This window comes from Antarctobacter sp., assembly GCF_034670325.1.
Taxonomy (GTDB): Bacteria; Pseudomonadota; Alphaproteobacteria; order Rhodobacterales; family Rhodobacteraceae; genus Antarctobacter.
In genome coordinates, this window is record NZ_JAXMNR010000004.1 from 1 (window position 1) to 56,784 (window position 56,784).

The window sequence follows — 56,784 nt, forward strand, 5'->3', positions numbered from 1 at the left end:
TGAACTGAAATCCACCCCGGAATTGCTTCCGGTCCTGTTCCGCCGCGGGACCTTCGGGGCAGAGCGTGATTTGCTCGTGTCGCGCCAGCACGGGGTATTGGTCGGGCAAGACAATTTCGCCCGTTCGTTCCATCTTGCACTGTCCATGGATGGCGTGCGGAGTGCGCGCGGCAAACGCAAATTGACCTATATCCATCTGATGTTCGAGGAACATCAGGTCATCTTATCTGAGGGTGTTGCGACCGAAAGTTTCTATCCGGGACAGGTGGCGCTTCGGATGATGCCTGATCAAATCCCGCCAGAACAAACCATCGGGTCAGTGACCGCCGACGGGGCATATGACACAGGCAAATGCCACGACACAATTGCAGCCCGTCGCGCACTTGCGGTAATCCGGCCAAGCAGGAACGCCAAACCGTTGAAACCTACCAGCGCCGGGGCCGTCGCCCGCAACGAGGCCGACAATGCATCGCGATATCTGGGCCGCGCCATCTGGCGACGATGGAGCGGATACCACCGCCGAAGCCGCGTCGAGAGCAAGATGAGCTGTATCAGGCTCCTCGGCCAATCCCTGATGGCGAGAGACGTCGACCGGAAGGTCGCGGAAATCCAGCTTTGCGTCGCGGTGCACAACCGCACTACCGCGCTCGGCATACCCGTCGCGGTGCCGGTAGGATAGGCCGGGTTGGGGAAAGCGGAGACCCGGTCACAATCCGATTTGTGCAACAAAACCGGAGACTGGCGGCCAGCATCCATGTGCTGCGCGACCCGTGGGACGCGTGGAAAAAATCCAGACGCCTGACATCCAAAACCGCTTAGAGAAAATCGTCGGGCACCGCGACCAGCAGATGCTCGGCGGTCAGGCTTAGAACGTCGACGTCTCGCAGCACCATCCTGTCGCCGGAGGCCAGCCTGATCTCGGCGTCGTCCTCGCCGTAGGGCAGGATCATCAGCGTGCCGATCTCCGCAGGGTCCACAAGGATGCGGTCCTCGCCGACGACGTAATCGTAGACGACGTTCAGGCCTGATCCTTCGCGGAAGACAAACACATCCGCGCCGCCGCCGCCATACAGCCTGTCGGTGCCGCCCAGACCCTCTATCAACTCGTCCAGCGCGGTGCCGTGCAGGATGTCGCTGTCTTTGGTTCCGGTCAGAATCCCCACCGTCTGCGGCGCGTCGATCAGGGTCAGTTGAGTGGCCTCGAACAGGGACACATTGCGCAGGATCAGGCGGTCGCCGTCAGGTGTGCGCAGTTCCAGATCGGTGTCCTTGTAGGGGCGGAACGTCAGGTCAGAGGCGTCCACACCGACAAGCTGGATACTGTCCCGCGCGGTGTCGAAATCATAGACGACATTGGTGTCGTAGCCGCTGCCGAACATCACCACATCAGCGCCGTCGCCCGTGGTGATCCGGTCGGTGCCCGCGCCACTGTCGATGGTATCATTGCCGCCAAGGGCAAAGATCCGGTCGGCCCCTTGGTGGCCGGTCAAGGTGTTGGCGGCGTCGCTGCCCAATGTGTGAAAGACGATGCGATCCGCGTCGTCCAGCGCGATCCCTTGCAGCAGGATATGTTGGCCCTGTGCGGTGACGACCTCCAGCCCGTCGGCCTGCATGACATAGCTCACGTCGGCGGCGGAGGTGCCCGGCAGACCGAGTGCGTCCTGAGTAAGGTCAAAATCAACCACCGTGTCGAGGCTGCCGTCCGCGCCCAAGACAAAGGTGTCCTTGCCATCGCCGCCGATCAGCAGATCGCGGCCCCAGCCGCCGAAGAGGGTGTCATGGCCCGCGTTCCCGATCAGGGTATCGTCGCCCGACAGGCCGGTCAGGCTTTCGCTGCGCGCATCGCTTTGGATGTGCAGGCCGGTGGCCTGTTCCTCGACCGTCAGGCGCGAGGGGTTCACGGTCAGCGAGAATGGCAGCACCGGGACCGTGGCGTGTGGCCCGGACACATAGATGAAGTTCGCGCCCTGCATCGAGACGGTCTCGCTGGCCGCCCCGTAGGACACCGTGGGCTGAGTCAGCGCGGTCTCAGTCGTGATCCGCAGCAATCCCGCCGCGTTGAGTGTGGCCGAGGTGATCGGGATCTCGACGCCATTGTCGAACACGCTGAGGCTGTCGGGATCGATGGCCAGCAAAGCCACTTGGCCCGGCGTCAGGTCCAGTTGCACCAAAAGGGTGGTCGCATCGACAAGCGCGGCCTCAGCCGGGGCGGGCGATACCTCTCCGGTCGAGATGGCGATGGCCATGCGGCGGGCAGCGGTCTCATAGCCTGCGTCGGTCAGGTGAACGCTGTCGCGCAGATCCAGATCATAGATCGCCGTGGCAAGGGTGATGGCGTCGCTGCTGTCGGCCACCTGTTGCTGGGCGGCGCGAATGGCCTCTGTCCCGCCGTGCAGGCTTGGGGAGTAGAACGCCCGGTCTCCAAGCGACTGAATCCAGACCCGGGGCGCGCCGCTGGCCTCCATAATCTGATCCAGCACAAACGAAAGTCCGTCGGCATAAGCGGCCCCGCCATGCGCGCCGACATAGGTGGTGTCCGCCTCGCCCTGCGCCCAGATCACCCCCAGAAACACGGTCCCCGAAGCAACCTCGGCCCGAAGCCGGTCGGTGAACAGGGTCAGGTTTGGCCCCGCCGTGCCATTGGTTTCGTCGTACCAGTGGTTTTCGCTGATCCGGGTGTGCAGGTCGGGATCGTCGGGGGCGCGGCTGTCCGCGTATTGCGACGCGGACCCTGCCAGCATGGCGGACCCGCCGCGCGCCGCGTCAAAGAACTGCACGTCGGTGTATTGCGGATTGAGCGCCAGAAAGGTCTCGCGGAACGCATCGAGGGCGCTGCCGCCCCCGGCGCTGAACCATTGATCGATATTGGATTGGCCCGCGAGGACGAAATAGGCAATCATGGCATCCCAAATCCGAGAAATTTTCCCGAAATCTTAGACGATTCGTGCCGTGATGCCACCGAAACCTGCCCGTATTGGGCAGGTTCGGCCCCCGTTGCCTCAGGTCTTTTTCTTCATGGCGGCCTGCAGAGCCGCGCCCAAAGCGCCGGTATCATTGCTTTGTTTGGGGTTTTGCGGGCCTTTGGGCCTGCTGCGGTCGGCCTTGGGTGCTGCGCGGTTTGGACGGGCGTCGGGCTGCGGGCCGTCGCTGGTCTGTTTGCGCATGGACAGGCCGATGCGCTTGCGCGGCAGATCGACCTCCAGCACCCGGACCTTGACCACATCGCCGGCCTTGACCACCTCATGCGGGTCTTTGACAAACCGATCCGCCAACTGGCTGACGTGGACCAGACCGTCCTGATGCACGCCAATGTCGACGAAGGCCCCAAAGGCGGCGACATTGGTCACCGTGCCCTCCAGCAACATGCCGGGTTTGAGGTCTTTCATCTCTTCGACGCCATCGGCAAAGGACGCGGTCTTGAATTCCGGCCGGGGGTCGCGGCCGGGTTTTTCCAACTCGACAAGGATGTCCTGAACCGTGGGCAGACCAAAGCGGTCGTCCACAAAATCCTCTGCCCGCAGGCGTTTGAGCGCGGCACCGTCGCCCATGATCGCGCGCAGATCGCGCCCGCACGCCTTGACGATTCGACGCGCCACGCCGTAGGCCTCCGGGTGGACCGAGGAGGCATCCAGCGGCTCTGCCCCGTCGCGAATCCGCAGGAACCCGGCGGATTGTTCAAACGCCTTTGGCCCCAGTCCCGGCACCTTCAGCAGCATCTTGCGCGAGACAAAGGCCCCCTCTGAGTCGCGCTGCGCCACAATCGCCTCTGCCAGACGCGGTCCCAGCCCGGACACCCGCGCCAGCAGGGCCGCCGAAGAGGTGTTCAGGTCCACCCCGACGGCGTTCACGGCATCCTCGACCACCGCTTCGAGCGCTTGGCCAAGATGGCGTTGGTCGACGTCGTGCTGATACTGGCCGACACCGATGGACTTCGGCTCGATCTTGACCAGTTCGGCCAGCGGGTCCTGCAAGCGCCGCGCGATGGACACCGCGCCGCGCAACGAGACGTCCAGATCGGGAAACTCGCGCGCCGCCAGTTCCGAGGCCGAATAGACCGATGCGCCCGCCTCTGACACCACAACCTTGGTGGGGCGCGGCGCGCCGTCGGGCAGCAGGCGCAGAGTATCGGCGACCACACGTTCGGTTTCGCGGCTGGCGGTGCCATTGCCGATGGCGATCAGGTCCACGCCATGACGTTTGACCATCTCGATGATCTTGGCCTCTGTGCCGCGCACGTCCATGCGCGGCTGGTGAGGATAGAGCGTGGCGGTCTCCAGCACCTTGCCGGTGGCATCGACCACCGCCGCCTTGACGCCGGTCCGCAAACCGGGGTCCAGACCCAGGGTTGGCCGCGCCCCGGCCGGGGCGGCCAGCAGCAGCGCGCGCAGGTTGCGGGCAAAGACGCTGATGGCCTCTTCGTGGGCGCGTCTGCGCAATTCGCCCAGCAGATCGACATACATCGACAGGCTCAGCTTGACCTTCCACGCCCATGTTGCCGCCTTACGCAGCCAGAGATCGCCCGGCGCGTCACCCGGAATGCCGATTTCCAGCGCGATCATGCCGATGGCGCGGTCGACGCCCGCCTCTGGTTCCGGCGCGATTTCGACGGTCAGAATGTCCTCTTTCGCGGCGCGCAGGATGGCCAACGCCCGGTGCGCGGCGATGTTGGCCCATGCCTCGTCATGGTCGAAATAGTCGGAATACTTGGCCCCGTCCTGTTCCTTGCCCGGCACCACCTTGGAGGTGATGCGGGCCTCTGCCCGCATGAACCCGCGCAACCGGCCCAAGAGAACGGCATTCTCGGCCAGTTCCTCGACCAGAATATCCCGCGCGCCGTTGAGCGCGGCCTTGGTGTCGGCCACCGCGTCGGACAGATACGCGCCCGCCAACGCCTCGGGGTCTGCACGGCGATCGGACAGGATGGCGCGCAACAGCGGCTCCAGCCCGTTTTCGCGGGCGATCATCGCCTTGGTGCGGCGCTTGGGTTTGTAGGGCAGGTAGATGTCTTCCAGCGTGGCCTTGGTTTCGGCCTTGGCAATCGACAGCGCCAGCGCATCGGTCAGCTTGCCCTGATCGCGGATCGAGCCAAGGATCGTCTCTCGCCGGGCTTCCAGTTCACGCAGATAGTCCAGACGTTCTGCCAATGTCCGCAGTTGCGTGTCGTCCAGCCCGCCGGTCGCCTCTTTGCGGTAGCGCGCGACAAAGGGCACGGTCGCCCCGCCATCGAGCAGATCGACCGTGGCGGACACCTGTCCCGGTGCTGCGCCGATTTCCGTCGCGATTTGGCGGTAAATGCGGTCCTGGGCTGTGGTCAAGGCAAGGCTCCCTGCGTGATGTGGACCGCCTTGTTAGCCGTTGGATGGGGAACTGCCAACAGATTGCGTATGAGGGCGGCCAGCCTCTGCCGGAAAAACCATCCGGTATGGAAACCGGCCTGTGCGTTTCCGTTGCGTCGCGCCTGCGGCATTGACTTGGGTCAATCCCATCCCGCATCCCATCCACCAAGGTGCGTCCAGCAACAGCGCGGCGATGCGGGCGATGCGGGCCATTGAACACCAAGCGGTGCGACGGGTGGCAGAAACAGGAATGAGGTATTGAGCGATGAAGATTGAGAACCGGATTTTTGACGAACTGCACGTAGGAGAGACCGCCACCTTGCGCCGGTTGTGTACGCAGGACGATTTGCTGGTGTTTGCCAATGTCTCTGGCAACCATAACCCGATGCATGTCTTTGACGCCGATGGCGACGGTGACGGCGTGAATGAGGCGGTGGCTCCGGGGATGTTTGTCGGCTCGCTGATTTCTGCCGTGCTGGGCAACCTGCTGCCGGGGGCGGGGACGCTGTACCGTTCGCAGAGCCTTGTGTTTCACAACCGCGCTCATGCGGGGGATGAACTGGAAAGCCGCGTCACGGTGACGGACCGCAACGAAAAGGATTGCACCGTGACGCTGGCGACAGAGGTCACGCGCCCCGCCGATGGCGCGCTGATCCTGTCCGGCGTGGCCGAGGTCGAGGCACCGCGCCGCAAGCTGAGCTATAACAGCCACGACCTGCCCGGCCTGATCGTCCAGCGGCACCGTCATTTCGAAAAGCTGTTGGCGCGGGCCGCGCCGCTGCCGCCGTTGGTGACCGCCGTTATCGCGCCCGAAGAGCCGAACTCGTTGGGGGGCGCGCTGCTGGCGCGCGAGCATACGCTGATCGAGCCGATCCTTGTGGGAGACCCTGACAAGATCGCCCGCACCGCCGAGGATCTTGGCCGCAGTCTGGACGGGATCGAGATCATCGCAGAGCCGGATCACGCCCTTGCCGCGCAGAAATCGGTTGCGCTGGTGACGGCGGGGCGGGCGGGGGCTTTGATGAAGGGGCATCTGCACACGGATGTCCTGTTGCGGGCGGCGCTGGACAAACAGACCGGGCTGCGCGCCGGGCGGCGGTTTACCCATGTCTTTGTGATGGATGTGCCGGGGCTGGCCCATCCGCTGATTGTCACCGACGCGGCGATCAATATCGCGCCCGACCTCAAGACCAAGATGGATATCGTGCAGAACGCCATCGACATCGCCATCAGCATCGGGATCGAGGAACCCAAGGTGGGCGTGCTGTCGGCAGTAGAGACGGTGAACCCGGATATTCCGTCGTCCGTCGATGCGGCGCTGTTGTCCAAGATGGCAGAGCGCAAGCAGATCACCGGCGGGCTGGTGGACGGGCCTTTGGCGATGGACAATGCCGTCGATCTGGCCGCCGCCCGGACCAAGGGGCTGTCGTCGCCGGTGGCCGGTCGGGCCGAGGTGCTGGTGGTGCCCAACATCGACGCGGGCAACATGCTGGCCAAGCAACTGGCCTATATCAGCCACGCCGAAAGCGCAGGGCTGGTGCTGGGCGCGCGGGTGCCGATTATCCTGAACAGCCGCGCTGATGATGACATGTCGCGGCTGGCCTCTTGCGCGGTGGCGGCGCTGCACGATGCCCGCATCAAGGGAGGCAAGGGATGACCTTTGCGCTGGTACTGAACGCCGGATCGTCGTCGCTGAAGTTCGGGCTGTTCGAAGGGCGGCATCCGGGATTGATTGTTGGCGGTCAGGTCGAAAAGATCGGCGGGGCGGCGGTGCTGCACCTTAGGGATGCTGAGGGCACGTCGCTGGTCGACACCGCTTTGCCGGCGCATGCGGCGGGCGATCATGCGGGCGCACTGGCCGCCGTGCTGCATGAGATTACGGGGCGCTTTCCGGACGCGCAGATCAGTGCGGTGGGGCACCGGGTGGTGCATGGCGGCATGGACTACGCCGCGCCCACGGTCATCACGCCCAAGGTGCTGCACGATCTGGAACGGCTGGAGCCGTTCGCCCCGCTGCACCAGCCGCATAACCTTGCCGGGATCCGCGCTGCCTTGGCGGCATTCCCCGACGCGCGACAGGTGGCCTGTTTCGATACGGCTTTTCACCGCAACCATCCGTTTGTGAATGACACTTTCGCGCTGCCGCGCAGCTATTATGACAAGGGCGTGCGGCGCTATGGGTTCCACGGATTGAGCTATGACTACATCTCTGGTGCGCTGGCCGAGACTGCGCCGACCCTGCACGCGGGCCGGGTGGTGGTGGCGCATCTGGGCAATGGCGCGTCGATGTGCGGGTTGCTTGGCGGGCGCTCTATTGCCTCATCCATGGGGTTCTCGGCGCTGGACGGTCTGCCGATGGGCACCCGGTCCGGACAGCTTGATCCCGGCGTGGTGCTGTACCTGATGGATACAGAGGGGATGGATGCGGCGGCGATCTCTGACCTTTTGTATCGCAAATCCGGGTTGCTGGGCCTGTCCGGTGTCAGCAGCGATATGCGCACGCTCTTGGCCTCGGACGCACCGGGCGCGCGAGAGGCGGTAGAGTATTTCTGCTTTCGCATCCGTCGCGAACTGGGCGGGCTTGCGGCGGCGCTGGAAGGATTGGATGCGGTGGTCTTTACCGGCGGGATCGGTGAGAACGCCGCCCCGGTGCGGGCACAGGTCTGCCGGGGGTTGCGCTGGTTGGGGATCGACCTGGATGAGGACCGCAACCTGCGCAATGACGGCGTGATCAGCACGGATCTGTCGCGGGTGCGGGTGCTGGTCATGCCGACAAATGAGGAAATTGTCATCGCCCGCGCCGCGATGGCGCTGGGCTGAGACGGGTCATATCGCGACCAGATGATTGTCCCATTGCAGGGGGTGGGCGGTGGTCCAGCCCCGCGCCTCGCTGGTGATGTCGCCACTGCCGGAGGTCAGAAGGAAACCCTGCGCCGTGGCCGCCACGCCGCAGACATCCGCCATGTCAAAACTGCGTTTCAGCGCGCCGGTGTCAGTGTCAAAGACCTGCGCCAACCCACCGCGCGGCGAGGTGATGGCAACCTCGTTCCGGTCGGACAGCAGGGCCACGCTGCCCGCGTAGCCCATCATCCTTTTCGCCTCCGCCGCAGAGGATGTGGCCAGCAACGGCGTGCCGCCTTGGCGCGTCAGGCCCAGGAGCGGCGGATCGTCGGACAGATCACCCTGCCACTGCATCGCAAAGCCGACCAGGCCATCAGGCGCGACGGCAAGGTGCCGGATCGAGTTCTTGTGCAAGGCGCGGTCCAGTTCCTGTTGGTCGAGCAGCGCGCCATCGAGGCTGAGAAAACTCAGGTTAGGCTCCATCAAAGGGATGTTCAGTTTGCTCCGGCCTGCGTCGGGATGCGTCTCGATCCCGCCATTGGCGACGACCAGCGTCTGCCCGTCGGGCATCAGCTTGATGTCATGCGGGCCAACCCCGCCAGAGTAGAACTCTGTCAGGCGTTTGCCCGATGCCAGCGACCAGACCCCGATCACGCCGCGCGCGGCCTCATAGTCATTCTCGCTGGTGAACAGATGCGCGCCATCGGGGGAAAAGGCCCCGTGGCCGTAGAAATGCCGCCCCTCCGGGGCGTCCAGCCGGGCGATTTCCTGACCCGTGACGCAGTCCAGCACCACGGCAAAGCGCCCGGGGCGGCGGGCGAACCCCACTGCCAGAGGTTGCTCCGGATGGGCGGCGGCGGCATGGCCCCGGTCGGGCAGGGGCAGGGCAAAGGCGAGGTCGCCATTGGCCCGCAGCCCGCAGAGCAGATAGCGCCCGTCGGATGCCCGCGCCGCCGACAGGAACGCAGGTGCGCCCGCCTCGGCCCATGTGGGGCGCGGGCAGGCCCCTGCGGCCAGCAACCCGGCCAGAAAACCCCGGCGATTTGTCATCTCAATCCCCATCCAGCGAGTTGAACCCGGCGGCGATTCCCAGCCGGGGGCCAAGATCATTGCGAACAATCTCGCGGATTTCGGCGATGCGCTGTTGCAGGGTCTCGACCCGCAGCCGGCCTTGTGGTTCACTGACCCCGGCAAAAACCGGATCGCCCAATTGCTCTGCCCGTTGCAAGGCGCGCTCAAAGGCGGCGTCGAGCTTGGCATCTCCATCGGACAGCCGTGCGCCAAGGTCGCGCAGCGCCTGTAGCGACAAGACGACATGGTGCAAAGAGCGTTCAGAGCGGCGGGCCTCGGCCCGGTTAGGGCGGGGTTTGTCGAAACTGCCCAAGGGGCGGCCCAGACGCGTGTCGGCGGTGAACTCCAGCCCGGTGGACAGCGCGGTGAACAGTTGCTTGGCGGCCTCGTCCGGGGTGCGGTAGGTGTCGTTCCCGGCCAGTCGCATCAGGTTGGCATAGCCGCCCTCCCACCCGGCAAGGATGTCTGAGGAAATGTCTGCGATATCCGCTGCTATGACCTGCACCAGCGTGCAGCGATAGCCCGCGTCCCCCGCCGAGGCGAATTGCGGATCGTAGAGCATGAATTCCATCGCGTAAAAGCCGCGCGCGGCGATGGACACGGTCTGAAACCCCTCAAGGCTGTCGATCACCGGGTCTGCGCCGCTGATCAGGCGGCCAAGCGCCTTGGGTGTCGCGCCCCGGCTGTCCGGCCAGAAGGCCAGCGCAAAGGCCCGATCACCCTGTTCAGAGGGGCCAAAGCGCAGGTGGCTGACCGCCACCCATGCATCAAAGGCAGCACCGTAAGCAGCTCGTAATTGGGCGCTGTCAGAGGCGCAGTTGGCGGCGGCGGCACCTGCCAGTTCCGCGCTTTCAGCGGCCAGTGTCCGGTAACGGGGCAGCACATGGCCGTCGACGTTGGCCGCTACATCGGGGGTTTCAGCCCCTGCAGGCAAGGCGACAAACATCAGGGCAAAAAGGGAACGACGCATCAAAGGCTCTCCAGAAAGGCGATAAGGGCGGCGCGGTCCGGCACGGGCAATGCCGCCACGCTGTCGCGGTGCGGCTGCGCCTCACCGCCGTGCCAGAGGATCGCCTCCAGCAACGACCGCGCGCGGCCATCGTGCAGGAACTGGCTATGCCCCGACACCTGCGACGTCAATCCAATCCCCCAAAGCGGCGGCGTGCGCCATTCGCTGCCGGTGGCGCGGGCCTCGGGGCGGTGGTCGGCCAGACCGTCGCCCATGTCGTGCAGCAGCATGTCGGTATAGGGCCAGATCAGTTGAAAGCTGTGCTCGGCGCGGTCTTGCAGCCGGTGGGTGACAAAAGCGGGCTGGTGACAGTCGGTGCAGCCAGTGGTGTAAAAGATCTCCTTGCCGCGCAGGACTTGCGGGTCTTCCACGTTGCGTCGGGCGGGCACGCCAAGGTTGCGGCTGTAAAAGGTCACGAGGTCCAGCCCCTCGGCGTCGACCTCGAACACCCGGTCATCGCCGTCGCCATGCGGCGCGGCGCGGCATTCGGCCTCTGCCTCGGTGCATTCGCCCCATGCATTCGGGAACAGCGGCGTGGAAATGCCGATGTCGCCGGAAAAGGCGGCGGCGCTCTGGTGGCGGATGGTGGGCGCGCCTGCTTTCAGGCCAAAGCGGCCCAGCATCGGCATGTCGTATTCGGCAGACCAGACCACATTGGCACGACCGGAAATGCCGTCTCCGTTCGCATCATCCGGATCGGCATAGGCGAGAATGTCCGCCGCAGGCACCGCCTCCAGCAGGCCTAGGCCGATCATCTGGGGGGCGACGCGCGGGCTGAGCATGGCTTCGGGGTGCAGGGGGCCATAGCCCAGGTCGGCGGCGGTATAGGTCGGCTTGCGCAGCGATGCGACCGCGCCGCCCGCAAGCGGCACCTCGATCTCTTCATAGTCGACCTGTAGCCGGTATTCGGCGGCATGGCCGGGCAGGCTGAAATCCTGCATCTGGCCGCCATAGGTGGCGTCAGGAGCGGTGGCGATGTAATCCTCGATCTGGGGGATCATGTCGGCAGGGCCGCCGGGCACCGAGATGCGCAGGAACATCGTTACGGCATTGTCGTCATGCCCCTCGGGCGCATGGCCGCGCCCGTCCTTGATGTGGCAGCGCTGGCAGGAGCGCGCGTTGTACAGCGGCCCCAACCCGTCAGAGGCCAGCGTCGACGAGGGCGACGACACCCAGAGCTTGCGGAATAACCCGTTGCCGACCTTGAAGTTCAGCTCGCCCTCGAAATCGAGACTGGCGGAAGGCAGGGAAAAGGCGTTGGTGTCCGGGGTCACGCGCACGGTGGCGGCCCCGGCGGGCTTGTCCTCGAACCGTTGCGGCGTATCGAAAGAGGCGGGCGGGGCAAGCACGCGGGCGATGCGCGCGGATTCCTCTGCCGTGCGGGGGATGACGTTCAGGTGGGGTTCGTCCAATGGGCCCGCCAAAGTGGCAGAGCCGAAGACCGCCGCGACAAGCGCGGCGGTCGGTCGAACCAGATGGGTGAAAGCTTTGTGGCGGCGGCTGCAAAGGTTCAACGCTATGACTCCGGAGTTACTGGAAGACGGCCTCGGGGTCGTCGAGGCTGTCGGACCCTTCAAAGGCGATGGAGTCGACGCCCAGCGTCACAACCACACGTTCGATGCTACGGGTCTGGTCGATCAGACCGTTGACGCCGCCCATGACCAGCGCCTCACCGGCCTCTGATCCACGATCCAGCATCATGTCATAGCTGAACCCGGCCTCTGCGGCGCTTTTTATCCGGCCCAGCGCCATCATGGTGCCTGCCAGCTTGGTCTTCATCTCGGCGTCCAGTGCGGCGTCTTTTTCCGCCACGAGATCGGACAGGGACGGACCCGTGACCAGCGCGCCGTCGATGCGCACGTATTCCCCCAGATAGACATTCTGCACGCCCAGACCGTCGTAGTAATGGCTGTTGTGCGTGTTGTCGGAGAAACAGTCGTGCTCTTCCTCGGGGTCGTTCAGCATCAGGCCAAGGCGCATCCGTTCGCCCGCCTGTTCGCCGTAGGACAGCGAGCCCATGCCGGTCAGCATCGCGGTGATGCCTGCGGCCTCATCGGCCATTACTTCGGCCCGCGCGGCACCGCCCTCGGCCCATTGCGCGGCCATCCATTCCAGATCCGACACTAGCAGTTCGGTCGCGGCCCTGAGGTAGTCGCCCCGGCGGTCGCAGTTGTCGTTGGTGCAGGCGTCGCCCTGGGCATAGTCGGTCCAGGGACGGTTGCCCGCGCCCGCCGCGTGGCCGTTCAGGTCCTGACCCCAGAGAAGGAACTCGATGGCGTGATAGCCGGTGGCCACGTTCGCCTCGATCCCGTCAGCCTCGTGCAGGGTGTCGGACAGCAGGGCAGGGGTGATGTCGGTGGCGTCCACGGTGGCCCCCGACAGGGGCAGTTCTGGCGAGGCGACAACATTCAGCGCCGCAAAGGCGTTTTCATCGGTCGGGCCGCCATAGGACAGGTCGACATAATCGATCAGGCCTTCGTCCAGTGGCCATGCGTTCACCTTGCCCTCCCAGTCGTCGACGATGGCATTGCCGAACCGGAAGACCTCGCTTTGCTGGTAAGGCACGCGCGCGGCAAGCCATGCGGCCTTGGCCGCTTGCAGCGCCTCTGCCGACGGCGTGGCGATCAGCGCATCAACGGCGGCCTGCAGGCGCTGGGCAGCGATCAGGCTGTCGGCATAGGTGGCCTCTGCGATGTCGGCATAGGTGGTCAGAACCTCGGCCTTGGCGATCTCGGCGGTTGCGGCAGAGCCGAAACCTGCGGCAAGGGTCAGCGCACTGACGGCGGTCAGGGTATTCAGGCGTTTCACTGTCTGGTGTCCTCTTTGGCGTTCGCTAGTGAAGGGTTTGGTTTCTTGTCGTTGTCGGACGTGTCGTTGTGGGCGTGATGGTCATGCGCCGCAGGGCAAGGCCGAAATCCTCGGCCAGTCCGGCAAGCACGGTGGCCATGTCCGGGCGCACCAGCGTCATGGCCATTTGCAGCGCGTCCTCGCGTTGGCCCTCGCTGGCGTAGCCGATGAAGGTGGCAAAGCAGGACTCGTCCGCGCCAAGGCATTTGCAGGTCACGTGATGGCGCATCAGTGGGCGGCGACCGTGCCGCGCGCAGAGATCGCAAAGCGTTTCAAACGACCCAAGGGCGTGACGCCCCTGCGCCGGTCCCAGATGGCTGGCGAAGTCGTTCCAGACCTGGTTTCGGGCCTCGGCGCTTTCGCACCACAGCCGCAGGTACAGCACGGCCCCCGCCTCGACCGGGGCCAGTTCCGACAGGTAGCCCACCGGCGCGCCGCCTCTGTTTGCGGTGTCGCTCATTTGGTGAGGATCAGCTTGCCCGCGCGGGTGATGCGCAGGGTATACAACTGGTCGGCCAGCCGGATGCGGGCAAGGTCGCCGCCTTCGGTCAATTCACGCGCATCATAGACGGGCAGGGTCTCGAAGACAGTGCCTTTGGTGGAGGGGGTGGAAATCATGCCCATGGCTGGCCCCTCCGGGTGTCCTCGGCCCAGGCGAACAGGCGTAGTGCGGCGAAAAGGGTGGGCAGGCCAATGTCAAAGAGCGGCAGGTCCACGGGACCTGTCGCGCGTCCGGGTGTCTGATCGTTTTCTGCGTGATCGCTGGCAAACAGCATTATGGGTCTCCGCGTGCCGGATTGCAGGGTTGGCTAGGCCCGGATTCGCGGGGCTGGCTGGCGTGATGTAAAGCTGACTATTTTGGTATGCTTTGTCAATCCGACAATTTTAGTCGGTTAACGAGGCGCGCCGTAACACCCCAAACCCTTTGGGAAATGATGGCTTTCAGGGCAGGGCAGGGCAGGTCTGGGCGGGCAGGGCAGGGCGATGTCGAGTCAGGCGGCGGGCAGCCAGACCCGGAACTGCGCGCCGCCGCCGGGGCCGTTGGCGGCGGTGATCAGCCCGCCAGCCCGCTGCACAAGGGTCTGCGAGATCGACAGACCCAGCCCGGTGCCTTCGCCGTGTTTGGTGGTAAAGAACGGGTCAAAGACCGCCTCGGCCATGCCGTCGGACAGGCCCGGACCGCTGTCTTGCACGCTCAGGCAGGCACCGTCTTGTCCATTTCGCGTCTCTGTCGACAGGCTCAGGGTCAGGCGCCCGTTTGAGCCCATCGCCTGCAAGGCGTTCATGATCAGGTTGATGATCACCTGCTGCATTTCGCCGGGATCGGCCCGCACATCCGGTGCTGTCTCCATCCAGGTTTCCACCGTGATCGCGCTTTTGGACAGGACGTGTTCGACCAGCAACAGGCAATCCTCGACCAGCGGAGTCAGCGAGACAACGTCGTCATAGGCGTGGAACTCGCCCGGTCGGGCGAATTGCAGCAACTTGCCCACCATCGCGTCGATCCGCGTCACCTGCCGGTCCACGAGGTCCAGTTCGGTCTTCACCGATGCAGCCTTGTCGCCCAGCGTTTCGCGGATCACGTCGACATTGCCCTGTATCACCGCGACGGGATTGTTGATCTCATGCGCGACCCCGGCGGTGATTTCGCCGATCGAGGCCAGCTTTTCGTTCATCACAAGCTGGCGATAGGTTTCCTCCAGCTTGGCGTTGGCCTCTCGCAATTCGGCGGTGCGTTCCTCGACCCGCTGGTTCAGCTCATTCCCCCAAGCGCGCAGGCGCGCGTCGCGGTCCTGTACCTGTCCCAAGAGGTCATCCAGATGCGCCGCCACCTGTCCGATCTCATCGCGCGCGCCGACATCGCCGTAGCGCGCCGACAGATCGCCCGCGCCGACACGCTGCATGGTCCGTGTCATCCGCTCCAGCGGCGCAAAGATCCCCCGCGCCAGCGTCAGGAACAACGGCACCGACAGGATCAGCACCCCAACAAAGGCCGCAAGCATCCACAGCACCGCGCGCCGCTTGGCCGCCGTAAAGGGCGCTTCAAGGAAACCGACATACAGCATTCCGACACGGTCGCCAAAACTGTCGGTCACTGGCAGATAGCCCGAGATATACCAGTCGTTCACCACAAAGGCCCGGTCGAGCCATGTCTGCCCGTCGCCCAGCACCCCTTGCCGCACCACCGCAGACACACGCGTGCCCAGGGCGCGCACGTCCTCGAACAGGCGCACATTGGTCGAGACGCGCACGTCCTCAAGGAACAGGGTTGCGGTGCCCTGACGCTCGCCGCCGGTCACGGCATTGAGGTAGACCAGCGCGTTGATCGTGTCGATGAATTGCAAATTGCGGTTCAACAGGATGCCGCCGACCAGCACGCCGGTATGGCCGTCCAGCGCCACGGGGGCGGCGGAATGCACCACCATGCCGCGATCCTCGACGGTGCGGTCGGTGGGCACGGCGGCCTCTGTCTCGATCAGCGGGATACGCGCGCGGGCGTCCAGTTGACCGGGAAAGGCGGCCAGGTCCGCGCCCGAGAAAATGTCGATTTCCGTGGATGGTTGACCGTTCAGCCCGGAGACGATCACCGGCCAGCGCGCAGGCGCGCCAACGGTGTCCGCCTCTGGCAGGTAGTAGAGGAAATCCAGCGCCAGCGCCTCGCGCTTTTCGGCAAGGTAGCTGTCAAACGCCAGTCCGTTGTCGGCCAGCACGCGGGCAAATTCGGCGCTTTCGGCGACACCGGTCAGTTCGTCCCCGGTGGTTGTCATGATCCGGGCAAGATACTGTTCCGCGATGCGCAGGTCTGAATCGACATTGGCGATCAGCAGCGCGTCATAATCGCTGGTCCAGCGTGTCATGCCGAGGATCAGCAAAAGCGGCATCAGCACGGTAAGCGGCGCCAGCGCCAGCACCAAAAGGCGCAGGCGGACCGAGGACGCGCGCCAAGGCGCGCGCCGGGGGCGGTCAATCGTCGAGCGATCCATGGATGGCAAACTGGTCCAGCCCGGCGGCCTGCGCCTCGATCATGCGGAACGACTCGCGCACGCCCGACGGCGTCAGGTCCCGCGCGACGGTCAGCAGGGTGTTGGCGTCGTGATCCTCACACAGCTCTGCCATGTGGGCGATTTCATCTGCGGCCACCGGGCGCGCCGCCTCGACCGAGGGCGCGCCGTAGTAGGTCACGAAATGCTGCGCCAACAGGGTGGTCAGGGTCTCGACCTCTGCCGGTTCCACCACCGTCACCGCGACAAAGGTCACGCGTCCGCCGGTTTCCAGCCCGAACCAGCCGTTGGCAAAGGCCTGCCGTGCCTTGCCGGTCAGGTCGCCCTCTGTCCAGTTGGAGAATTCGAACCCGCCAGAGACGCACCATTCGCCGGTGCGCGCGGGGCTGCCAAAAACGTTCATGTCGCTTTCGTCGAAATGGATGGCGCGGGCCAGTTTCATGGGGCTTCCTCCAGCAGGCTGGTCAAGGGGATCAGATGCGTGGTCTCTGCATCGCGGAGCAGCATCCCGAAATGTTCATCGACGCCAAGGAAGGTGCCGGGGCGGCCATCCTGCACGACCGTCTCACCCATGCCATGCGCCAGCCCGCGCCATTCGGCGTGCAGCGGTTTGGTGCCTGCGTCCTCCCACCGGGCGATCCAGTTCAGCGCGTGCCGCGCCCAGGATTCCACCAGCGCGCCGGGGGCCACATCGGCGCAGCCTTCCTCATAGAGCGCGGTCTGGTCCGGGACGTCGCCGGGAATGGCCGACAGGATCAGCGGCAGCTCGAACCCCACCACCAGCCAGTCGGGCACGGCGTCCGGGTCTTGGGTCGAGGCGCAGACCCGGAACGCCCCGCAGGAGGCCCCGTTGATCAAGATGCCACCCGCCCATGCCAGATGCACCGCCACCTCTGGCGGGGCCAGCGCGCCAAGCGCGTTCTGAAAGCCGACCCCGCAGAGGGGCAGCATGGCCATCGCCTCTGACAGGGGCACCTCGGGGGCAAAGACCAGCGCCGCGCCCATGCGGTCGGCGGCCGTGCGGTAGCAGACCAGCCCCGCGTCGCAGCCCCGGACGGCGCGCATCACCGCGCCGTCAAACGGATCGCCGCCGACCTCCTCCCCGCTCATGGCGGGGGGGAAGGTCAGCGGTTCTGGTGGCAGGCTCATGCCACGCCCCGGGCGACCAGCGCCTGTGCGATGGCATGGAACGCTTGCGCTTGTGCACTGTCAGGCTGGCTTGCCACGATGGGCGCGCCACCGTCCGACGCCAGCCGGATTTGCAGGTCCAGAGGCACCTCTGCCAGCAGGGGCACGCCCAGCTTGGCTGCCTCGGCGGCGACGCCGCCGTGGCCAAAGACATGCTCTTCATGCCCGCAGTTGGAACAGATATGCGTGCTCATGTTTTCCACCATACCAAGGATCGGCACCTTAAGCTGGTTAAACATGTCGATCCCCTTGCGGGCATCCAGCAAGGCCACGTCCTGCGGCGTGCTGACCACCACCGCGCCGTCGATCTGGAATTTCTGCGAAAGCGTCATCTGCACATCGCCGGTGCCGGGGGGCAGATCGACGATCAGCACATCCAGCGCGCCCCATTGCACCTGATTCATCATCTGCTGCAACGCGCCCATCAGCATCGGACCACGCCAGACCACGGCCTGATCCTCATTGGTCATCAGGCCAATCGACATCATGGTGACGCCGTGATTGCGCAAGGGCAGGATGGTCTTGCCATCGGGCGAGGCGGGGCGACCGGAAACACCCAGCATCCGAGGCTGCGACGGCCCGTAGACATCCGCATCCAGCAGGCCCACGCGCCGCCCCTGCGCGGCCAGCGCGCAGGCGAGGTTCGACGACACGGTGGATTTGCCCACGCCGCCTTTGCCAGAGGCAATGGCGATGATGTGGTCGACGCCGGGGATCCTCTGCGGGCCGGTGGGGTCGGCCTTTTTCTTCAGGCCCAGATCGGGCGGCGGGGCCTTTTCCGAATGGCCCGTCAGTACGATGGCGACCTTGTCCACGCCGTCCAGCGCACCCAGTTTGGCCTCTGCCTCTGCCTTGACCGCCTCATAGGCCTTGGCGTGCTGCGGTGCGATCTCCATCACAAAGCGCACCGTGCCGCCCTCGACGTTCAGCGCGCGCATCACGCCGCTGGCGACGATGTCGCTGCCCGCAACCGGGTCTGTGATGCCTTTGAGTACCTCAAGGACGGCGTCGCGTCCCAATGCCACGTCGGTCATTCCTGCCCCTTGATCTCGCCCGTGACCTCATGGGTCAGGCCCAGTTCGGGGATGGTGATGACCGCCGTGACCGGGAAGGTCTTGCCGCCGGTGTCGGCGTCGCGCATCGCCTCTTCGATGGCCTGCTGCGAGGTCACGCCGACCTGCTTGAGGAACTTACGCATCGACATGTTGAAATCTTCGCTCATCTTTTCATCGCTCCTGTTTCATTTGACGCAACAAGGGGCAGGGGCCTAGCATATCCCCATGAGCCCCGGTGTTGCCTATTCCCTTCGCGGACTGGCCCTTTGCCTGTCCATCGTTCCGATGCCCCTCGCCGCGCAGGAAAATCGCCCCGTGCGCCTGCACGCGCCGCCCGCGCTGGTCGAGAGTGGTCTGTTCAAACATATTCTGCCACGCTTCACGCTCAAGACGCGCGTGCGGGTCGAACTGGTGACGGACCCGGCGGCGGCGGATATTGCGCTGGGGGCCGAGGGCCTGCCGCTCTTTGCCGGGCTGGATGCGGTCTGGCATGTGCAGGTGGCCGGGGGCGATCACGACGGGACTGCGCGGTTTGCTGAATGGCTGGAGTCCGAGGTTGGCACCAACACCGTGACCAGTTTTGCCCCCGAGGGGACGGCGCTGTTCGGCCCGCCGCCCGACGCCGCCGATGTCGACGTCGTCGTGACCTACGACGGCGACGCCAAGCTGGGCCATAAGGTCAGCCGTGCCAAATGCACCCGTTGCCATGTGATCGACGAGGCGACGCGCGGCTTTGGCATCGGGTCGACGCCCAGTTTCATGGTACTGCGCACGCTGCGCGACTGGGACGAACGGTTCTATGCCTTTTACACGCTGAACCCGCATCCGGCCTTTACCGTGGTCGAGGGGCTGACCCTGCCGTTTCCAAAGAACCGGCCGTCGCCCATCGCCCCGGTCACGCTGACGATCGAAGAGGTCGACGCGATTGTCGCCTATGTCGCCGCCTTGCAGGCTGCCGATCTGGGGGCACCGCTGATCCATCAGTGATCCCGGCGCTTTGACAGGTAGTCGTCGGTGGTGCGGGGGCGGGGCCGCTCGGCCCCGGCAAAGGGGTTGTCCTGCGCGTTCATCTGCGACTTGACCCGGCAATCGTCGCACATCTGGATCATCCGCAGCTTTTCGGGGCTTTGGAACATCGCGTGACCGGACAGCTTTTCGGTGATCCGGTCGATGGCGGATTTTGACCCGAACAGCGATCCGCACTCGACGCAGGCAAAGGGTTCTTCCTCGTTCAGAACCTCTTGGCGCAGTGCCGCCTCACTGAGGTCCAGGCGTGGCTCCAGCGTGATGGCCTTTTCCGGGCAGATGGTCGCGCAGATGCCGCATTGCAGGCAGGCGTCCTCTTGAAAGCGCAATTGCGGCTTGTCAGGGTTGTCGCCCAGGGCGCCAGAGGGGCAGAGCGACACGCAGGACAGGCAGAGCGTGCAGGCATCGGTGTCCACCAGAACGGCCCCATAGGGCGCGCCCTCTGGCAGCGGCAGGGCGGTGGTGGTGTCGGAATGCAGCGCGCGCGCCGCCTGCCGGGTGATTTGCCGCCGGGTGCCCAGCGGGCGGACGGGATCAGTGACCGGGGCGGGGGTCACGGCATCGTAAAGCGCCTCGCTCATGGTGTCGGGGTCGGGTGTGTCCAGAATGCCGATACGCGCCTCTCCGGCGATGGCCGTGGCCAGCGCGACCTGAGGGGCCAGCGCGGCGCGGTCGGTGCTCGGTCCCGGCAACAGCGTGACAGAGGCAAAACCGGCGGCCAATGCGGCCACGGCCTCGGCATGGCCAAAGGCACCCAGAGCGGGCAGTTCCAGCGGCACCACATCCACCGGCAAGCCGCGCCCGTGGCGTGCGGACAGGCGGATCATGTCCGCGCCGTGGGCGTCATGCACCAGTAGCCGTGGCGCGGTGCCGCCCGCGTCCAGATACGCTTTGGCTAGCGTCTGCACCCGGCGCATGGTCAGGTCCACGGGCGGTGCCTCATAGCTGATCGCGCCAGAGGGGCAGACCGCCGAACAGGCGCCGCAGCCCGCGCAAATCATCGGATCGACGGTCACATGGTCGCCGTCCGGGGTGATCGCGCCCGTCGGGCACAGGTCCAGACAGCGGGTGCAGCCGGTCTGACCGGCCCGCGAATGGGCACAGAGCAGCGCTTCTGTTCGCACATACAGCGGTTTCTCGAAGGTGCCGACCAGATGCGACGCGGCCAGAACGGCGGCTGCCACGGCGGGCGGGTGGCCCGGGTCCGCCCGCAGATAGCCCTCACGCTTTTCATGTGCCGGGAACAGCGGTGTCTCTCCGCGCAGGTCCAGCAGGATATCGCAGTCCGACCCGCCGCCGTCGCGCGGCTCTGTCAGTGCGAACCCGCCGCGCCCGCCGGGGTCGATCTGGCGCAGGTCGTCGATGACCACCTCGAACTGCCCCAGCGCGCCTTTGGCCTGCCGAAGGCGTCCGGTGATCACGTCAAAGGCGCGGGTGTCCGGCACCTCTGCGCCCTCCGGCAACAGGACCGTGACACCCAGATGCGGGGCCAGCTGTTCGGCGGCGGGCAGCGCCACGGCGGGCGCGCCGATGATCAGGCACAGCCCCTCGGAAATCACGTCCAGCGTCCGGTCGGGGGCGGCGGGCAGCAGCGCCTCGGCGATCAGCGCGGACATTTTGGGTAGGGCGGACCCGGCGTCAGCGGTCCAACCGGCCCGATCGCGCAGGTCCAGCACCGGGGGCGCAGGCACCCCCATCTCTTCTGCGAGACCCTCAAAAACCCGGGCTTCCTGTGTACAGCAAAAAATTGTGTCGCCCCCCTCCAGCGCCGCTGCCGCGCGGTCGATCTGGGTGGTGCAGAGGGCGGAACAGGGGCGGCGGACCTCAAGGCCGGTGCTGCGCGCCAGCGCCTCGGCGTCTAGCGCCATGGTGCCTTGGCAGTCGCATGTTATCAATGACTTGACCATTGTTTTCCCCTTCGTTCAGAGCCCGCTTGACGGGTCCGAATTTACCTCGCCCGGCCAGAGCCTAGCCATGATTCGATCCCCGCCACAACCGTTTATCCGGTGCGCGTGAGGTGCCGCGCCGCCCGATCCGGCCATGCTGCGGCGCGGCTGATTCGTGCTGTCTCGCAGCGTCTGTTTCCCGAGTGAAAACGTCGGGTTGGACAATTCGTCCAGAGGCGCTCGGCGGCCCTCTCAAGGCTGCCCAAAATGACCGGAAGCGCGTCGGAATACCGTCGTACGCAGGATTTCGCTTTCACTGGGGGGGCTTGGTGGCGCTTACTCTGAGAGGGGAGGACAAACGTGATCCACAATCCGAATGCTTATCGGACCATTCCGCTTGGGATCGTGCTGCGGCGCGCGCCCGGTGTGACTCGTTGGGCGAAATGGGTCTGGACCGCTTCTGCGGTGCTGCCCGGTGCCGGTGCCGCGGATTGGCGAGAACTGCGGCGCGAGGGCGACACGGTGGAATACCACGCCGCGACGCTGGTGCTGGAATTGCACGGGGCCGACACAGACGCCTATCTGCATGAGCTCGGCGCCCAGACGCCCAGCATCTACGTCATCCTGCGCGAAGAAGGCGAAGGCGATTGCCCGCTGAATGCGCTGCTGGTCACCGCCTCGCCGTTCGAGGCGCAAGACTATGCCGACAGCGGTGAGGAAATCATCGAAAAGGTGCCGATGCCGCCAGCGTTCTTTGCTTGGGTGGCGGAGTTCGTCGAGGAATTCCACGAGGAAGAGGTCTTTATCAAACGCAAGCGCGACAAGCATCGGGTCGACCTGAGCCAGGACGGTATCGGCGATCCGCGTATCGGCTCGCTTGAGGATGTCTATGCCTCGCCCGCGCTGCAACGCAGGCGGATGCAATGAGCGCGTCGCCGGGGGATTTCTGGTCGCGCCGCCGTGCGCAGGTCGCCGCCGAAGAGGTGGCAGAGGCCCGCGCGCAGGAGGCAGAGGCCCGCGCCGTTCAGGAGGCGCAGCTTGAAGAGCGCTCTGACGATGACATCCTAGCCGAACTGGACTTGCCCGCCCCCGAAGAGATGCAGAGCACGGAACAGGTGCAGGACCTGCTGAAGGCCGCCGTGCCGCAGCGGCTCAAGACTCGCGCGCTGCGGCGTCTGTGGCGGCTGAACCCGGTTCTGGCCAATGTTGACGGGCTGGTGGACTACGGCGGTGATTTTACCGACGCCGCCACGGTGATCGAGAACATGCAGACGGTCTATCAGGTCGGCAAAGGCATGTTCGACAAGGCAGTCGAAGCCGCCGAGGCAGAGGCCGCCGCCGTGGCCAAGGCCGAAGCCAAGCAGGTAGAAATCGACGACGAGGCCCCGGATCAGGTCCGGGGCGATGACGCGCCCGAGGCCGCGTTGACCGCAAACGTTCAGGGCGACCCCGTCCCGGCCCCCGCGCCCGGACCTCACCAGATGACCGACGACGAAGACGCCCCCGCCGCGCAGACCTCGCGCCGGATGCGCTTTCGTTTCGAGACCGCCACATGACGGACAAGGACAAGATGACCCAAACCGCCCAAACCGCCCAGGCCCCCCGGATCGCCGATGAGGACCGCCTGCGCGCCGATCTGTACAATTACCTTGGCCTGATGCTGTCGAACCCGCCGGATGAGATGCTGCTGGCGCAGACGGCGAGTCTTAGCGGCGACGACACCGAAATGGGGCAGGCCATCGGCACGCTGGCCAAGCTGGCGAAAGTGTCCAAGCCCAAGGCTGTCACGTCCGAATACAACAAGCTGTTTATCGGGCTGGGGCGCGGTGAACTGCTGCCCTATGCCTCGTACTATCTGACCGGCTTTCTGAACGAAAAGCCGCTGGCGCTGCTGCGGCAGGACATGACGCGGCTGGGTCTGGAACGGGCTGACAGCGTGTTCGAGCCTGAGGACAATATCGCCAGCCTGATGGAAATGATGGGCGCGATGATTGTCGGACGCTTTGGTCCGCCGTCAGAGATCGAGGCGCAGCGCGCCTTTTTCAACAAGCATATCGGCCCTTGGGCTGCGCACTTCTTTGGCGATCTCGAAACCGCCAAGAACTCGGTGTTTTACACGCCCGTCGGCACCGTCGGGCGGCTGTTCATGCTGATCGAGGCCGAGGCCTTTCGGATGAGCGGCAGGTGAGGATCTGAACCGGGCCACAGGCCCTTATCGAGCGGCAGGGAACTGCCGGAACCCATGAGAGACCACCAAGAAGGAGACCCTTTCATGACCCAGGAGACCAAGGCATCGCGCCGGAATTTCCTCAAGCTGGCAAGCGTTTCGGCCCCTGCGGCCGCTGTCGCCCTCGCCAGTGGCACTGCGGCCGAGGCCGGACCGGCAGAGCCGGACCTGACATCGGACAAGATGCAGGACACCGCGCACACCCGCGCCTTTTACGAGTCCGCGCGCTTCTGATCAGCGCGTCCCGCTTCGCCCGGCACCGGTCCGGACGACGCTCAACGGCCAAAGGCGACTGGTTGCGTGACGCCCGACTGCCAAAGGCCACTGTCGTAGCCAAGCAAGCTGCGCCCCGGGCAATGACCCAAACGGGCAACGCGAGTTAGGGAGAGAGAAACATGCTTAGGAAAAAGACCAACGGGGTTGCGCGACGCCCCCAGCGGACTTCGATCCTGTCCGAGGCCGCCAACGCCTCGGTTGACCGCCGCGCCTTTTTGCGCGGCTCGGGTCTGGCCATCGGTGGCATCGCCGCCATTGCCGCGACCGGCGGCACCGTCCAGCAGGCCAGCGCCGCAAGCGCCGCCGCCCTGGGCGCGGTGGAGCTGAAAAAATCCGTCTGCACCCACTGTTCGGTCGGGTGTACCGTCGTGGCCGAGGTCAGCGACGGCGTCTGGGTCGGGCAGGAACCCGGCTGGGACAGCCCCTTCAACCTGGGCGCGCACTGTGCCAAGGGGGCCGCAGTCCGCGAGCACGCCCATGGCGAGCGCCGCCTGAAGTACCCGATGAAGAAAGAGAACGGCGAATGGGTCCGGATCTCTTGGGATCAGGCGATCGAAGAGATCGGCGACGGCATGATGAAGATCCGCGAAGAAAGCGGACCTGACAGCGTCTATTGGCTGGGCTCTGCCAAGCACAACAACGAACAGGCCTACCTGTTCCAGAAATTCGCCCGCTACTGGGGCACCAACAACGTCGACCACCAGGCGCGGATTTGCCATTCGACCACCGTTGCGGGTGTTGCGAACACATGGGGCTACGGCGCCATGACCAACAGCTACAACGACATCCATAACTCCAAGGCCATCTTCATCATCGGCGGCAACCCGGCAGAGGCGCACCCCGTGTCGCTGCTGCACGTCCTGCGCGCCAAGGAGATGAACAACGCCCCGCTGATCGTCTGCGATCCGCGTTTTACCCGTACGGCGGCCCATGCGGATGAATACGTCCGCTTCCGTCCCGGTTCGGACGTGGCGCTGGTCTGGGGTCTGCTGTGGCACATCTTCGAGAACGGCTGGGAGGACAAGGAGTTCATCCGCACCCGTGTCTGGGGCATGGACCAGATCAAGGAAGAAGTCGCCAAGTGGACGCCCGAAGAGGTCGAGCGTGTTACCGGCACGCCCGGTAGCCAGTTGCGCCGCGTGGCGCTGACGCTGGCCAACAACCGTCCCGGCACCGTGATCTGGTGCATGGGCGGCACGCAGCACACCAACGGCAACAACAACACCCGCGCCTATTGCATCCTGCAACTTGCGCTGGGCAACATGGGCACCTCCGGCGGCGGCACCAACATCTTCCGCGGCCATGACAACGTGCAGGGCGCCACGGACCTTGGGGTTCTGTCGCACACGCTGGCGGGCTATTACGGTCTTGCCAAAGGCTCTTGGCAGCACTGGACCCGCGTCTGGGGCGAAGACTTTGACTGGCTCAACGGTCAGTTCGCCAAGGTCAAAGGGGCCGACGGCAAGGACAAGGATCTGATGTACGAGACCGGGATTCCGGTATCGCGCTGGATCGACGGCGTCCTTGAAGACCCCGAGAACATGGACAACCCGGACAAGGTTCGCGCCATGGTGCTCTGGGGACATGCGCCCAACTCTCAGACCCGTATGGTCGAGATGAAGAAGGCGATGGAGATGCTGGACATGCTGGTCGTCGTCGACCCGTTCCCCACCGTCTCTGCCGTGCTGCATGACCGCACCGATGGCGTCTATCTGCTGCCGGCGACCACGCAGTTTGAAACCTACGGCTCTGTCACCGCGTCCAACCGGTCGCTCCAGTGGCGGGACAAGGTCATCGACCCGCTCTTTGAATCGAAACCGGACCATGAGATCATGGGCCTCTTCGCCAAGAAGTTCGGCTTTCATGACCGGATCTTCCGCAACATCGCGATCGAAGAGGACGGCATCACGCCGAACATCGAGGACACGCTGCGCGAGATCAACGCGGGCATGTGGACGGTGGGCTATACTGGCCAATCGCCGGAGCGGATCAAGCTGCACATGGCAAACCAGCACACGTTCGACCGGACGACGCTGCAAGCCATCGGTGGCCCCGCTGACGGGGACTATTACGGTATGCCGTGGCCCTGCTGGGGCACCGCTGACATGAAGCACCCGGGCACGCCCAACCTCTACGACATGTCCAAGCCTGTCGCCGAGGGTGGTCTTACCTTCCGCGCCCGCTTTGGCGTGGAGCGCAATGGCGACAACCTGCTGGCGGACGGCGTCTACAGCGTCGGGTCGGAAATTCAGGACGGCTATCCTGAGTTCACCATGCAGATGCTCATGGATCTTGGGTGGGACAGCGATCTGACCGAAGACGAGCGTGCCGCAATCGACGCGGTGGCGGGGCCCAAGACCAACTGGAAAACCGACCTGTCGGGCGGTATCCAGCGGGTTGCGATTGCCCATGGCTGCGCGCCCTTTGGCAACGCCAAGGCGCGGGCGGTGGTCTGGACCTTCCCGGACCCGGTGCCGCTGCACCGCGAGCCGCTGTACTCCAACCGTCGCGATCTGGTCGCCGACTATCCGACCTACGAAGACCGCAAGTTCTACCGTCTGCCGACCATGTACGCGTCGATCCAGAAGCAGGACTTCAGTCAGGACTATCCGATGATCCTCACCTCCGGCCGTCTGGTCGAATATGAGGGCGGCGGCGATGAAACCCGGTCCAACCCATGGCTGGCCGAGCTTCAGCAGAACATGTTCGTCGAGATCAACCCGCGTGACGCCAACAATATCGGCATTCGCGACGGGGCGGATGTCTGGGTCGAAGGTCCCGAAGGCGGCAAGGTCAAGGTCATGGCCATGGTCACACAGCGGGTGGGTGAGGGCGTTGCCTTTATGCCCTTCCACTTTGGCGGCCATTTCCAGGGCGAAGACCAGCGGTCCAAGTACCCCGACGGGGCGGACCCATATGTTCTGGGTGAATCGACCAACGTGGCCCAGACCTATGGCTATGACAGCGTGACCCAGATGCAAGAGACCAAGTGTACTCTGTGCAAGATCACCGTGGCGTAAGGAGAGAACAGTATGGCACGATCCAAATTCCTCTGTGACGCGGAACGTTGCATCGAATGCAACGCCTGCGTCACCGCCTGCAAGAACGAGCATGAGGTGCCCTGGGGGATCAACCGCCGTCGCGTGGTGACGATCCAGGATGGCTCACCGGGCGAACGCTCGATCTCGGTGGCCTGCATGCACTGTTCCGACGCGCCTTGTATGGCCGTCTGTCCGGTGGATTGCTTCTACCAGTCCGAAGAGGGCGTGGTCCTGCACTCCAAGGACCTCTGCATCGGCTGCGGCTACTGCTTTTACGCGTGCCCCTTTGGCGCGCCGCAGTTCCCGCAGGCGGGCAACTTCGGCTCGCGCGGCAAGATGGACAAATGTACCTTCTGCGCCGGCGGTCCCGAAGAGACGCACTCGACAGCCGAGTTCGCCAAGTACGGGCGCAACCGGATCGCAGAGGGCAAACTGCCTATCTGCGCCGAGATGTGTTCGACCAAGGCGCTGCTTGCCGGTGACGGTGACGTTGTCTCGGCCATCTACCGCGAACGCGTGGTGGCCCGCGGCTTCGGCTCTGGCGCTTGGGGCTGGGGCACCGCCTACGATCAGAAAGGCGGCTGACGCCGCCGGGCGGGGCTACGGCTCCGCCCGTTCTGCTCATCCTTCAGAGAGGCCCGTTTCTCCGGGCCTCTCGTCACGGTTTATCTTGACGCCTCGGGCCTCCGGCGCCGCCGTTCCGGCCGCCGCGCCCCCGGCGTGACTCTTCTACGGGGACAGTCATGTCAAAACGCTCCAGCGGTTTCGGATGGTTCATGCTTCTGGCGCTTGGCCTTGCCGCGCTTGCCTTTTTCCTGCAGCCGCCCGCGGCACCCGGTACAGATCCGGCGGTTCTGGCCGAAGCGCGCAAGGCGACCGGCGGCGCGCAGACGCTGGAAGATATTCTTGCCCGCCAGCGCGGGGAAAAGATCGACGACAGTTTCCGCCAGACCTTTGGCCAGCCCGGCGCGGCCCCCGACCTGCCCGGACAGCTTGGCACGCGCGGCGGTGCATCGGACCCCGATTTCTGGCGCGCGCTGCGCTACGATGCCGCCGACCTGAACGTCTCGGCCGGTGGCGATGTGGCCAAGGTGCTGGTGCAAGATGGCGGCATGGCGTGGTATAACTTCCGCAAGAATACGCTGGCGCCTTATGGTGGCTGGCTGCTGCTGGGGACGATTGGTGCGCTGGCGCTGTTCTACCTGCTGCGTGGCCGCGTCATGGTGGACGAGCCGATGACAGGCCGCACCGTCACCCGCTTTCAGTCGTATGAGCGTTTTTCGCACTGGTTGCTGGCCGGGTCCTTTGTGTTGCTGGGGCTGTCGGGCCTGCTGACGCTATTTGGGCGTTGGGCAATCCTGCCGCTGTTTGGACCAGAGGTGAACTCGACGTTGCTGATCGCGTCCAAATTCATCCACAACAATCTGGCATGGCCGTTCATGCTGGGGCTGGTGCTCGTCTTCTTCCTTTGGGTCTGGCACAACATCCCCAACCGCACCGACATCACATGGTTCAAGATGGCAGGCGGCATCATCGGCAAAGAGCATCCGCCCGCGAAAAAGTTCAACGCCGGGCAAAAGATCATCTTCTGGTCGGTTATCCTGCTGGGGGGCTCGATCTCGATTTCCGGACTGTCGCTGCTGTTCCCGTTTGAATTGCCGCTCTTTGCCAAGACATTTGCGATCCTCAACGACACTGGCCTGCCGCAGTGGGTCGGCTACGGCGCTTTGCCCGTGGACTTGACCCCGCAGGAAGAGATGCAGCTTGCGCAGCTTTGGCACGCCATTGTCGCCTTTGTGCTGATGGCGATCATCATCGCGCATATCTACATCGGCTCGATCGGAATGGAGGGCGCGTTTGACGCCATGGGCACCGGTGAGGTCGATGAGGCCTGGGCGCATCAGCACCATTCCATCTGGCTGGATGAGGTCAAAGCCAACGAAAAATCCGCGCCCAAGGACGGGGGCGCGACAACCCCGGCGGAATGATGAGGGCGGTCGCGGTCCTTTGCCTTGCGCTGTCTGTCCTGCCTGCCGCCGCGCAAGAGTTCACCACCTTGAAGGGCCACGGCGGCCCGGTCATGGCTCTGGCCGTTTCGCCTGCGGGGCAGGTCACAAGCGCCAGTTTCGACAATTCGCTGGGCCTGTGGACCGGGCAGGACCCGCAATGGCTGGACGGGCACGCGGCGGCGGTGACGGCGCTCACTTGGGGGCCGGGCGGTGCGCTGCTTTCGGGCGGTGATGACTTTTCCGTGCGGCAGTGGCAGCCGGTGCAGCGGGTCTTGGGGCGGCACCAGGGTAAGGTCACGTCGATTGCTGTGTCTCCCGATGGATCGACCGCCGCCAGCGGCAGTTGGGACGGCAGCATCCGCCTTTGGCCTCTGACAGAGGAAGGCCGGGCAGGGGAATTGCCCTATCCCGGTGCCGGGGTGAATGCGGTGGTGTATTCCGCCGATGGTCAATACCTCTACGCGGCGACCTCCAAGGGTGTGCTGCTGCAATACGATCTGACCACGGGCGGTGTGCCGTTGCCTCTGGTTGAGCACGGCTTTGGCATCAACCGGATCGAACTTGGCGCAGGCTGGATCGCCTATGGCGCGGTCGATGGCGGAACGCGGGTGATAGACGCCATGACCGGGGCGCAAATCGCCGATTTCACGCTGGACCGCCGGCCCATACTGGCGCTGGACTGGCATGCCAAGACCGCGCAACTCGCCGTTGGCGACGGGCATGGTTATATCATGATGGTCGACACCGCCGATTGGAAGATCACCCGAGATTTCCGCGCCATGCGGCATGGTCCGGTCTGGGCGTTGGCCTTTTCGCCCGATGGGCAGACGATCCATGCGGGCGGGCTGGATGATGTGGTTTACTCATGGCCCGTTGCCCTGCTGGATGAACTTGACGCGCCCGAAGGGTCCGGCCAGCGCAGCTTTTTGCGGGACCCTGAAACCATGTCCAACGGTGAACGCCAGTTCATGCGCAAATGTTCGATCTGTCATGCGCTGGACTCCGGGCCCTCGCGCAAGGCGGGCCCGTCTCTGCACGGTGTCTTTGGACGGCCCGCCGGAACATTGCCCGGCTACAGTTATTCCGCCACGCTGGATCAGTCCGCGATCATCTGGACCGATGAGACCATCGACGCGCTGTTCGATAGCGGCCCCGACCACTATATCCCGGGCTCGAAGATGCCCATGCAGGTGATCGCACGCCCCGAAGACCGGGCTGACCTGATCGCCTTTCTCAAATCCGCAACCACAGGAGACGCCAAATGAAGGCAATGTTCACCGGCTTTATCGCCATGATCCTGCTCGGCGTGGGGGCCTGGTATGGCCTCAACGAACTGGGCTTTTCCTCGGCTGATGTCTATTCCGGCGCAAACGTCCGGCTCGACTAGGGCCTTCAGCGCGGTAAATAGCCCACATGACACCCCCCGACGACTACGGTCACAGCCTTGTCGATGCCTCGGTTCTTGTCGTCGATGACGAGCCGGGGATGCGCAATTTTCTGGCCAAGACGCTGGGCCCACGCGTCAAACACGTGGCCGAGGCGGCCTCGGCGCGCGAGGCGACGCAGCGACTGGACGAGGCGCAGTTTGACGTGATCGTGGTCGACAACAAGATGCCCGGCGGGTCGGGCATCGACTGGGTGCGCGACCAGCGGCGCAAGGGGCTATACGCCGAAACCGTGCTGATCACCGCCTACGCGGATCTGGAAACCGCCATTGCCGCGTTGCGCGCCGGGGTCAGTGATTTTGTCTTGAAACCGTTTCGCGCCAACCAGTTGGTGGGGGCCGTGGCGCGCACGCTGGACCGTGGGGCGCTGCGTCGGGACAACCGCCTGCTGCGCCATGCGCTGGGGACGGACGGGGATACGCAACTGCTGGGTCGCTCTGCGCCGATGCAGGCGGTAAGGGCGATGCTGGGCAAGCTGGCGCCGCTGCCGACACCGGTGCTGTTCACCGGCGCGACCGGAACGGGCAAGGAACTGGCCGCGCGCACGCTGCATCGGATGGGCGGGCGTTGCGAACGGCCGTTCGTGGCTGTGAACTGTGCCGCCATCGCCCCTGACCGCATCGCCGCAGAGCTGTTCGGCGCGGTAGAGGGCGACCGCCTGCGCCCCGGTCTGTTTCTGCTGGCGGATGGCGGTACGCTGTTCCTTGATGAAGTGGCGCAGATGTCCGACACGCTGCAGGCCGCGCTCTTGCGCGTGCTGGAGGATCAGCGCGTGCGCCCGATTGGCGCCGAACGTGAGATCCCGCTGAACCTGCGCCTGACCTTTGCCACCAACACCGATCTGGAAAAAGCGGTGGATGAGGGGCGGTTCCGTGCTGACCTCTATCACCGTATCAACGTGCTGCGGATCGAAATGCCGCCGCTGCGCGACCGGTCCGAGGATATCGTCGAACTGGCCGCACTGTTTATGCAGCATTTTTCCAAGGCGCTGGGGATGCCCGCGCTGCGGCTGGACGACCAAACCCTGATGAAGCTCAGCCGCTATGCCTGGCCCGGCAACGTCCGGGAATTGCGCAACCTTGTCGAACGGTCGGTGATTCTGGGCGGGTTCCCGGATGAGTTTGCCGGCAGCGGGGCGCTGACCGGGATCGAGGCAATCGAAAACCTCGATTTGGTCATGCAGCGGCACATCCACCACGTGCTGGAACTGTCCGGCGGCAACCGGGCAGAGGCGGCGCGGCGCCTTGGCGTCTCGCGCAAGACGGTGGATCGCAAGGTGGCCAGCTGGGGCGAAGACGGCTGATCCGTCGTCCGCGTTGGGCGGGGTATACCCCGCCGCCCGCCCTACTGCATAGTTTTGCATAATTTACGAAACGGGATGGACAGATTGACCAGCTTCGCGCGCAGGTTTCTCGCCAAACGGTCAGTTTGACCCACAGTTTCTCTTGAATATAGCCCGCTGCATTTCCTACCCTGTCCGCAGGGGAGGAGCCTGTGCTCCGGAAATTTTGCAGGAGAAGACATGGAGGGGATAGGAGAGGCTTTAGGCGTCGCCATGACGCTCGTCCTCTCGGGGGACGGGGATCTGTTGGAGATCGTCGGCCTGTCCTTGCGTGTCAGCCTGACCGCCACCATCGCCGCCTGCATCATCGGTCTACCGGTGGGCGCGCTGGTCGCCACCAGCCGCTTTCCGGGGCGCGGTGCCGTTCTTGTGCTGATGAACGCGCTCATGGGCCTGCCGCCGGTGGTCGTGGGGCTGATTGTCTACCTGCACCTGTCGCGCGCCGGGCCGCTGGGTTTTCTGGGTCTGCTGTATACGCCGACCGCGATGATCATCGCCCAGACGATCCTGATTGCCCCCATCACCGCCGCCCTGTCGCGGCAGGTGATCGAAGATATGCATGCCGAATACGCCGACCATTTCCGCTCTCTCTGCCTCAGCACCTGGCAGACCGTTCGGGCGCTGCTTTGGGACGCGCGCTATGCGCTGTTGACCGTGGCGCTGGCGGGCTTTGGCCGCGCGGTGGCAGAGGTCGGCGCGGTGATGATCGTTGGCGGGAATATCGACCACCTGACCCGCGTCATGACCACCGCCATCGCGCTGGAAACCTCCAAAGGCGACCTGCCGCTGGCGCTGGGTCTTGGCATCGTGCTGATGATCCTGGCCCTTGGCGTCAACGCCCTTGTGCACAGCCTGCGCCTGACCGCCGTGAGACAAGCCTATGCGTGAAGCGATCATCCACGGGGCTGACGCCCTGACCGAAGGCGCGATCCCCGCGTCGACCCTGTTGCCTCTCCGGGTGCGGAGCCTGTCGCTGACCCTAGGCGGGCGGCAGGTGTTGAACGGGCTGGACATGGATTTGGGTCTGACCGGGTGCACCGTGATCCTTGGTCCGAACGGTGCCGGAAAAAGTCAACTCCTCAAGGTGTTGCACGGCCTTCTTCAGGCCGGTTCCGGCACGGTCGACTGGAACGGACAGACCCCGGCCCAAGTCACCGCGCGGCAGGCGCTGGTGTTTCAAAAGCCGGTGCTTTTGCGCCGCTCGGTCGCTGCGAATGTCGATTTTGTCCTGCGCAGCCGGGGCCTGCCGCGCACGCGGCGCGATGATCTGCTGGAACACGTCGGGCTGGCCCACAAGGCACGCCAACCGGCACGCCTGCTGTCGGGGGGAGAGGCACAGCGGCTGGCGCTGGCGCGCGCATTGGCAATCGACCCGGACGTGTTGTTTCTGGATGAACCCACCGCCAGCCTGGACCCTGCCTCCGTCAACCGGATCGAGGATATCATCCGCAAGGCGACCCTGCGCGGCACCCGCGTTATCCTTGTCACCCATGACATCGGTCAGGCCCGCCGGATGGCCGATGACGTTGTTTTCATTCACGGTGGCCGTGTCCTAGAGCACGCCCCCGCCACACGCTTTTTCCCACGTCCCGAAACCCTTGCCGCCCGCGCTCATGTGACGGGTGGCCTTGTACTCTGACTTCTGAATTCAACTGAAAGGACTAACGCGATGACCCGTCTTCGCCTCGCCGCGCTGCTTTGCGCGACCGCATTTCCTATGGCCGCCAGCGCAGACAGCATTCTTGTGCAGTCGACCACCTCGACCGCCAATTCCGGCCTCTACGACTACCTGCTGCCACTCTTCACAGAGGCGACGGGGATCGAGGTCAACGTGGTTGCGGTCGGCACCGGGCAGGCGATCCGTAATGCGCGCAACTGTGACGGCGACGTGCTGCTGGTTCACGCCAAACCGGCGGAAGAGGCGTTTGTCGCCGATGGTCGGGGCACGTCGCGCACTGACCTGATGTACAATGATTTCATCATCGTCGGCCCAGCCGCTGATCCGGCCGGGGTGGCGGGCATGGACGATGTGCAGCCTGCTCTGGAAAAGATCGCCGCGGCGGGGGCGCTGTTCGCCTCGCGCGGGGACGATTCCGGCACCCACAAGAAAGAGGTCGCACTTTGGGCCGCGACCACGGTCAATCCCCGTGATGCCTCGGGTGACTGGTATCGCGAAACCGGGTCGGGCATGGGCGCGACCCTGAACGCTGGGATTGGCATGGGGGCCTACGTCATGACCGACCGCGCCACATGGATCAGCTTTGCCAACAAGCAGGACTATCAGATTGTCGTCGAAGGCGATGCAGATCTGTTCAACCAATACGGTGTGATCCCGGTCAACCCCGAGGTCTGCCCGTCCGTCAATATCGACGCGGCACAAGGCTTTGCCGACTGGCTGACCTCTGCGTCCGGGCAAGCGGCCATCGCCGCCTACATGATCGACGGACAGCAGCTGTTCTTTCCCAACGCGCCGGAATGAGCTAGGGCAGGGGGCCGATAGGAGGCCCTCTGCCATGCGCGCCGATGCGCCCGAATTTTTGACCGTCGCCGAATTGGCCGACCTGCTGCGCCTGAAGGAACGCAAGATCTATGATCTTGCGGCCTCTGGCGCGGTGCCCTGTTCGCGCGCGACCGGCAAGCTGCTGTTCCCCTCACGTGAAATTCGCGAGTGGATCGCCGGGCACAGCACTGGTCCGGCCAACCCTGCGGCGCGGCCATTGATCCTGCTGGGCAGCCACGATCCGCTGCTGGACTGGGCCGTCCGTGAAAGCCGTTGTGGTCTTGCCACCTATTTTGACGGCTCGCTGGACGGGCTTGAGCGGTTCTTGGCGGGTGAGGGGGTTGCCTGTGGCCTGCACGTCTACGATCCGGCCAGCGACGATTGGAACGTCGCTGCCGTGGCGCAGGCGCGGGATGCGGTCCTGATCGGCTTTGCCCGCCGCCGCCGGGGTCTGGTGCTGCGTCCGGATGGTCCGCAGGTCGAAAACCTGCCCAGCCTGGCGGGCCTGCGGTTCGCGCCGCGCCAACCCTTGTCGGGAACTGCAACGCTGTTTGATCACCTTGCCGGTGAGGCGGGCCTGCCCGTTGGCACCCTGACCCTGACAGCGATTGCCCGTACCGAAACCGAGGCGGTGCAGGCCGTCGCGCGCGGCGAGGCGGATGCCACATTCGGGCTTGAGACTGTCGCGCGCGATTTCGGCCTGCGGTTTGTGCCGTTGATGGATGAGCGTTTTGACCTGCTCATCGACCGGCGCGCCTATTTTGAGCCACCGATGCAAGGGTTGATGCACTTTTGCCAAGGCAGTGCCCTGCGCTTTCAGGCTGCGCGCCTCGGGGGATACGATCTGGATGAGGTCGGCAGGGTGCGTTGGAACGCCTGACGGCAAGTCCCGGACGACCCCTGTGCAACGCCACAACCTGCGAATGTTGCGTTTTTCCGGGAATCCCTATCTAATTCGAGATACGGGATAGATTCCCGGGGGGATAACGATGAAAAGCGATCTGACGGTCCGCCTTGCCGGGCGCCTGTCGGCGCTGCGGGCTGCCCGCGGCTGGACGCTGGATCAACTCGCCGCTGCCAGCGGCGTCAGCCGCGCGGCACTGTCGCGGCTCGAGAACGCCGAGGTCAGCCCCTCGGCGGATGTGCTGTCGCGTTTGGCGGTGGCGCATGACATGTCGCTGTCGCGACTCTTTGCCATGATCGAAGACGGGTTTTCTGCCCATGTCACGCGCGATGAACAGGCGGTCTGGCGTGATGGCGACACCGGTCTGGCCAAGCGTTTCGTGTCACCCGCCGCCGCCGCTCTGGCAGGCGAGGTGATGGAATGCAAGATGACGCCCAACTCTGAGATGGTGCAGGATTCGCCCGATGTGGTTGGTCAGGAACACCATTTGATCCTGTTGACCGGCTATTTGCACGTCGATCTGGACGGATCGGGCTATGACCTTGGTCCCGGGGACGCGCTGCGTTACCGCGAACATGGCGAGGTGCGGCTGATCACGGATCGCGGTCAGGGCGCAAAGTTCGTGCTGGTGAGCGTTACCAGCTGAGATCATTGCGCTTTTGCAGGGCGCCCTCAGCAGTTCGGCACGTTGACTGCCAGCCCGCCCAGCGAGGTTTCCTTGTATTTCTCGCTCATGTCGTTGCCGGTCTGGCGCATCGTTTCGATGCACGCATCCAGCGGCACCAGGTGGGTGCCATCCCCCCGCAACGACAGTGAGGCGGCGGACACCGCTTTGATCGCGCCCAGTCCGTTGCGTTCGATACACGGGACCTGCACCAACCCCTTTACCGGGTCGCAGGTCATCCCAAGGTGGTGTTCCAGCGCAATCTCGGCGGCGTTTTCCACCTGTTCCGGGGTGCCGCCCATGACTGCGCAGAGCCCTGCCGCCGCCATCGCCGAGGCGCTGCCGACCTCTGCCTGACAGCCTGCCTCGGCCCCGGAAATGGAGGCGTTGTATTTCACCAGCCCGCCAATCGCGGCGGCGGTCAGCAGAAATTCGGGGATGCGGGATCGCGCAGCGCCGGGCACGTGGTCCAACCAATAGCGGATCACGGCCGGAACGACGCCCGCCGCGCCGTTGGTGGGGGCGGTCACAACCTGCCCGCCAGCGGCGTTTTCCTCGTTCACCGCCATGGCGTAAACGCTCATCCAGTCGTTGATCGTGTGCGGCGGGACAAGGTTCATGCCGCGCTCTGCCATCAGCTGATCGTGGATGTTCCGGGCGCGACGCTTGACGCCAAGGCCGCCGGGCAGCACGCCGTCAAAGGTCAGACCCCGGTCGATGCAATCGTCCATCACCTGCCAGATTCGCGCCACGCCCTTATCCAGACTGTCGATACCGCCGCGTGAAACCTCATTTGCGCGCTTCATCGCGGCGATGCTGTGACCGGACGCCTTGGCCATTTCCAGCATTTCGGCAGCGGTCTTGAACGGGTAGGGGACAGGCGCGCCCTGATCCGTGTCCTTGCCTGCGGCAAGTTCGGCCTCTGTCAGCACAAACCCGCCACCGACGGAATAATAGGTCTCTTGCAGGATGACGTCGCCCTGCGCATCCGTCGCCTTGAGGATCATGCCATTGGCATGGCCGGGCAGCGCCGGACCGAAATCAAAGACGAGGTCGGATTTTGGATCAAACACCAGTTCCGGCAGGCCCGTCGGCGCCACGCGACAGGTGTCGCGGATCACGGCCAACGCGGCCTCTGCCTTGGCGTGGTCATATGTTTCGGGCACAAAGCCTGCCAGCCCCAGCACCGTCGCCCGGTCCGTCGCGTGGCCCACGCCGGTAAACGCCAAAGAGCCATGCAGTGATGCCTTTACCCCGTGGACCGCAAAGGGGGCCGCGCGCAGCCGGTCGAGAAAGCGCGCTGCCGCCACCATCGGCCCCATGGTGTGCGAGGACGAAGGACCGATGCCCACCTTGAACATCTCGAAGACCGATAAAAACATGGCGTACCTCCTGAGGCTCTGGTTCGACGTTTAGCGCAGACTGTCGCAACTGCCGATGCGAAAGCGACATCGTGCGTATCAAAGGCGCGCTGACGGTCCCATGTGCCCAAAGGCGCGCTCACGCTTCCGTGATCACTTCGTGATGATGCGGGCGAAACTCTTGTGCAGGTCGCTTCGTGGCTGAGGGCATCGGGATCGCAGGATGCGGTCCCAGACGACCAACACGGGAAAGGTTTCCAATGACACGCTTTACATTCCTCGCCGCCATCGCTCTGACCGCAACCGCAGGCACCGCCTTTGCGGAAAGCCACGCAGCCACCGGCAACCCGATGGTGGGTGGTGCGCCGATGTTCGCCGACAAGACCATTGTCGAGAACGCCGTGAACTCTGCCGACCACACCACACTGGTTGCCGCCGTCAAGGCCGCTGGCCTTGTGGATACGCTGTCCAGCGAAGGCCCCTTCACCGTTTTCGCCCCGACCAACGATGCCTTTGGCATGATCTCGGACGGCACGCTGACGGCGCTCATGCAGCCCGCCGCCAAGGCGCAACTGACCACCATCCTGACCTGTCACGTCGTGGCCGCCAACGCGATGTCCGACGCCATTGCCGGGATGATCGCCGATGATGGCGGTATGCATCCGGTGCCGACCGTGGGCGGCTGCATCCTGCAGGCAAAGATGGACGGTGACGACATCATTCTGGTCGATGAGAACGGCCGCGAGGCGACCGTCACCATTGCGGACGTCAAACAGTCCAACGGCGTCATCCACGTCATCGACCGCGTGTTGCTGCCCAAGCAGTAACTTAGGAAATTGCGTGAGGCCCCAACCCCATGGACCCCCTCGCGCAATTGTGCGCGCCCCGTGCTTGTCCCAGATGGCCGGGGCGCGCATCCTTTACACAAAGAGGAGATCCCCGATGAAACGTCGTGATTTTGTTGCCAGCGTACTTGCCACGCCCCTGTTTGCGCGCGCCGCACTGGCCGCCGGGGGCAATTTCGAGGTCTCGCGGACAGACGCCGAATGGCGCGCCATGCTCAGCGATGCCGAATACCGCGTGATGCGCAAAGAGGCGACCGAACGCGCCTTCAGCTCACCGCTGAACGACGAGAAGCGCGCCGGTACGTTCAACTGCAAGGGCTGTGACCTGCCGCTCTATTCCTCAAAAACAAAGTTCGACAGCGGCACCGGCTGGCCCTCGTTCTACGAGGCGCTGCCCCGCGCGGTAGAGACCAAGGCCGACCGCAAGCTTTTCTACACGCGAACCGAATGTCACTGCCGCCGCTGCGGGTCGCACCTTGGGCATGTGTTTGACGACGGTCCGGCACCGACCGGACTGCGGCATTGCATCAACGGCGTCAGCCTGACGTTTCGCGCGGCCTGATCCGATTGCGCCCCGAGGGGTAGACATGAAAACGGACGCGCGACCTGAATGGGTTGCGCGTCCGCTTCCGTGAGTGGGGGTGGTCAGGAGGGAGTGCTCTTCAAACGATATGCACCTTTAGGTTGCAAGTCCAGAGGATAATTCCCGTCGATCCGTAAATCCCCAGTGACTTCCGATTCTGTGCTTCAAAGATCAATCGCTGAAGGGGCGTAGCTGTGCAAAGGCCTCTGTGAATCCCGTCAGGGATGCGGTGACAGCGACAGCAGTGTCGAGAGCCTGAGCAAGATAGATTGTGACGGTAGGCGTGCCTCTGCGCGGCACTTGGGCCAACATCTTATGCGCAAAACCGAGGCGGGCAAAACAGCCGGCTTGGGCCGAATGTCATCCGGTATCGGTCGAATATCAAAAACCAGTTTTAGGGGCTGCGCCGATGTCGGTGGCTTTGTCCAGCCTAGCGATCTGTTTTGGGTGGCCCGGATAATCCGGGCCACAACCCTCATTTGAAGCTGCGGCTGTCCTTGATCTGGTCCCATGCCCAGACCACCTGCTGCAACTGGTCTTCCTGACTGCGGTCGCCGCCGTTCATGTCCGGGTGCAGAACCTTGATCAGCGATTTGTAGATCTTGCGGATCTCTGCCTTGGTCATGGCATCGCTGGCCTCAAGGATATCCACCGCGCGGCGTTCGGTCGGCGGCAGCTTGCGCCCGCCGCCCGGCTTGCTGCGGCCGGGATTGCGCGTGGCGTTGTTGCCCAGCACCTGATGCGGGTCTTCGATGCCCAACCGTGCCCAGGCCTTGGCCTCGGGGTCGCGCCAATCCTTGGTCTTGCGCTCCCAGACCTTGTCCGACGATTCCTGAGCGTTCATCTCCGCCTCGGTTTTGCCGTCGAAAAAGCTCCACTTGGCGTTGTATTCGCGCACGTGATCCTTGCAGAACCAAAAGAAATCATCCAGCACGTCCGGCGCTTTTGGCGCACGGAATTTTCCCGGTTCCTGACAACCGTCATGGTCGCAGATCCGTGTCGACGTCTCCTGCGCGCCGGTCATGCCTTTCCGTCCACGCGGGTTTTTCTTCTTCGCGGACTTCACGGACATGTCGAAACCGAAGGGATCATCCTTGCTCATATCGCACCTCTTCTCGACTCGGACGCCAGAGCATAGACTATCGCCGATGAGTTTACAGGGGGGGCTGCGAAAAATGTCGCGCGCCGAGGAAATACAGACGAAACTTGAGGCAGCTTTTGAAGCCCGCCAGATCGAGGTGCGCAATGATAGCGGTCGCCACGCGGGCCATGCGGGCGATGACGGCAGCGGCGAGAGCCATTTCCACGTCATGCTGCGTGCGCCCGAATTTGCCGGTCAGTCGCGCATTGCGCGCCACCGCGCGGTGCACAGCGCGTTGGGGCCTGACCTTGTCAGTGCGATCCACGCGCTCTCGCTGGATCTGGACACCTGAACACGTCCTAAAGCGAAAAAAGGGGCCGGTCCCTGCGGACCGCGCCCCTGACTTTCTATGAACTAACGGATGAAACCCCCCAAGTTCAATCTTTTGCGTGTCGCGTCGATCAATCCTGACGCTGGCTTTGGCTATCAGCCTCCGGTAACACTTTATTAACACATTTTGCTGACGCAGGGGCAGTCAGGAATTCCTGACCCGCATGAGGCAGCCCCGCTGACCCATGATCCGGACCCTGACATAGGCCTTGCGCGCCGGACCTGATCCGGGGCCCTTGCTCATTCACGCGTGTTTGTCGCCTGCGGCTCTTTGATGCGCAATATGGCACGGCCTTGGCGGGACGGGCGGTTTACGGCACCAACGCCAACGCGCCGCTGATGAACTTTCCGGTCCAGATGCAGATATTCTGATCCCGCCGGATAATCCGACCCGGGGCAGTCCGGCACCGACGTCGGGCAGGGCTGACCCCCGCCGTCGGGATTACAGACCCAGTTTCGCCGCGACGATCTCATTTACCGCCTTGGGGTTGGCCTTGCCGCCTGTCGCCTTCATCACCTGCCCCACAAACCAACCGGCAAGCTTCGGGTTTTGCTGTGCCTTTTCGACCTGTGCTGGATTGGCGGCGATGATCTCATCGACCGCCGTTTCAATCGCGCCGGTGTCGGTGACCTGCTTCATGCCGCGATCTTCGACGATCTTTTCCGGGTCGCCGCCTTCGGTATAGACGATCTCGAACAGGTCCTTGGCGATCTTGCCGCTGATGGCGTCGGATTTGATCAGTTTGATGATCCCGGCAAGTTGGGCCGGGTTCACGGGGCTGTCCGAAATGTCACGATCGTCCTTTTTCAGACGGCCGAACAGCTCATTGATGACCCAGTTGGCCGACAGTTTGCCGTCGCCCGCGGCTGTCACCACCTCTTCGAAATAGGCGGCGTTCACCACCTCGGCGGTCAGCACGCTGGCGTCATACTCCGACAGACCAAAGTCTTTGACGAACCGCGCCTTTTTCTCATCCGGCAGTTCCGGCAAGCTGGCCGCAATGTCATCCACCCAACCCTGTTCGATTTCCAAAGGCAGCAGGTCGGGGCAGGGGAAGTAGCGATAGTCATGCGCCTCTTCCTTGGACCGCATCGACCGGGTTTCGCCCTTGTCGGGATCGTACAGGCGGGTTTCCTGATCGATCTTTCCGCCAGCCTCCAAAATGGCGATCTGGCGCTTGGCCTCATAGTCGATGGCCTGCTGGATGAACCGCATCGAGTTCATGTTCTTGATCTCGCAGCGGGTGCCAAGGTGACCAAAGTCCTGCGTCGCCTGGTATTTCTCATACTGACCGGGCAGGCAGACCGACACGTTCACGTCGGCGCGCAGGTTTCCGTTCTGCATGTTGCCGTCGCAGGTGCCCAGATAGCGCAGGATCTGGCGCATCTTGGCGACATAGGCGGCGGCCTCTTCAGGGCCGCGAATGTCGGGGCGGCTGACGATCTCCATCAGCGCGACGCCGGTGCGGTTCAGGTCCACAAAAGACATGTTCGGGTCCATGTCGTGGATCGACTTGCCCGCGTCCTGTTCGACGTGGATGCGTTCAATCCGGACCAGACGCGCGATCCCCGGCTCCATGTCCACGATCACCTCACCCTCACCCACAAGCGGATGATACAGCTGGGAAATCTGGTAGCCCTGCGGCAGATCCGGGTAGAAATAATTCTTGCGGTCAAAGGCGCTGACAAGGTTGATCTGCGCCTTCAGGCCAAGGCCCGTGCGCACCGCCTGTTCGATGCAGTATTCGTTGATGACTGGCAGCATCCCCGGCATCGCCGCATCCACGAAGGACACGTTGGAGTTCGGCTCGGCGCCAAATTTCGTCGAGGCGCCGGAAAACAGTTTGGCCTGACTGGCCACCTGCGCGTGAACCTCCATGCCGATGACCAGTTCCCAGTCATGCTTGGCCCCGGCGATCACCTTGGGTTTGGGCGCTTCATAGGTCAGATCCAGCATCGCGGGGGTCCTCATACGGCGAAAGGAGAGATTGCGAAGCGGTCTAGATCAGGCGCGGGCAGGGGGCAAGGGGCGTGCGTCAGCCGCCCTCGACCGGACGCATCCCGTCCGGCGCGAAGACCAGCCGCCGACCGGCGTTCGGCGCCGGCGCGAAGAACTCTGTCAGCGTGGCAAGGGCCCGGGTCTGGCCAAGCCGCGCCATGTCGATTTTGTCGAAGCAGGGGGCGCTCGCGCGCGCCGGGGATTCTGCCCAGATCAGGGGGTGCAATTCCCGCAGGTGATCTTGCACAACCCAGCCAAAGCAATCGGCGATGCGCTGCCGCGTGCCACCAACGTCAACCTGCCCGCTAACCCGGTAGGCGATCAAGGCGGCCATGCGGTTGACCGTCGCCTGTGACGGGTGACGGGAAAGGATATCGTGCAAACCCTCGACAAAGAGATCTGCGTCGAGACGGCGAAAAGCGCCTTGGTCCTCGGCAAGGGCGCCAAGGTAGACCCACGTATAGCCGCCTACGCCCCAGACATCGGAGGTGCGCAGCGCGGTGCGGCGGGCCTGAGCCTCCAGCATCTCCCAGCTGCCAAACCGGATCGGACGCAAGGCGCAGCCAAACTGCACCAGATGATGCGGATTGCCGGGATCGAGATCGATCAGGTCCTCAAAATCGTCCGCGACGCGCGCGTGCGGCTGCGGGTCGACCTCCAGCACGGCGCAGCGCACCATCGCCCATAACGGGGTCTCATGTTCGAATGGATCGAACTGGTCGTTTAACCGGGCGGCGGCGGCCATGTGGCGGGCGTAGGCCTCGTCCCGTTCGGGGGGGAGATCGCCGGTCAGGGCGGTGCCCTTCCAGGCCCGCGCGGCGTCCACATGCGCCATGGCAACGATATAGGCGATGATCGGGCAGCCCGGCTGTTCTGAAAGTAGAGGTTCCAGCGACGCCACCGCGGCCTGAACAGAAAGGGCATCGCCGCGGTCCACACCTTCGGCAATGGCCTCGGTGATGTCCTGGCGCGCGCCTTCACACATAAGTACGGCCTGCGACTGTAGCCCGGCTGTCAGGGCGCGGCTGGTATCGGCGGTCCGGATCTCTGCTGCCATTTGCTCCCAGTCGTCCTGCCGGGCCAGAAACTGCCCGCGTGCGCGCAACCGCGCCGCGTCCTTGGACGCCGGGTCTACCTCGCACACCGGGATTTCGACACGTGGTTGCGCCCGATCACGGTCACCGTTCTTGCGCGATGCCTTGCCAACAGAGGCCCCGGCCCAAAGCGGGCCCGGTTTTCGGTCGGTCAGGCGGGCGCCCAATGAGCGGGCAGCGGGAATGAGGGTGCGCATAATCATCCGGGTAATTTGACTGTGATTCGAGGCCAAAATCCGGCGGCTTCCGGGAATTGCGCGGACCTTCTTCCGGCGATTGCCCGACTTTGGTGAAAGACCGCTGACAAGATGTTGCGGCTCTGTGCACAATCCTCCGCCAGCATTGGGGGCGCGGGCGGGTTTTTGCCATGGAGGCGGCGGGTTTTGCGCCTGCGGCGGCAGGGCCGCTTGCATCATTGCTGCCAGTCGAGGACATTCCAAGGCCATGAAAACGTTAATAGCCTTTGTGTGCGGCCTCGGGCTGTTCGGTGTCGCAGCCTTTGCCAACCCCGATCCTGCGGCTGCGGTAGCCTTGCACAAACCGGTTGCACCCGCACCGGAGCAGGTCTCGAGCCTTGCCGTGCCGGTTTCTTTGCGCCCAGTGGCGCGCAAACGCATGAGTGTCCCGGACGCGCGGTGGGACAACATCGACGGCAGCCGCAGTTGGAGCGTCGCCATCCTGCAGGCGCTGCGCACTCACGCCAATGTGCTCCCCGATCTTGTTCCCAAGGACATCGCGAAATATTGCCCCGCCTATCCCAGCGCGGGGCGCGCGCAGCGCGAGGCGTTCTGGGTTGGTCTGGTCTCGGCGCTGGCTTGGCACGAAAGCACGCATCGCCCTTCGGCCGTGGGCGGCGGCGGGCGCTGGTACGGGCTGGTGCAGATCTATCCGCCGACGGCAAAGTTCTATCGGTGTCGGGCAAAAAGCGGCAGCGGGCTGAAAGACCCCGAGGACAACCTGTCCTGCGCACTGCGGATCATGGCGGTGACGGTCCCGCGCGACAAGGTGATCAGCCGCGGGATGCGGGGGGTTGCGGCGGACTGGGGACCGTTCCATTCACGGCGCAAGCGCGAAGACATCATGTCGTGGACCCGGTCGCAGGACTATTGCACGGGCCTTGCCCGGTCGCTGCGCCCGGTGGCGCGCCCGAAGGCGATTGGCCCTCAGAAAGATGCTGGGCCGATGCCCATGCCGCTGGAAGTTCTGTCTACGGAGGGCTGAGCCCTTCGGCGTCAGGTGGGACTTTTTTTGCAGGGTCAGATTCAAAAAGCGCGCCTTAGGCGCGCTTTGATCGTTACGGGCACTGTCCGGAATTGCGTATCAGGCTTTCAGCCAGCTTGGTCGCCGTGTGGCATCCACCAACGACACGGCAGGCGCTTTGGGCCCACCCAGGGCCAGCGTCGCCCGGCGCAGCATCTCGATACCGTCCTCGGACTTGGCGGGCAGGGCGGAGGGCGAAATAGGCTCGCCGATGGTCACGCGGAAGGGCTGTTTCTCCTTGTTCAGCAATTCGTTGAACAAGGTGATGTCGCGCAGCGTCGGATGCAGGAAATCGAACAGATAAAACAGCGTCGAATTGCGCGCCTGGATGTGCATCGGGATGACGGGCAGTTCGAACTTGCGTGCGATCATCGCGGCAGAAGCCATCCATGGGCGTTCGTGCAGGGACAGGCCGCGCCGCTTGGCCAGACGTCCCGAGGGAAAGATCACCCCGATCTTGCCGTCTTTGACCGCCTGACGGGTGAAATTCATCGTCTCGCGTGTCTTGGCGCGGGTGCGGCGATCGACACGCCATTCAACCGGGGCCACGATTTCTTCGTATTGTGGCAACACGCGAATGATATCGAGGTTGGCGAAATAGTAGATGTCCTGCCGCACCTGCCGCAGCGTGTGGTGCACGATCACCCCGTCCGAAATGCCGGTCGGATGGTTGGCGACGATCAGGGCCGGACCACTGCGCGGCAGGTTTTCCAGCCCGGTAATCTTGACGTCCTTTGCGATGATACGCGCGGCATACTGCATGACCTCATCTGCGGTGAGGTCGCCCACAGCTCCGAAGTGATAGCTCGATTTTTCGTAATCCAGCAACCAGTTCAGGATCTTGCGGGCTGTGCCGACACCCGGGCGCGAAGAGAAAAGCCAAGGTGCGCGTTCTTCGATCAGCGGTTCCAAACGGTCGGTCATGGCTTAGGCCCGGTCATTTCATCTTGGATGTTGAATGACAGACGAGCCGTCACCTGTCCAGCTTATACCAGCTTCGGCACAGTTGCACGTCGGCTGTGCCGCAGGGCGCTAAAGCCCGCTCAAAACACCACAAAGTGGTGGCGCTGGGTCTTGATGCCCCGCGCCTCAAGCGCGTCTTGCAGAAGCGGATGAGGCGGCAGGCTGTCCTGCGGAAGAGTGATGCGGCGGCCGTCTTCAAGCATCAGCCGCACGCGGATCGAAAAATCCAGCCGCGTTTCCAGCCGGACATGATCGATACGGGCGAGCGCCACATCGCCCTCTGCCTTGCCCGAGCCCCAGCGCAGAACGGTGTCGTCCAGCCGCAACCATGCGCGCCTCCCGGTGGCGAAATCCAGCAGCGCCGGAACGGTTACCAGCATCAGGGCGCCGACCACCCAGACAGAGGCCTGCAACACAAACCACAGCGTCAGCAGCGCCAGCCAGACCAACATCAAAACAAGGAACGCGCGCAGGCTGCGACCGGACGACGCGTGTTCCAGCGGTGTCACCGCCCACCCGACACGTCGAGGATAGACCGGGTGACATAGGACGCGCGCTCCGACAACAGCCAGAGGATCGCCTCGGCGCATTCCTCCGTGGTGCCCGCCCGGCCCATGGGCGTGGTCGGGGCGAGGCGCGCCAGCCGGTCGGGTTGCCCGCCCTTGGCGTGAATCTCGGTTTCGATCAGCCCAGGGCGAATGGCGTTGACCCGGATACCCTCCGGGGCCAGTTCGTCAGCCAGACCAAGGGTGAACGTGTCAATCGCCCCCTTGGACGCGGCGTAGTCGACATATTGATTGGCCGACCCCAGACGCGCTGCCATGGAGGAAACATTGACGATGGCACCGCCATGGCCCCAGTCACGCATGAGGGCGACAGACTGCCGCGCCACTTCGATCGCGCCGAAGACATTGACCTCGAACACACGCCGCACCCGCTCTGGCGTCAGGTCGGCGATGCTGCCATGCGGAGAGACGATGCCGGCGTTGTTGACCAGACCGACAGGACCGGGCTTTAGCTCGCGCACCTTGGCGAACATCTTTTCGATGGCCTTGGGTTTGGCGACGTCCGCCTGAATCATGTAGGCCTGCGCGCCCATGCTTTCGACCATCGAGGCGGTGGTTTCGGCCCCCTCGCGGTCATGGCCGTAGTGCACGACGATCCGCTGCCAGCCCGAAAAGGCCGCGATGCGCGCTGTCGTCGACCCGATGCCCGCGCTGGCCCCGGTGACGATGAGGACTCCATTCACGCGCGTGTCTCCGATGCGTCTAGCGGATGGTCGTTGGCGACATTAACAGGCGGCATGCTGTCCTCCAAAGCGGTTCGGACGCAGGCTAGCCCGGTTTCGTGGCAGCCTACAAGATTTCCCGTTGTAAATGGCCACGGTCTTGCGCGGGATCTTGATGCGCCGCCCCGGCCAGTGCGATTCACGCACTGGTCGGGGCGGCCATTTTGCGCCTAGTTTCCCAGAATCCGCGCGACCATTTCCCCGGTGTCGCGGCTGAGCTTTGGCTTGTCCCGCAAGCGTTCCAATTGGGCGCGGATCAGCGCCTGACGGTCGGCGTCATAGCGTTTCCACGTCTGGAACGTCGAACACATGCGCGCCGTGGTCTGCGGGTTCAGATCGTCCAGCCTGATCAGCCAGTCGGTCAGCAGACGATACCCGGCACCGTCCTTGCGGTGGAACCCGGCGTGGTTCATCGCCATCGCCCCCAGAACCGAGCGGAACCGGTTGGGGTTCTTCCAGTCGAAAGCCGGGTGCTTGGTCAGGGTTTCCGCCCGGGACACCACCTTTTCTGGGGCCGTTGCGCCGACCTGCAGGCCAAACCACTTGTCCATGACCAGTCGATCATGGCGCCATTGCTCCTCAAACGCGGCAAGCGCCGCCTCGTCCTTGCCTGCGCGCACCAGTTGCGCCAGCGCCGACAGTTGCAGCGTCATATTGTCGGCGCTCTCAAATTGCGCCTGCGCCGCCTTGCCGCCATCCAGCCGCGTGGTCAGGTACAAAACCGCAGCCCCCAAGGCGCGTTTGCCCGATTGTTCGGCGTCCGGTTGATAGGCGTCGTCCACCGCGCCCTCGGCGGCCAGCGAGGGCAGCAGGTCTGCCCAGCGTTCTGCCCTGACCTGCGCCAGCGTTTCCTTGGCGGCATAGATTGCGTCCGGGTCGGGCGTCACGCCACGTTCATACAGCACCTGCGCCAGTTCCGAATCCGACGGCACGCCGATCATCATCGCCCGGTACGCCGGGTCCAGATCGCGGTCCCGCAGCAGCCGCTGCAATCCGTCCAGCCAGGCCTCATCAGGGCCGGCGTTATCGGTGATCATCGCGATCAGGCTTTCGCGCGCCAAAAGGCGCGAGGCCTCCCAGCGGTTGAAGGGGTCGCTGTCATGGGCCAGCAGGAACGCGCGTTCTTCGGGGCTCGACTCACGTTCCAGCACCACGGGGGCTGAAAAGCCGCGGTTGATCGAGGGCACGGGCCGCGAGGCCAGCCCGTCAAAGCTAAAGCTTTGCGTGCCTTCGGTGATCTCCAGCACGCGGGTTGGCACCACCTCGTCGCCGTTGGGGTTCAGCAGGCCGACCGCCATCGGGATCACCTGCGGCGCTTTTTCCTCCTGCCCCGGTGTGGGCGGCGAGGATTGGGTAAAGGTCAGGGTGTAACGGCCACCGCCCCGGACCTGATCAGGGGCCTCCGTTTCCCAATTTTCGGTGACTGTGACGCGCGGCGTGCCTGCTTGGGAATACCACAGCTTGAACTGCGACAGATCGCGGCCTGTCGTGTCCTCGAACACCTTCAGCCAGTCCTCGATCGTGGCGGCATCGCCGTCGTGCCGGTCAAAGTAGAGGTCCAGCGCCTTGCCATAGGCCTCATCGCCGACCAGCGTTTTGAGCATGCCGATCACCTCGGCACCTTTTTCGTAGACCGTTGCGGTATAGAAGTTGTTGATTTCCTGAAAGCTTTCAGGACGCACCGGATGCGCCAGCGGCCCCTGATCCTCGGGGAACTGGCGTCCGCGCAGCATGGCCACATTCTCGATCCGGGCGACGGGCGCAGAGCGCACATCCGCCGTGAACTGCTGGTCGCGGAACACGGTCAAACCCTCTTTCAGGCACAGTTGAAACCAGTCGCGGCAGGTGATCCGGTTGCCGGTCCAGTTGTGGAAATATTCATGCGCGATAATCGATTCGATACGTTCGAAATTGGCATCGGTGCTGGTCTCGGGAGAGGCGAGAACGGCGGATGAATTGAAGACGTTCAGCCCCTTGTTCTCCATCGCGCCCATGTTGAAATCATCGACGGCGACGATGTTGAAGATGTCCAGATCGTATTCCCGACCGTAGACGTCTTCGTCCCATTTCATCGACTTCTTCAGTGCCTCCATGCCAAAAGCGCATTTGCCCTCATCGCCGGGGCGCACCCAGATGTTCAGCTCAACCTTGCGGCCGCCCATCGTGGTGAAACTGCCGGGGAAATTCACCAAATCGCCAGCAACCAGCGCAAACAGATAGGCGGGTTTGGGCCAAGGGTCGTGCCATTCGGCAAAACCGTCGCCTTTGCCGACCGGGTTGCCGTTCGACAAGAGCACCGGCACATCGCCCTCGACCCGCACGGTAAAGACGCTCATCACGTCCGGGCGGTCGGGGTAATAGGTGATCTTGCGAAAGCCCTCGGCCTCGCATTGGGTGCAGTACATGCCGTTGGACATGTACAGCCCCTCCAACGCTGTGTTTTCTGCCGGGGCGATTTCAACCTCGCATTCCCACAGGAAAGGCCCGTCCGGCACCGCGCAGCGCAGCCCCTCGGCGGTCAATTCTGGCGTCACGTCGACCCCGTCGATGGCCGCGCGGATAAGTTTCAATTGCTCACCGTGCAGAAAGAAATCCTGTGCACGCGCCTCAGCGTTTGGCGCGAAATGGATCTTGGACACCACCCGCGTGGTTGTTGGGGCCAAGCGAAACGTCAGGTGCACATCGCTGACCTGCCAGCCGAAGGGTGTGTAATCCTTGAGGAAGATGGTCGTGGGGGCTGCGTCTTTCATGGGGCTCTCCAATACGGGCTTGCCCAAAGGTGTAGCAGGGTGCGCGCGGGCTGCAATCCTGTCCCCCTGACAACCTGCTGACAAAACGCTGTCAGCAGGGGTATGCGAAAAGGCTGTCATCGCTTACCCAAGGAGTTGGACACGATGACCTACGCACCTGAACACTTTACCGTCTGGGCCGAAATCCCGGTAACGGATATGGAGAAATCCATGGCCTTTTACACTGCCGTCACCGACGCATAGCTGGAAACGGACTCTACCGGGCCGAACCCGGTTGTGATGTTCCGACCCAAGGACCCGAAAACCGGCGTCGCCCTGCATCTGTATCCGGGAAAACCCGCCGGGGACGGCACCGGGCCGACCATCCACCTTGCCATTCCCGGCACCGTTGAGGCGGCCATGACGCGCGTCGAAAAGGCGGGCGGCAAGGTTGTCTCACCGATCATCGACATCCCGCCGGGCCGCTTTTTCTACAGTCTGGATCTGGACGGCAATTCCGTCGGTTTCTTCGAGACCCGCTGATGCGCCGCGCCGACCGTCTCTTTCAGATCGTGCAGGCTCTGAGGGGTGGTCGGCGCACCACGGCAGCGGCATTGGCGGAACAGTTGGAGGTGTCCAAACGGACCATCTACCGCGACATTGCCGATCTTCAGTCCACCGGCGTGCCGATCGACGGTGAGGCGGGGTTTGGCTACGTCCTGCAAGAGGGCTTTGACCTGCCGCCGCTGATGTTCGACACCGATGAGATCGTTGCGCTGGTGGCCGGGGCGCGACTGGTGCAGGCATGGGGTGGGGCGGCCATGGCGCGGGCTGCCGAAGAGGCGCTTGCCAAGATCGACGCCGTCATCCCCGAGACTGCGCGCGCCCGCGCCCGGGCGGTTCATGTACATTCTCTGGGGCTTGGCGTGGCACCGGAGCTGCGCGCCCGGATCGACCGGATCGAACGGGCGGTCGACCAAAGCACCCGTCTGGAGCTTGCCTATCGCGATGAGGCCGGGGCTAAGACCCGGCGTTTTGTGCGCCCGCTGGGATTGTGGTTCTGGGCTCCGGCCTGGACGCTGGTCGGCTGGTGCGAACTGCGCGACGACTTTCGCATGTTCCGCCTCGACCGGATTGCCGACATGCAGGAGGCCGGTCGCTTTCGCCCCGAACGGGGGCGCAAGCTGGCGGATTTCTACGCCAGCATGCAGGACAAGGACAGGGACATCCTGAACCGCTGAAGGATGCGACCGATCACTCTGCCGCGCGCAGGTCCGGGGACAGGTCCATCGCCGTGGGGGGCTCTTCCTCCCAGATGATCTCGGGCGATTGAACCCGCTTGGCGGCTCGGTTCAGCGCCCAGTCACGCGCTGCTCGGCTGCCGCGACCAAAGCTGAGCCGCGCCAGCAGGCGGGCGAACCATTCCACATAGGTGGTGAACCAGACCCGGATCGCCAGCATCGCAGGCGTGAACACCAGCGTCAGCACCGTGGCGATCCCAAGGCCAAAGACCACCGCCGTGGCAAGGTTTTTCCACCACAGCGCCGTCGGACTGTCGATGGAATAGCCCCCCCCAAAGAAATCGAGGCTGAGGCCCAGCATCATCGGTGCAAGACCCGCCATGGTGGTGATCGTGGTCAGCAGCACCGGGCGCAGGCGGTCCTGGGCGGTGCGTACAATCGCCTCGATCCTCGGCATGTAGCGGGAATAATCCTGATAGGTGTCGATCAACACGATGTTGTTGTTCACCACAATCCCGGCCAGCGCCACGATCCCCGTGCCGGTCATAATAACAGAGAAATACTGGTCCATGACCAACATCCCGATCAGCACACCGGTGGTGGACAGGATCACCGCCAAAAGCACCAGCACAGCGTTGTAAAAGCTGTTGAACTGCGCCAGCAGGATGATGAACATCAAGAACAACGCGCCGCCAAAGGCCGATTGCAAAAAGGCCTGCGACTCCTCCTGATCCTCCTGATCGCCGGTCCATTCCCATTCAATGCCAGCGGGCAGCGGGCTGGTGTCCAGCCAGCCGGTCAACACCTCGATCCGTTCGGGGCCGGTCACTGGCACCGCCTTTAGCGGCGCGTGGCCCTCTTCGTCCAGCAGGGCGTCGATCTCGGCCGGGGTCAGGTCGGTCAGCCAGCGGATATCGTTGAAATAGCGGTGGTTCGGCCCCAGCAACCATTCGTAGAAACCCGAAGACCGGCCAAAATCGCGCTCCCATGCCGCCGTCGACACGTCCTGCGTTTCGGGGTCCAGTTCAACCCCGGTCAGGAGCGGCTCAAAGACCGTTGTTTCGGTGCCGTCCGGCGCGGTCGAGGTCACGTCCCAGCCGATCTCCATCAACTTTTCCCGCACACCGGCCTTGACGTCGAAATAGCGCTTTTGGTCGATGCGCTCGATCTCGGCCAGCTTGGCGACGGGTTCGCGGGTGATGAAATTCACCAAGGGCACCAAACCGTCAGCGGTCCGGACCTTGAGGTTGTCGAGGGTCGACAGCAGCCGGTCGCTTTCGGGCAGGCGTACCCGGATGTCGATTTCGTCATCCGACGTGCCCGGCGTGTAACTGCCGATAGCCAGACCGCGCGTCACCAGTTGCACCATCGCGCCCACGGTGGCCACGTCGGCCCCGTAACGGCCCGCCTTTTCCACGTCGACGTCGATTTGCCAGTCGATGCCGGGCAGGGGGCGGGTGTCCTCGATCAGGGTCAGGCCCGGCGTTTCTTCAAACTTTGTCCGCACCGTTCCGGCGGCATCCAGCAGGGAGGTCCAGTCGTCGCCCTTGATGCGCAGATGCACGGGTTTGGCGCTGGCCGGTCCCCGCGCCTGCGCCAGAATCTCGATCTCGATGCCGGGGATGCGTTCCAGCTTGCGGGTCAGATCATCCAGGATCACGTCGCCGTCCAATTGCGCCAGCGGCACGCCGGTTTCGCGGGCATAGGCGGGGCGGCCCTCCCACGGGATGGTTTCGAACTGGACCTGTCCGATGGTGTCCTTGGGGGCAATTGCGCCGCCGGTGTTGTTGTCCAGCCCGCCTTCGCCGGCAAAAGAAAAGGCGTTGAGGATGCCGGGGTGGCCCAGCACGATTTGCTCGGCCCGCCGGACCAGCGCGTCCTTTTCCGCAAGGCCAAGGTTGCCGCGCGCGCGGACATAAACGATGGCCTGTTCCGGCTCACTCTCGACGAAGAAATCCACGCCGTTGTTGTTCTCGCCGTAGTAGGTGAAGACGTTGACCACGAGAAAGATCACCGCAGCCACCGTGACCAGCGGCATGATCGGGTTACCCGCGATGAACTTGGTGAAATGGCCGAACAGCGACCTGCGGTTGCGCGCATCCACGCGCCGGGGCGGGCGGCGCAGTTCGGCGGCATCCATCACCACCGAAGAGATCACCGCAAAAAGCATGAAGACAACGACACCTGGCATCCGCGCGCCCCAGCCGGTGGCCTCGGTCTGGACCAGGTAGTCGGGGTTCAGCACCATCATCGCGCCGACAAACAGCCCCAGCAGCGCCACCGGCACCAGCAGGACCCGCAGGCTCCAGTGCAGACGCGCGCGCAGCCAGTTGCCCGCGCGGTGGACGTTGCGCGAGAACCGGCCAGAGACGCCGCCCATGACCGGCAGGTAGATCAGTGCAACCACCAGCGACGCCGACAAGACAAAGATCAGCGTGACCGGCAGCATCCCCATGAACTCTCCGGCCACGCCGGGCCAGAACAGCATCGGCAGAAAGGCGCAAAGCGTTGTGGCGGTGGACGACACCACCGGCCAGAACATCCGGTGCGCCGCCTCGACATAGGCGTGCATCGGGCCGGTGCCCTCAGAAATACGCTTGTCGGCGTATTCGACGACAACGATGGCCCCGTCGACCAGCATCCCGACCGCAAGGATCAATCCGAACATCACGATGTTCGAGATCGTCACCCCCATCAGCGCCAGCAGCACAAAGCACAGCAGGAAAGAGGTCGGGATCGCAAAGCCCACCAACAGGGCAGGGCGCAGACCCAAAGAGGCCAGCACCACGATCATCACCAGCGCGATGGCCGTCAGGACCGACCCCTCCAGCTGGCTGACCATGCTGGCCACCTGTCGGCTCTGGTCGTTGGAGGTGCCCACATCCAGCACCGCGCGCAGTTCGGGCGGCCAGTTTTCCTGTGCGGCATCAATGACGGCCTGCACCTGTGCGACCGTGTCGATGATGTTGAATCCCTTGCGCTTGACCACTTGCAGCGCAACGGTCTGGTCGCCGTTAAAGCGCGCGGTGCCCTTGCGGTCTTCAAAGGTCAGGTTGATCGTTGCCAGATCGCCCAGCGTCACCACGCGGTCGCCGTTCACCTTGACCGGCAGATCATAGACGTCGCGCGCATCGTCAAAGCTGGAGGGGATCTTGATCGCGAAGGTGCCGTTGTCCGTCTCGACTTCACCGGCGGCAATCAACTGGTTGTTGTTTTGCACAACGCGGATCAGTTCATCGGCGGTGACGTTGTAGCTTTCCAGCCGCAACGGGTCGATCACCACTTCCAGCATCTCGTCACGGTTGCCCGCGATGCCCGCCTCCAGCACCGAATCCAGCGCCTCGACCCGGTCCTGAAGGTCCTTGGCGACCTTGGTCAGGGTGCGTTCGGGCACCGGGCCGGACAGGTTCACGATCAGGATCGGGAATTCGGAAAAGTTGATCTCGTTGATCGAGTATTTTTCGGCCCCCTCGGGGAACTCCGCCTCGGCGTTGTTCATGCCGTCGCGCACGTCGGCGATGATCTTGGTCTTGTCCCAGCCGAATTCGAATTCCAGCGCCAGACCGGCATAGCCTTCGGCGGCGGTGGCGGTCATGGCCTTCAACCCGTCGAGGTCGGAAAGCTCTGTTTCCATCGGTTTGACCAGCAGCTTTTCCGAGTCGGCGGCGGAAATGCCGGGAAAGGGGACTGAGACAAACAGCGCCGGGATTTCGATGTCAGGCTCGCCCTCCTTGGGCAGCGACAGATAGGCGTAGGTCCCGGCCACAAGGCTGAGGATAATGAAGGCGATGATCATTCGGGCGCGTTCGGCGGCCCAGTCGATGATGCCGGTCATTGCAGGACATCCTCATAACTCGGGACCACCCTGACGCCGTTGGTGACGTATTCCTGCCCCACGGTGATCACGTTGATTTCGTCCGGCAGGCCGGTGATCCAGACACCTTCGCGGGTGTCACGCAGGATCGAGATGTCCATCCACTGCACGCTGTCGTCTGCCGTCACCGTGCGTACACCCAGCTTGCCCTCGTCGTTTAGGGTCAGGGTGGATTGCGCCAGCAGATGCGCTTTGGCGCCTTCGGCCTCGATGGCGATTTCGGCGGTTTCGCCGTCGCGGATCGACAGATCACCGTTTTCCACCGTCAATTCGACGGCAAAGGTGCGCGTGGTCGGATCGGCGCTGCGGGAGACAAAGCTGACCTCGCCCTGCACGGTCCGGCCATTGGTCAGCCGGGCACCTGCCTGTGCGCCGGTCAAAACACGGGCGACAGTGGTTTCCGGAACGTAGCCCACGAATTTCATCGGGTTAAGCTGGATGACCGTGGCGCAGGCCGATCCCGGTTGCATCAGTGCGCCCAATTCCGCGGTGTCCGTTTCCAGCAGCCCGGCAAAGGGTGCGTGGATCTTCAGCCGCTCGATTTCCTTGCGGGCGGCGGCGACACCGGCCTCGGCGGACTGGATCGCGGCGAGCGCGCTCTCCTCACCGGTCTTGGCCGACTGAACACCGGCCTCTGCCCCTTCAAGTTGCGACTTGGCAGAGATTACAGCCGCTTTTGCCCCCTCGATCCCCGAAAGCGCCGACGACACCGCAGCGCGCGCGCCTTGCAGTTGGCTTTCGGCAGTCTGTATCCCGGCCAGAGCATTCTGGATCTGGCTTTCGGCGGCCTGAATCCCGGCCTTGGCGGTCTCGACCTGACTGCGCGCGGTCTTGACCCCGGCCTCGGCGTTGCGGATCTGGGTCTGTGCGGACTGGATCTGCGCCTTGGCCGAGACGATCTGCCCCCGGGCCGTCTGGACACCGGCGGCGGCATTGCGAATCTGGCTCTTGGCGGACTGGATGGCGGCCTTGGCGGTCTCAAGCTGGCTGGTGGCGGTTTTGACCCCGGCCAGCGCGTTCTGGATCTGGCTTTCGGCGGCCTTGATGCCGGCCTTGGCGGTCTGCACCTGACTGCGTGCGGCCTGCACCCCGGCGCGGGCGTTCACGATCTGCGCCTCAGTGGTTTGTATCCCGGCCTTGGCGTTCTCGACCTGTGTCTTGGCGGATTGCACACCGGCCTTGGCATTGTTGATCTGGCTTTCGGCAGAGCGGATTGCCGCCAGCGCAGTCTGTACCGCGCCGCGCGCCGCCTCGATCCCGGCGCGTGCGCCCTCTAGCTGTGATTTTGCCGCCTCGATGGCTGTGGCGGCTGTCTTGAGCCCGGCCAGCGCGGATTGCTCCTGCGCCTTGGCGGCCTCAAAGGTGGCCTGCGATGCGGCCAGACGGGTCTGCGCGGCAAAGCCGTCGCGGGCCAGTTCCTCAGAGGCGCGCAGGTTGATCTCGGCCTCCTTGATGCGGGCGCGGGCCTCTGTCAGGCGTGCCTCGGAGGCGGGCACCTGTGCCTCTGCCTCTGCCAGACGGGCCTCGGCGGTGGGCACCTGCGCCAGTGCCTCTTTCAGGCGGGCCTCGGAGGCGGGCAATTGCGCCTTTGCCTCTGCCAGCCGCGCTTCGGCCTCGGGGACGCGGCTTTGGGCCTCATCCAGACGGGCGGCGGCCTCGGGGACACGGGCCTTTGCCTCTGCCAGCCGCGCTTCTGCCTCGGGGATGCGGGCCAATGCTTCGTCAAGGCGGGCTTCGGCCTCGGGCAGCTTGGCCTGCGCTTCGGCCAGCCGCGCCTCGGATTCGGGGACACGGGCGCGGGCCTCCGCCAGCCGTGCCTCGGCGGCGGGGACACCGGCCTCTGATTCGGCCAGCCGGGCCTCGGCCTCGGGGACACGGGCCAACGCCTCTTGCAGCCGCGCCTCTGCCTCGGGCAGCTTGGCTTCGGCCTCGACGATGCGGGCCTCGGCCTCGGGGATGCGAGCCAGCGCCTCTTCGAGCCGCGCCTGCGCCTCGGGGACCTTGGCCTTGGCCTCGGCCAGCCGGGCCTCGGATTCAGGGACACGCGCCTTGGCCTCGATCAGCCGGGCTTCGGCGGCGGGGATGCCTGCGCGGGCCTCTGCCAGTTGCGCCTCTGCGGCGGGGATGGCGGCCTCTGCCTCAAGGATACGGGCCGAAGCGGCGGGCACCTGTGCCTGTGCCTCTGCCAGTCGGGCCTTGGCTTCGGGCAGGCGTGCATTGGCCTCTGCCAACCGGGCCAGCGCCTCTTGCAAAGAGACGTCGCGGGTGCCGGGATCAATCTCGCAGAGCAACTGACCTGCCTCGACCAGCGCGCCCTTGCGCAGCGGCTCGGACACGATCTTGCCAGCGGTTTCAGCGCGCACCTCGACCTGCCGGACAGCCTCTGTCTCGCCACGCAGGATCACGG

Annotated in this window: 50 protein-coding genes and 2 pseudogenes (1 of these 52 only partly in view); 25 read left to right on the top strand and 27 right to left on the bottom strand. The window is 64.3% G+C overall.

Features of this window, described 5'->3' with window-relative positions; genetic code table 11:
- On the top strand, positions 1-679 hold a 679-nt coding region (locus VOI21_RS10580), incomplete at its 5' end, for a Hint domain-containing protein (RefSeq protein WP_323769834.1).
- Positions 680-815: 136 nt separating this feature from the next.
- Here the strand turns inward: VOI21_RS10580 and VOI21_RS10585 are convergent.
- Both VOI21_RS10585 and VOI21_RS10590 read right to left on the bottom strand, forming a co-directional pair.
- A complete protein-coding gene (locus VOI21_RS10585) occupies positions 816-2,900 on the bottom strand; it encodes a calcium-binding protein (protein WP_323769835.1) in 2,085 nt (694 codons plus the stop codon).
- 99 nt (positions 2,901-2,999) lie between these two features.
- Positions 3,000-5,315: a Tex family protein gene (locus VOI21_RS10590; protein ID WP_323769836.1), complete on the bottom strand. Its 2,316-nt coding sequence runs from the start codon at positions 5,313-5,315 to the stop codon at positions 3,000-3,002.
- A 286-nt stretch (positions 5,316-5,601) separates the two neighbouring features.
- On the opposite strand from VOI21_RS10590, the gene VOI21_RS10595 reads away from it, so the two are divergent.
- Positions 5,602-6,993 carry a bifunctional enoyl-CoA hydratase/phosphate acetyltransferase gene (locus VOI21_RS10595; RefSeq protein WP_323769837.1) on the top strand — a complete coding sequence of 464 codons (1,392 nt, stop codon included), beginning with the start codon at positions 5,602-5,604 and terminating at the stop codon, positions 6,991-6,993.
- Entirely contained in the window at positions 6,990-8,156 is a 1,167-nt protein-coding gene (locus VOI21_RS10600; protein ID WP_323769839.1) for an acetate/propionate family kinase, read from the top strand. The genes VOI21_RS10595 and VOI21_RS10600 overlap by 4 nt, the downstream gene beginning before the upstream one ends.
- Positions 8,157-8,162: 6 nt before the next feature.
- Here the strand turns inward: VOI21_RS10600 and VOI21_RS10605 are convergent, their stop codons facing one another.
- From VOI21_RS10605 to VOI21_RS10660, 12 genes are all read right to left on the bottom strand, one after another.
- Positions 8,163-9,227, bottom strand: coding sequence for a DUF1513 domain-containing protein (locus VOI21_RS10605; protein ID WP_323769840.1), 1,065 nt, complete (start codon positions 9,225-9,227; stop codon positions 8,163-8,165).
- A gap of 1 nt (position 9,228) precedes the next feature.
- The gene (locus VOI21_RS10610) at positions 9,229-10,218 is read right to left on the bottom strand and encodes an imelysin family protein (RefSeq protein WP_323769841.1); all 990 of its coding nucleotides are present in this window, start codon (positions 10,216-10,218) and stop codon (positions 9,229-9,231) included.
- Positions 10,218-11,681 carry a di-heme oxidoredictase family protein gene (locus VOI21_RS10615; protein WP_323770357.1) on the bottom strand — a complete coding sequence of 488 codons (1,464 nt, stop codon included), beginning with the start codon at positions 11,679-11,681 and terminating at the stop codon, positions 10,218-10,220. The genes VOI21_RS10610 and VOI21_RS10615 overlap by 1 nt, the downstream gene beginning before the upstream one ends.
- A gap of 106 nt (positions 11,682-11,787) precedes the next feature.
- Positions 11,788-13,065, bottom strand: coding sequence for an imelysin family protein (locus tag VOI21_RS10620; RefSeq protein ID WP_323769842.1), 1,278 nt, complete (start codon positions 13,063-13,065; stop codon positions 11,788-11,790).
- Positions 13,066-13,090: 25 nt separating this feature from the next.
- Positions 13,091-13,564, bottom strand: a complete 474-nt coding sequence (locus VOI21_RS10625; RefSeq protein WP_323769844.1) for a hypothetical protein — start codon at positions 13,562-13,564, stop codon at positions 13,091-13,093.
- On the bottom strand, positions 13,561-13,728 hold the full coding sequence (gene hemP, locus VOI21_RS10630; RefSeq protein WP_323769845.1) for a hemin uptake protein HemP: 168 nt from the start codon (positions 13,726-13,728) through the stop codon (positions 13,561-13,563). Before hemP ends, VOI21_RS10625 begins: the two co-directional genes overlap by 4 nt.
- The gene (locus VOI21_RS10635) at positions 13,719-13,880 is read right to left on the bottom strand and encodes a hypothetical protein (RefSeq protein ID WP_323769846.1); all 162 of its coding nucleotides are present in this window, start codon (positions 13,878-13,880) and stop codon (positions 13,719-13,721) included. Before VOI21_RS10635 ends, hemP begins: the two co-directional genes overlap by 10 nt.
- Before the next feature lie 216 nt (positions 13,881-14,096).
- Entirely contained in the window at positions 14,097-16,088 is a 1,992-nt protein-coding gene (locus tag VOI21_RS10640; protein WP_323769847.1) for a cache domain-containing protein, read from the bottom strand.
- The gene (locus VOI21_RS10645) at positions 16,069-16,548 is read right to left on the bottom strand and encodes a DUF6505 family protein (protein WP_323769848.1); all 480 of its coding nucleotides are present in this window, start codon (positions 16,546-16,548) and stop codon (positions 16,069-16,071) included. The genes VOI21_RS10640 and VOI21_RS10645 overlap by 20 nt, the downstream gene beginning before the upstream one ends.
- Complete coding sequence (locus VOI21_RS10650; protein WP_323769849.1) at positions 16,545-17,255, bottom strand: biotin/lipoate--protein ligase family protein; 711 nt, start codon at positions 17,253-17,255, stop codon at positions 16,545-16,547. The genes VOI21_RS10645 and VOI21_RS10650 overlap by 4 nt, the downstream gene beginning before the upstream one ends.
- Positions 17,252-18,328: an Mrp/NBP35 family ATP-binding protein gene (locus tag VOI21_RS10655; RefSeq protein WP_416358972.1), complete on the bottom strand. Its 1,077-nt coding sequence runs from the start codon at positions 18,326-18,328 to the stop codon at positions 17,252-17,254. The genes VOI21_RS10650 and VOI21_RS10655 overlap by 4 nt, the downstream gene beginning before the upstream one ends.
- Positions 18,325-18,516, bottom strand: coding sequence for a DUF6494 family protein (locus tag VOI21_RS10660; protein ID WP_323769850.1), 192 nt, complete (start codon positions 18,514-18,516; stop codon positions 18,325-18,327). The genes VOI21_RS10655 and VOI21_RS10660 overlap by 4 nt, the downstream gene beginning before the upstream one ends.
- Positions 18,517-18,574: 58 nt before the next feature.
- Between VOI21_RS10660 and VOI21_RS10665 the strand changes: the two genes are divergently transcribed.
- Positions 18,575-19,336, top strand: coding sequence for a hypothetical protein (locus VOI21_RS10665; RefSeq protein ID WP_323769851.1), 762 nt, complete (start codon positions 18,575-18,577; stop codon positions 19,334-19,336).
- On the opposite strand, the gene VOI21_RS10670 is transcribed toward VOI21_RS10665, so the two are convergent.
- Positions 19,330-21,282 (bottom strand): 4Fe-4S binding protein, encoded by a 1,953-nt coding sequence (locus VOI21_RS10670; RefSeq protein WP_323769852.1) that lies wholly within the window; start codon positions 21,280-21,282, stop codon positions 19,330-19,332. The two genes, VOI21_RS10665 and VOI21_RS10670, sit on opposite strands and share 7 nt — an antisense overlap.
- Before the next feature lie 369 nt (positions 21,283-21,651).
- Between VOI21_RS10670 and VOI21_RS10675 the strand changes: the two genes are divergently transcribed.
- The 15 genes from VOI21_RS10675 to VOI21_RS10745 all read left to right on the top strand — a co-directional run bounded on the left by VOI21_RS10675 (position 21,652) and on the right by VOI21_RS10745 (position 35,651).
- The gene (locus VOI21_RS10675) at positions 21,652-22,188 is read left to right on the top strand and encodes a DUF3305 domain-containing protein (RefSeq protein WP_323770359.1); all 537 of its coding nucleotides are present in this window, start codon (positions 21,652-21,654) and stop codon (positions 22,186-22,188) included.
- On the top strand, positions 22,185-22,817 hold the full coding sequence (locus tag VOI21_RS10680; RefSeq protein ID WP_323769853.1) for a DUF3306 domain-containing protein: 633 nt from the start codon (positions 22,185-22,187) through the stop codon (positions 22,815-22,817). The genes VOI21_RS10675 and VOI21_RS10680 overlap by 4 nt, the downstream gene beginning before the upstream one ends.
- 14 nt (positions 22,818-22,831) lie before the next feature.
- The gene (locus VOI21_RS10685) at positions 22,832-23,449 is read left to right on the top strand and encodes a molecular chaperone TorD family protein (protein ID WP_323770360.1); all 618 of its coding nucleotides are present in this window, start codon (positions 22,832-22,834) and stop codon (positions 23,447-23,449) included.
- Between the two features lie 84 nt (positions 23,450-23,533).
- Positions 23,534-23,722, top strand: a complete 189-nt coding sequence (locus VOI21_RS10690; RefSeq protein ID WP_323769854.1) for a twin-arginine translocation pathway signal protein — start codon at positions 23,534-23,536, stop codon at positions 23,720-23,722.
- A 161-nt stretch (positions 23,723-23,883) separates the two neighbouring features.
- Positions 23,884-26,784 (top strand): formate dehydrogenase subunit alpha, encoded by a 2,901-nt coding sequence (locus VOI21_RS10695; RefSeq protein WP_323769855.1) that lies wholly within the window; start codon positions 23,884-23,886, stop codon positions 26,782-26,784.
- Positions 26,785-26,796: 12 nt separating this feature from the next.
- Positions 26,797-27,390 carry a formate dehydrogenase FDH3 subunit beta gene (fdh3B, locus tag VOI21_RS10700; protein WP_323769856.1) on the top strand — a complete coding sequence of 198 codons (594 nt, stop codon included), beginning with the start codon at positions 26,797-26,799 and terminating at the stop codon, positions 27,388-27,390.
- A gap of 158 nt (positions 27,391-27,548) precedes the next feature.
- A complete protein-coding gene (locus VOI21_RS10705) occupies positions 27,549-28,793 on the top strand; it encodes a formate dehydrogenase subunit gamma (RefSeq protein ID WP_323769857.1) in 1,245 nt (414 codons plus the stop codon).
- A complete protein-coding gene (locus tag VOI21_RS10710; RefSeq protein ID WP_323769858.1) occupies positions 28,793-30,079 on the top strand; it encodes a c-type cytochrome in 1,287 nt (428 codons plus the stop codon). The genes VOI21_RS10705 and VOI21_RS10710 overlap by 1 nt, the downstream gene beginning before the upstream one ends.
- A complete protein-coding gene (locus tag VOI21_RS10715) occupies positions 30,076-30,201 on the top strand; it encodes a hypothetical protein (protein ID WP_323769859.1) in 126 nt (41 codons plus the stop codon). The genes VOI21_RS10710 and VOI21_RS10715 overlap by 4 nt, the downstream gene beginning before the upstream one ends.
- A gap of 26 nt (positions 30,202-30,227) precedes the next feature.
- A complete protein-coding gene (locus tag VOI21_RS10720; RefSeq protein WP_323769860.1) occupies positions 30,228-31,562 on the top strand; it encodes a sigma-54 dependent transcriptional regulator in 1,335 nt (444 codons plus the stop codon).
- 219 nt (positions 31,563-31,781) lie between these two features.
- Positions 31,782-32,489, top strand: coding sequence for an ABC transporter permease (locus VOI21_RS10725; protein ID WP_323769861.1), 708 nt, complete (start codon positions 31,782-31,784; stop codon positions 32,487-32,489).
- Complete coding sequence (locus tag VOI21_RS10730) at positions 32,482-33,240, top strand: ATP-binding cassette domain-containing protein (protein ID WP_323769862.1); 759 nt, start codon at positions 32,482-32,484, stop codon at positions 33,238-33,240. The genes VOI21_RS10725 and VOI21_RS10730 overlap by 8 nt, the downstream gene beginning before the upstream one ends.
- A 30-nt stretch (positions 33,241-33,270) precedes the next feature.
- The gene (locus VOI21_RS10735; RefSeq protein ID WP_323769863.1) at positions 33,271-34,080 is read left to right on the top strand and encodes a substrate-binding domain-containing protein; all 810 of its coding nucleotides are present in this window, start codon (positions 33,271-33,273) and stop codon (positions 34,078-34,080) included.
- Positions 34,081-34,114: 34 nt separating this feature from the next.
- Entirely contained in the window at positions 34,115-34,981 is an 867-nt protein-coding gene (locus VOI21_RS10740; protein ID WP_323769864.1) for a helix-turn-helix transcriptional regulator, read from the top strand.
- A 109-nt stretch (positions 34,982-35,090) separates the two neighbouring features.
- Positions 35,091-35,651: a helix-turn-helix transcriptional regulator gene (locus VOI21_RS10745; RefSeq protein ID WP_323769865.1), complete on the top strand. Its 561-nt coding sequence runs from the start codon at positions 35,091-35,093 to the stop codon at positions 35,649-35,651.
- A 26-nt stretch (positions 35,652-35,677) separates the two neighbouring features.
- Here the strand turns inward: VOI21_RS10745 and VOI21_RS10750 are convergent, their stop codons facing one another.
- Positions 35,678-37,051, bottom strand: coding sequence for an L-serine ammonia-lyase (locus VOI21_RS10750; protein ID WP_323769866.1), 1,374 nt, complete (start codon positions 37,049-37,051; stop codon positions 35,678-35,680).
- 239 nt (positions 37,052-37,290) lie between these two features.
- Between VOI21_RS10750 and VOI21_RS10755 the strand changes: the two genes are divergently transcribed.
- Complete coding sequence (locus tag VOI21_RS10755; protein ID WP_323769867.1) at positions 37,291-37,857, top strand: fasciclin domain-containing protein; 567 nt, start codon at positions 37,291-37,293, stop codon at positions 37,855-37,857.
- A 115-nt stretch (positions 37,858-37,972) separates the two neighbouring features.
- The gene (gene msrB / locus VOI21_RS10760; RefSeq protein ID WP_323769868.1) at positions 37,973-38,437 is read left to right on the top strand and encodes a peptide-methionine (R)-S-oxide reductase MsrB; all 465 of its coding nucleotides are present in this window, start codon (positions 37,973-37,975) and stop codon (positions 38,435-38,437) included.
- A 192-nt stretch (positions 38,438-38,629) separates the two neighbouring features.
- Here msrB and VOI21_RS24215 read toward each other — a convergent pair.
- Positions 38,630-38,800, bottom strand: a pseudogene (locus tag VOI21_RS24215) (invasion associated locus B family protein); the annotation flags it as partial.
- Positions 38,801-38,933: 133 nt separating this feature from the next.
- Positions 38,934-39,560 carry a DnaJ domain-containing protein gene (locus VOI21_RS10765; RefSeq protein WP_323769869.1) on the bottom strand — a complete coding sequence of 209 codons (627 nt, stop codon included), beginning with the start codon at positions 39,558-39,560 and terminating at the stop codon, positions 38,934-38,936.
- A 73-nt stretch (positions 39,561-39,633) separates the two neighbouring features.
- On the opposite strand from VOI21_RS10765, the gene VOI21_RS10770 reads away from it, so the two are divergent.
- Positions 39,634-39,891: a BolA family protein gene (locus VOI21_RS10770; protein ID WP_323769870.1), complete on the top strand. Its 258-nt coding sequence runs from the start codon at positions 39,634-39,636 to the stop codon at positions 39,889-39,891.
- A 480-nt stretch (positions 39,892-40,371) separates the two neighbouring features.
- Here the strand turns inward: VOI21_RS10770 and gatB are convergent, their stop codons facing one another.
- Positions 40,372-41,886: an Asp-tRNA(Asn)/Glu-tRNA(Gln) amidotransferase subunit GatB gene (gene gatB / locus VOI21_RS10775; protein WP_323769872.1), complete on the bottom strand. Its 1,515-nt coding sequence runs from the start codon at positions 41,884-41,886 to the stop codon at positions 40,372-40,374.
- A 79-nt stretch (positions 41,887-41,965) separates the two neighbouring features.
- On the bottom strand, positions 41,966-43,219 hold the full coding sequence (locus tag VOI21_RS10780) for a hypothetical protein (protein ID WP_323769873.1): 1,254 nt from the start codon (positions 43,217-43,219) through the stop codon (positions 41,966-41,968).
- A gap of 247 nt (positions 43,220-43,466) precedes the next feature.
- Between VOI21_RS10780 and VOI21_RS10785 the strand changes: the two genes are divergently transcribed.
- Positions 43,467-44,243, top strand: a complete 777-nt coding sequence (locus VOI21_RS10785) for a transglycosylase SLT domain-containing protein (protein WP_323769874.1) — start codon at positions 43,467-43,469, stop codon at positions 44,241-44,243.
- Between the two features lie 99 nt (positions 44,244-44,342).
- Here the strand turns inward: VOI21_RS10785 and VOI21_RS10790 are convergent, their stop codons facing one another.
- The 4 genes from VOI21_RS10790 to pepN all read right to left on the bottom strand — a co-directional run bounded on the left by VOI21_RS10790 (position 44,343) and on the right by pepN (position 49,283).
- Entirely contained in the window at positions 44,343-45,206 is an 864-nt protein-coding gene (locus VOI21_RS10790) for a lysophospholipid acyltransferase family protein (RefSeq protein WP_323769875.1), read from the bottom strand.
- Between the two features lie 119 nt (positions 45,207-45,325).
- Entirely contained in the window at positions 45,326-45,754 is a 429-nt protein-coding gene (locus VOI21_RS10795; protein WP_323769876.1) for a hypothetical protein, read from the bottom strand.
- Positions 45,751-46,494, bottom strand: a complete 744-nt coding sequence (locus tag VOI21_RS10800) for an SDR family oxidoreductase (RefSeq protein ID WP_323769877.1) — start codon at positions 46,492-46,494, stop codon at positions 45,751-45,753. Before VOI21_RS10800 ends, VOI21_RS10795 begins: the two co-directional genes overlap by 4 nt.
- 209 nt (positions 46,495-46,703) lie before the next feature.
- On the bottom strand, positions 46,704-49,283 hold the full coding sequence (gene pepN, locus VOI21_RS10805) for an aminopeptidase N (protein ID WP_323769878.1): 2,580 nt from the start codon (positions 49,281-49,283) through the stop codon (positions 46,704-46,706).
- 279 nt (positions 49,284-49,562) lie between these two features.
- Between pepN and VOI21_RS10810 the strand changes: the two genes are divergently transcribed.
- On the top strand, positions 49,563-49,805 hold the full coding sequence (locus tag VOI21_RS10810; RefSeq protein WP_323769879.1) for a hypothetical protein: 243 nt from the start codon (positions 49,563-49,565) through the stop codon (positions 49,803-49,805).
- Positions 49,805-50,503 carry a YafY family protein gene (locus VOI21_RS10815; protein ID WP_323769880.1) on the top strand — a complete coding sequence of 233 codons (699 nt, stop codon included), beginning with the start codon at positions 49,805-49,807 and terminating at the stop codon, positions 50,501-50,503. The genes VOI21_RS10810 and VOI21_RS10815 overlap by 1 nt, the downstream gene beginning before the upstream one ends.
- A gap of 13 nt (positions 50,504-50,516) precedes the next feature.
- Here VOI21_RS10815 and VOI21_RS10820 read toward each other — a convergent pair whose 3' ends face one another.
- The 3 genes and pseudogenes from VOI21_RS10820 to VOI21_RS24220 form a co-directional block, all read right to left on the bottom strand.
- Positions 50,517-54,338, bottom strand: a complete 3,822-nt coding sequence (locus VOI21_RS10820) for an efflux RND transporter permease subunit (RefSeq protein ID WP_323769882.1) — start codon at positions 54,336-54,338, stop codon at positions 50,517-50,519.
- A complete protein-coding gene (locus VOI21_RS10825) occupies positions 54,335-56,545 on the bottom strand; it encodes an efflux RND transporter periplasmic adaptor subunit (protein WP_416358977.1) in 2,211 nt (736 codons plus the stop codon). The genes VOI21_RS10820 and VOI21_RS10825 overlap by 4 nt, the downstream gene beginning before the upstream one ends.
- 69 nt (positions 56,546-56,614) lie before the next feature.
- Positions 56,615-56,784: pseudogene (locus VOI21_RS24220) on the bottom strand (efflux RND transporter periplasmic adaptor subunit) (its annotated part continues 43 nt past the right edge of the window); the annotation flags it as partial.

What these genes read in the sequence shown, in the direction of transcription:
- VOI21_RS10585 (WP_323769835.1), bottom strand. Translation starts at nt 2,900, where the DNA reads ATGATTGCCTATTTCGTCCTCGCGGGCCAATCCAATATCGATCAATGG.
- VOI21_RS10595 (WP_323769837.1), top strand. Translation starts at nt 5,602, where the DNA reads ATGAAGATTGAGAACCGGATTTTTGACGAACTGCACGTAGGAGAGACC.
- VOI21_RS10600 (WP_323769839.1), top strand. Translation starts at nt 6,990, where the DNA reads ATGACCTTTGCGCTGGTACTGAACGCCGGATCGTCGTCGCTGAAGTTC.
- VOI21_RS10605 (WP_323769840.1), bottom strand. Translation starts at nt 9,227, where the DNA reads ATGACAAATCGCCGGGGTTTTCTGGCCGGGTTGCTGGCCGCAGGGGCC.
- VOI21_RS10610 (WP_323769841.1), bottom strand. Translation starts at nt 10,218, where the DNA reads ATGCGTCGTTCCCTTTTTGCCCTGATGTTTGTCGCCTTGCCTGCAGGG.
- VOI21_RS10625 (WP_323769844.1), bottom strand. Translation starts at nt 13,564, where the DNA reads ATGAGCGACACCGCAAACAGAGGCGGCGCGCCGGTGGGCTACCTGTCG.
- hemP (WP_323769845.1), bottom strand. Translation starts at nt 13,728, where the DNA reads ATGGGCATGATTTCCACCCCCTCCACCAAAGGCACTGTCTTCGAGACC.
- VOI21_RS10635 (WP_323769846.1), bottom strand. Translation starts at nt 13,880, where the DNA reads ATGCTGTTTGCCAGCGATCACGCAGAAAACGATCAGACACCCGGACGC.
- VOI21_RS10640 (WP_323769847.1), bottom strand. Translation starts at nt 16,088, where the DNA reads ATGGATCGCTCGACGATTGACCGCCCCCGGCGCGCGCCTTGGCGCGCG.
- VOI21_RS10645 (WP_323769848.1), bottom strand. Translation starts at nt 16,548, where the DNA reads ATGAAACTGGCCCGCGCCATCCATTTCGACGAAAGCGACATGAACGTT.
- VOI21_RS10650 (WP_323769849.1), bottom strand. Translation starts at nt 17,255, where the DNA reads ATGAGCCTGCCACCAGAACCGCTGACCTTCCCCCCCGCCATGAGCGGG.
- VOI21_RS10655 (WP_416358972.1), bottom strand. Translation starts at nt 18,328, where the DNA reads ATGACCGACGTGGCATTGGGACGCGACGCCGTCCTTGAGGTACTCAAA.
- VOI21_RS10660 (WP_323769850.1), bottom strand. Translation starts at nt 18,516, where the DNA reads ATGAGCGAAGATTTCAACATGTCGATGCGTAAGTTCCTCAAGCAGGTC.
- VOI21_RS10665 (WP_323769851.1), top strand. Translation starts at nt 18,575, where the DNA reads ATGAGCCCCGGTGTTGCCTATTCCCTTCGCGGACTGGCCCTTTGCCTG.
- VOI21_RS10670 (WP_323769852.1), bottom strand. Translation starts at nt 21,282, where the DNA reads ATGGTCAAGTCATTGATAACATGCGACTGCCAAGGCACCATGGCGCTA.
- VOI21_RS10680 (WP_323769853.1), top strand. Translation starts at nt 22,185, where the DNA reads ATGAGCGCGTCGCCGGGGGATTTCTGGTCGCGCCGCCGTGCGCAGGTC.
- VOI21_RS10685 (WP_323770360.1), top strand. Translation starts at nt 22,832, where the DNA reads ATGACCCAAACCGCCCAAACCGCCCAGGCCCCCCGGATCGCCGATGAG.
- VOI21_RS10690 (WP_323769854.1), top strand. Translation starts at nt 23,534, where the DNA reads ATGACCCAGGAGACCAAGGCATCGCGCCGGAATTTCCTCAAGCTGGCA.
- VOI21_RS10695 (WP_323769855.1), top strand. Translation starts at nt 23,884, where the DNA reads ATGCTTAGGAAAAAGACCAACGGGGTTGCGCGACGCCCCCAGCGGACT.
- fdh3B (WP_323769856.1), top strand. Translation starts at nt 26,797, where the DNA reads ATGGCACGATCCAAATTCCTCTGTGACGCGGAACGTTGCATCGAATGC.
- VOI21_RS10705 (WP_323769857.1), top strand. Translation starts at nt 27,549, where the DNA reads ATGTCAAAACGCTCCAGCGGTTTCGGATGGTTCATGCTTCTGGCGCTT.
- VOI21_RS10710 (WP_323769858.1), top strand. Translation starts at nt 28,793, where the DNA reads ATGAGGGCGGTCGCGGTCCTTTGCCTTGCGCTGTCTGTCCTGCCTGCC.
- VOI21_RS10715 (WP_323769859.1), top strand. Translation starts at nt 30,076, where the DNA reads ATGAAGGCAATGTTCACCGGCTTTATCGCCATGATCCTGCTCGGCGTG.
- VOI21_RS10720 (WP_323769860.1), top strand. Translation starts at nt 30,228, where the DNA reads ATGACACCCCCCGACGACTACGGTCACAGCCTTGTCGATGCCTCGGTT.
- VOI21_RS10725 (WP_323769861.1), top strand. Translation starts at nt 31,782, where the DNA reads ATGGAGGGGATAGGAGAGGCTTTAGGCGTCGCCATGACGCTCGTCCTC.
- VOI21_RS10730 (WP_323769862.1), top strand. Translation starts at nt 32,482, where the DNA reads ATGCGTGAAGCGATCATCCACGGGGCTGACGCCCTGACCGAAGGCGCG.
- VOI21_RS10735 (WP_323769863.1), top strand. Translation starts at nt 33,271, where the DNA reads ATGACCCGTCTTCGCCTCGCCGCGCTGCTTTGCGCGACCGCATTTCCT.
- VOI21_RS10740 (WP_323769864.1), top strand. Translation starts at nt 34,115, where the DNA reads ATGCGCGCCGATGCGCCCGAATTTTTGACCGTCGCCGAATTGGCCGAC.
- VOI21_RS10745 (WP_323769865.1), top strand. Translation starts at nt 35,091, where the DNA reads ATGAAAAGCGATCTGACGGTCCGCCTTGCCGGGCGCCTGTCGGCGCTG.
- VOI21_RS10750 (WP_323769866.1), bottom strand. Translation starts at nt 37,051, where the DNA reads ATGTTTTTATCGGTCTTCGAGATGTTCAAGGTGGGCATCGGTCCTTCG.
- VOI21_RS10755 (WP_323769867.1), top strand. Translation starts at nt 37,291, where the DNA reads ATGACACGCTTTACATTCCTCGCCGCCATCGCTCTGACCGCAACCGCA.
- msrB (WP_323769868.1), top strand. Translation starts at nt 37,973, where the DNA reads ATGAAACGTCGTGATTTTGTTGCCAGCGTACTTGCCACGCCCCTGTTT.
- VOI21_RS10765 (WP_323769869.1), bottom strand. Translation starts at nt 39,560, where the DNA reads ATGAGCAAGGATGATCCCTTCGGTTTCGACATGTCCGTGAAGTCCGCG.
- VOI21_RS10770 (WP_323769870.1), top strand. Translation starts at nt 39,634, where the DNA reads ATGTCGCGCGCCGAGGAAATACAGACGAAACTTGAGGCAGCTTTTGAA.
- gatB (WP_323769872.1), bottom strand. Translation starts at nt 41,886, where the DNA reads ATGCTGGATCTGACCTATGAAGCGCCCAAACCCAAGGTGATCGCCGGG.
- VOI21_RS10780 (WP_323769873.1), bottom strand. Translation starts at nt 43,219, where the DNA reads ATGCGCACCCTCATTCCCGCTGCCCGCTCATTGGGCGCCCGCCTGACC.
- VOI21_RS10785 (WP_323769874.1), top strand. Translation starts at nt 43,467, where the DNA reads ATGAAAACGTTAATAGCCTTTGTGTGCGGCCTCGGGCTGTTCGGTGTC.
- VOI21_RS10790 (WP_323769875.1), bottom strand. Translation starts at nt 45,206, where the DNA reads ATGACCGACCGTTTGGAACCGCTGATCGAAGAACGCGCACCTTGGCTT.
- pepN (WP_323769878.1), bottom strand. Translation starts at nt 49,283, where the DNA reads ATGAAAGACGCAGCCCCCACGACCATCTTCCTCAAGGATTACACACCC.
- VOI21_RS10810 (WP_323769879.1), top strand. Translation starts at nt 49,563, where the DNA reads ATGTTCCGACCCAAGGACCCGAAAACCGGCGTCGCCCTGCATCTGTAT.
- VOI21_RS10815 (WP_323769880.1), top strand. Translation starts at nt 49,805, where the DNA reads ATGCGCCGCGCCGACCGTCTCTTTCAGATCGTGCAGGCTCTGAGGGGT.
- VOI21_RS10820 (WP_323769882.1), bottom strand. Translation starts at nt 54,338, where the DNA reads ATGACCGGCATCATCGACTGGGCCGCCGAACGCGCCCGAATGATCATC.